Below are 57,671 nucleotides of genomic sequence, written 5' to 3'. Positions count from 1 at the left end.
GGCGAGCTGCGCGGGTGTCGGGTTCTCGACGATGGCGACCATGGCGATCTCCATGCCGGTCAGCGTCATCAGCGTCTTGGTGAGTTCGAGAGCGGTTAGGGAGTTGAGGCCGTTCTCGAGGAAGTTGCTGTCGTCGCCGAGGGTGGTGTTCAGGAGGGTGCCGGCCTGCGTGCGGATGGTGTCGGTGAGGAGCCGCTCGCGCTCCTCGGGGGTGGCCGCGGCGAGCTGCTTCTCCAGCTCGGTGGCGTCCTGGCCGGCGGTGTTGTCGGTGCTGGTCATGAATGCTCCTGTGTGAGTGGGGTGGTGGCGGGTCAGACCGAGGCGTGCGTGGTGTGGTCGTGCAGCCAGTAACGCGTGGCTTGGAAGGGGTACGTCGGGAGGTCGAGGGTCCGGGGGTGCGGTGTGCGCCGGACGAGCGGGGTCCAGTCGACGGTGCCGCCCGTGGTGTGGAGCCGCGCGAGGGCGGTCAGCAGGTCCCGTACGGCGGGCCTCTCCGGAGAGGGGGCGCCCATCTGGAGAAGCGTGTGGGTCCCGGGGTCGGGAAGTGCGGTGGCGGAGGGCGAGGTGAGGTGGTGGTGCCAGTAACCGGGGGAGTCGACGGGGAGATCGGCCGGGGCGGTGCCGGTGAGCGCGAGCGTGGGGGAGCGGAACGTGAGCTGCTTCAGCACCGGCTCGTAGGCGTCCGGCGGGGGCGGTTGCGCACCGTCGGCGCCGGCGGTGGCCGCGGCGTGGGCCGCGGCCAGGCGGCACGCGTCGTCGAGGGTCAGGACGCCGGCCGCGTACGCGGCGGCGATGTGGCCGACACCGTCCCCGGTGAGGGTGTGGGGACGGGCCCCTGTTTCGAGGAGCAGCCGGGCGAGCGCGGTGTGCGCCGCGAAGCACGTGGTGAAGGCATCGGCGGGCGGCGGGGACGTGAGGTGGGTGCCGAGGAGCGCGCGGGCTTCGTCGAAGGCGGTCGCGAAGAGCGGGAACGCCGAGTGGAAGTCGGAGCCGTCCCAGGGAGGGCTCTCGGGCGTGACCCCGTCGGAGGGGCGGCCGTCGAAGTGCCAGGCGGTCTTCTCGGCGCTGCTGCCGGTGGCGCCCCTGACCAGGTCGGGGTGGTCCTCTCCCGCTGCCAGGGCGCGGGCGGCGGAGAGCAGTTGGGCGTGGTCCGTGCCGGTGAGGACCGCGCGGTGCTCCAGGGGGCTGCGGGTGGCGGCGAGCGAGTAGGCGACGTCGGCCGGGGAAGGGGCGGGATCGGTGGCCGCCAGATGGGCGACGAGGGCCTTTGCCTGGGCCCGGAGGGCCTCGGGGGTACGGGCCGACAGGACCCAGGCCACCGGCGGTTCCGGCGATGAGGTGACGTCCGCCGCCTCGGCAGGGGCGGCGTCCGGTGCCGGGGGCTCTTCGAGGATGAGGTGGGCGTTGGTGCCGGAAGTGGCGAAGGCGGAGATGCCGGCGCGGCGGGGCTCCTCGCGGCGGGGCCAGTCGACCGCCTCGGTGAGCAGCTTGACCGCGCCCTTCTTCCACGCGGCGAGAGGGGTGGGGCGGTCGACGTGGAGGGTCGGCGGCAGGGTGCCGTGCCGGAGGGCCTGGACCATCTTGATGAGCGCGGCGGTTCCGGCGGCGCCCTGCGTGTGGCCGGTGTTGGACTTGACGGAGCCGAGCCACAGCGGCCGGTCGGGGGAGCGGTTGGCGCCGTAGGTGGCGAGGAGGGCCTGGACCTCGATGGCGTCACCGATGGGCGTGCCCGTGCCGTGCGCCTCGACGGCGTCGACTTGGTCAGGGGTGAGTCGCGCGTCGGCGAGCGCGGCGCGGATCACGTGCTGCTGGGAGGGGCCGTTGGGGGCCGCGAGGCCGTAGCCGGCGCCGTCCTGGTTCACCGCGGAGCCGCGTATGACGGCGAGCACCGGGTGGTCGTTCCGCTTCGCGTCGCTCAGGCGCTCCAGCAGGACGAGGCCGACGCCCTCGCCCAGGCCCATGCCGTCGGCCGCGGCGGCGAACGGCTTGCAACGGCCGTCCTGCGCGAGCGACTTCTGGTGGGCGAAGGCGTGGAAGGTGTGCGGCGTCGACATGACGGTGCCACCGCCTGCGAGGGCGAGCCGGCACTCTCCGCGGCGCAGCGCCTGGCAGGCCAGATGGAGGGCGACCAGGGACGACGAGCAGGCCGTGTCGACGCTGATGGCGGGGCCTTCGAGCCCCAGTGCGTAGGCGATGCGGCCCGAGACGAGGCTGCCGGAGGTGCCGCCGCCCAGGTAGGGCAGCAGCTCGTCGGGCGCGGTCTCCAGGCGTGTGGCGTAGTCGTGCCCGGTGGCGCCGACGTAGACGCCGGTGAGGGTGGAGCGCAGGGTGTGCGGGGCGATGCGGCCGCGTTCGACCGCCTCCCAGGCGAGGTGCAGCATGAGGCGCTGGAGGGGCTCGGTGGCCACGGCCTCGTCGGCGCCGATGTCGAAGAAGCCCGCGTCGAAGCCCGCCGCGTCGTCGAGGAAGCCGCCGAGCTCCGCGTACGGGCGTTCCTCGGGGAGCTCCCAGGCGCGGTCGTCGGGGAAACCGGTGACGGCGTCGCGTCCTTCGGACACCAGGTCCCACAGGTCGTCCGGGGTGCGGGTCTTGCCGGGCAGCCGGCAGGCCATGGACACGACGGCGATCGGTTCGTGCTGTGCGGCCTCGAGTTCGCGCAGCTGCCGCTGTGCCTGGTGCAGCTCGGCGGTCGTCCACTTGAGGTACTCGACGAGCTTCTCTTCGTTCGCCACGGGAATGGTCAGCCTTCCTGTTCTCGCGCGTGAAGCCTCAGGTGGAACGAGGTGGGACGAGGTGGGACGAGGTGGGCAGGCGGGAGCCGCGCGCTGTCCTTGTCAGGGTTGCCGCGGCTGCTTAAGCGGGTCTAACTCCTGCCTTGCCGCCGGGACGTGCCGCTCTCGCGGGCGGCGGCAGCTCGCGTGCCAGCAGGAGGAGGTCGGCGGCGATCTCGTCGGGTGCGCCGGCGTGCAGATCGTGGTCGGAGCCCGGGTACCAGCGCACGCTCGCCTGGTCCAGGGCCTCCTCGGCGGCGGCCACCCATGCCCGTACCTGGTCGGACAGTTGGGGTATGGCGGGAATGATGGGCAGCAGCCGGACCGGCACGGTGATCTTCGGGTACCAGTCGGCGGGGGCCTCGCGCTGGAGGCTCTCTACGATCGACATGACCTGTTCCGAGGTCAGGCGGGGGACGAGCAGGCCGTCCGGCCCGACGCGGTAGTCCGCGAGGCGCGCCTCGATGGAGGTGGACGACCACTCGGGGTGTGTGGCCTTCAGGTAGGCGCGCATGTCGGCGGCGCTGGTGGTGCCCTGCTGTGCGCGCCGCACCACGTCGGCGGTGCGTTCCCAGAAGGCACGCATCACCGGCCCGTCGAACTCGTACCAGCCGCCGTCGATCAGCGCCAGACCGGCCACCAGCTCGGGGCGTTCGGCCGCCAGGCGCAGGGCGAGGTGCGCGCCCCAGGAGTGCCCGGCCACCAGCGCGCCGGACAGGCCGAGGGCGGTGACCGCCTCGACCAGGTCCGTGACGACGGCCGCGTTCTCGTAGCCGTCGGGCGGCGCGTCCGAGTCGCCGTGGCCGCGGTGGTCGACGGCGTAGACCGGGTGTCCCGCGGTGGCGAGGCGTCCGGCGACCTCGTCCCACATCCGGGCGTTCGAGAGCATGCCGTGCAGCAGCAGGAACGGGCGGCCCGTGGCTCCCGGTGCGCCTGCGGGCCGGTGCCGGACGTTGAGGGAGACGGTCTGCGACACGGGGATGCGGAGGTTCTTCACAGGCGGGCCCTTGTGATCCCTTGTGCTGGGGGAGGACGGCGGGGACGGCACGCTCAGGGGCGCTGCGCGGTCGCGAAGATGTACCCCAGCTCGGGCATCTTGCCGAGGGCCGCCTGGTTGTGCAGGAAGAGCTCGTATCCCTCTACGCCGATGATGTCGACGTACTCGTCCCGGTGGGCGCGGATCCACTCGACGTAGCCGTCGTAGGTCTTGGCGGTCTCGCGGGTGATGTCGGTCAGTTCGAGGACCGTCCAGCCCGCGGCGCGGAAGATGTCGGGGTAGTCCCCGATGTCGGTGAGCGCGGCGTAGATGGTGGTGTCGCTGACGGTCGCGGTCCGCGGCCTGCTGGGGTCGGGGTTGAGGTACACCATGTCGGCGATCGGCATGCGGGCGCCGGGCTTCACGACCCGGTGGGCCTCGGTGAGGACCTGCTGCTTGTCGGGCATGTGGAGCATGGACTCCAGGGCCCAGCAGTGGTCGAAGGAACCGTCGTCGAACGGCAGGTTCATGGCGTCGACCTGCTCGAACCTGACCCGGTCGGCGAGGCCGGCCTCGCGGGCCCGGCGGTTGCCGCGCTCGACCTGGCGGGCGCTGACGGAGATGCCGACCACCTCGACGTCGCGGGCGCGGGCCAGCTGCATGGCCGGGGTGCCGTTGCCGCAGCCGATGTCGAGGACGCGGTCGCCGGGGGCGGGGTCGAGGCGGCGGATCATCTCGTCGGTCATCTGGACCATGGCCTCGTCGAAGGTGGCCTGCTGCTCGCCGCCGTCGAACCAGTAGCCGTAGTGCAGATTGCCGTCCCCGAGCTGAGTCATCAGATCGAAGACCTTGTGGTCGTAGTAGTGGCCGATGTCGCTGGGCTCGGGGGCGACGGTCTTGTTCACCGTCGGGGGCTTCTTGGTCGTCGCGTTCTCCGTCACCACCTCAGCGTCACCGCGCGCCGACAGGGGTCACAACCCCACCGCCGCCCCTCAACGGCCCCTACGGAGGCCCGTGGACCACCCCTAGGGGGCCGCGGGGTGCAGGGCCGGTTCCTGGGCCGGGGGCCGGGCTCTTGACGCGTTCTATACGGAACGGGTGGTACCGCGCCCAAAAAAACGAGAGTACGCTCCCACTAGATATTGAGCTCTCTTTAGGAGGTCGACTCCCGTGTCTGCTGATCTGGGTGCGCGACGGTGGTGGGCCGTCGGGGCTCTCGTACTCGCCTCGATGGTCGTGGGCTTCGATGTGACGATCCTGAGCCTGGCGCTGCCGGCCATGGCCGACGACCTGGGCGCGAACAACGTCGAACTGCAGTGGTTCGTGACGTCGTACACGCTGGTGTTCGCGGCCGGCATGATCCCCGCCGGCATGCTCGGCGACCGCTTCGGACGCAAGAAGGTGCTGCTCACCGCTCTGGTGATCTTCGGCTTCGCCTCGCTGGCCTGTGCCTACGCCACGGACTCCGGCACCTTCATCGGCGCGCGTGCGGTGCTCGGTCTGGGCGCCGCGCTGATCATGCCGACGACGCTGTCGCTGCTGCCGGTGATGTTCTCCGACGAGGAGCGTCCCAAGGCCATCGGAGCGGTGGCAGGTGCGGCGATGCTCGCCTATCCGCTCGGCCCGATCCTCGGTGGCTACCTGCTCAACCACTTCTGGTGGGGCTCCGTCTTCCTGATCAACGTGCCGGTGGTCATCCTCGCCTTCCTCGCGGTGTCCGCCTGGCTCCCGGAGTCGAAGGCCAAGGAGGCCAAGCCGTTCGACGTGGGCGGCCTCGTGTTCTCCAGCGTGGGTCTCGCCGCGATGACGTACGGCGTGATCCAGGGCGGCGAAAAGGGCTGGACGGACGTCACCACGCTGGTGCCGACCATCGGCGGCGTTCTTGCCATCGTCGTGTTCGTGATGTGGGAGAAGAGGGTGGCCGACCCGCTGGTCGACCTCTCGCTGTTCCGCTCGGCCCGGTTCACCTCAGGCACCATGCTCGGCACGGTCATCAACTTCACGATGTTCGGCGTGCTGTTCACGATGCCGCAGTACTACCAGGCGGTCCTCGGCACCGACGCGATGGGCAGCGGCTTCCGGCTGCTGCCGATGGTCGGCGGTCTGCTCGTCGGTGTGACGGTCGCCAACAAGGTCGCCAAGGCACTCGGCCCGAAGACCGCGGTCGGCATCGGCTTCGCACTCCTGGCCGCCGCCCTGTTCTACGGCGCCACCACGGACGCCGGCAGCGGCACCGGACTCGCGGCCGCGTGGACCGCGGCGTACGGCCTCGGCCTCGGCATCGCCCTGCCCACCGCCATGGACGCGGCCCTCGGAGCGCTCTCCGAGGACTCCGCCGGCGTCGGCTCCGGCGTCAACCAGTCCATCCGGACGCTCGGCGGCAGCTTCGGCGCGGCCATCCTGGGCTCCATCCTCAACTCCGGCTACCGCGGCAAGCTCGACCTCGACGGAGTGCCCGAACAGGCGCAGGGCGCGGTCAAGGACTCGGTGTTCGGCGGCCTCGCGGTCGCCAGGGCGATCAAGTCCAACGGACTCGCCGATTCGGTGCGCTCCGCGTACGTCCACGCCCTGGACGTGGTGCTCATCGTCTCCGGTGGCCTGGGACTGCTCGGTGTGCTGCTGGCGGTGGTGTGGCTGCCCCGCCATGTTGGTCAGAGCACCGCCAAGACCGCAGAATCTGAGCATGAAGCCGCAGACGCAGTCTGACCAGGGCAGAACAGTGCCTGGACTGAGAGAACGAAAAAAGGCCCGGACGAAGGCCGCGATCCAGCGGGAGGCGGTGCGCTTGTTCAGGGAACAGGGCTACACCGCCACGACGATCGAGCAGATCGCCGAAGCCGCCGAGGTCGCTCCCAGCACCGTCTTCCGCTACTTCGCGACCAAGCAGGACCTCGTCTTCTCTCACGACTACGACCTGCCCTTCGCCATGATGTTCCAGGCCCAGTCGCCCGACCTGACGCCGATCCAGGCCGAGCGGCAAGCCATCAGATCGATGCTGAAGGACATCACCGCACAGGAACTGGCCCTGCAACGCGAGCGCTTCGTGCTCATCCTCTCCGAGCCGGAACTCTGGGGGGCCAGCCTGGGCAACATCAGCCAGACCATGCAGCTCATGGGCGAGCAGGTGGCCAAGCGGGCAGGCCGCGACCCCGGAGATCCCGCGGTGCGCGCCTACACCGGCGCCGTGTTCGGAGTGATGCTGCAGGTCTCGATGGACTGGGCGAACGATCCGGAGATGGACTTCGCGACCACTCTGGACGAGGCGCTCCACTGCCTGGAAAACCTCAGGCCCTGACGGAAGGACGCCTCAGGCCTTCACCGAAGGGTCCTCAGGCCCTGACCGAAGGGGCGGGGGTCGACACCTCCCGCCCCGACCGGACTCGTACGCGCAGGCCACGGCAGTCGCGTACGACCCCCGCGCCCCTGGATTCCCCCGCAGGGGCGCGGGGGGCACAGAAAAAGACGACCGCGCGCGGCCACGGTCCCCCCGGCTGCCGCGTCCGGTCCAGCCTGGCGTGCTCCGGCTTCCCTCGACGGAGCACGCCAGGGGTCTGTCCGCAGGGGTCTGTCCGCCCTCCCCGCTCTCGTCAGAAGCCGGGACCCGCCGCGAGCGCCGCCGTCACGACGGCCGCGACCTGCTTCTGGCAGCCGTCGATGTAGAAGTGCCCGCCGGGCAGCACCCGCAGCTCGAACGCCGCGCCGGTCCGCTCCCGCCACGTGGCCGCCTCCTCGGGCGAGGTCCGCTCGTCGGCGTCCCCGATCAGCGCCGTGATCGGACACTCCAGGCGGCCGGGACCGGGCGCCTCGTAGGAGGCCACGGCCCGGTAGTCGGCCCGCAGCGCGGGCAGGATGAGGCTCTGCAGCTCCGGGCTGCTGAAGAACCGCTCGTCGGTGCCGCCCATCGCCCGCAGATGAGCCAGGATCTCCGCGTCCCCGAACGCCCCCGACCGCCCCGCCGGACGGTAGGGCCGCGCGAGCCCGCCGGAGGCGAACAGATGCACTGGCAGGCCAGGACCGGCCGGCCCCGGCAGCCGCCGCGCCACCTCGAACGCCACGATGGCGCCCAGACTGTGCCCGAACAGGGCGAACGGCTTCCCGTCGCACGGCAGTTGGCCCACGACGCCGTCGGCGAGCTCGGCGACCGACTCCAGACACGGTTCCGCATGACGGTCCTGGCGCCCCGGATACTGCACGGAAAGCACCTCGATCCCCGGCGCGAGCAACCCGGAGAGACCGAAGTAGTAACTCGCCGAACCGCCCGCGAACGGGAAACAGACCAGCCTCACCGGTGCCGCGGCGGAGTCGTGGTACCGCCGCAGCCACACCCCGGCCCCCGTCTTGTGCGGTGCCCGCGTGGTGCCCCTGTCCATCGCTCTCCCTCTCCTCGCACTGCTCCGCGGGCGCGCTGACGTGCCCGGCCGAGGGCGGACCGGTTCGCCGCTCCACCCCGATGCTGGCCGCAGCCCATAGCGCCCGTCTAAAGCGGCGGACGGCTAGCCCGGGTTTGGTTCGCCTTTAGACAGCCCGCTCACGATGAGCCCGGTACTCGAAGCGATCTCCGATTTCGGACCGGGAGCGCCGTTGATGTTTTGTGGCAGCCAGTTGTTCCGCGCCCGACGGCAGCTGACGTGATGGCCACGGCCACCTCCGGCGCGGGCGCGGGCCCCGACCCGGTCGCGGTCGTCGGGCTGGCCTGCCGCCTCCCAGGAGCCGCCGATCCGGCCGCGTTCTGGCAGCTCCTCAGCGAGGGACGCAGCGCGGTGAGTACCGCACCGCCCGAGCGGCGGCGAGCCGACTCCGGCCTCCACGGACCCGGTGGCTACCTGGACCGGATCGACGCCTTCGACGCGGACTTCTTCCACATCAGCCCCCGCGAGGCGGTGGCGATGGACCCCCAGCAGCGGCTGCTCCTCGAACTGAGCTGGGAGGCACTGGAGGACGCGGGCATCCGCCCGCCCACCCTGGCGCGCAGCCGCACCGGCGTCTTCGTCGGCGCGCTCTGGGACGACTACACCGACGTCCTGGACCTCCGGGCGCGGGGCACCGTCACCCGGCACACCATGACCGGCGTGCACCGCAGCGTTCTGGCCAACCGCATCTCGTACGCCTATCACCTGGCGGGACCGAGCCTCACCGTCGACACCGCGCAGTCCTCCTCGCTCGTCGCCGTGCACCTGGCCTGCGAGAGCATCAGGAGCGGCGAGTCCGACACCGCGTTCGCGGGCGGCGTCAACCTCATCTGCTCGCCGCGGACCACCGAGCTGGCCGAGGCCCGCTTCGGCGGTCTTTCGGCCACCGGCCGCTGCCACACCTTCGACGCCCGCGCCGACGGTTTCGTACGCGGCGAGGGCGGCGGCCTCGTGGTGCTCAAGCCGCTCGCCGCGGCACGGCGTGACGGCGACACGGTGTACTGCGTGATCCGGGGGAGCGCCGTCAACAGCGACGGCACGACCGACGGACTCACCCTGCCCAGCGGGGAGGCGCAGCGCGACGTGGTGCGCCTGGCGTGCCGCCGGGCCGATGTGACGCCGGACCAGGTGCAGTACGTCGAACTGCACGGCACCGGCACACCCGTCGGGGACCCGATCGAGGCGGCCGCGCTCGGCGCCGCCCTCGGCCGGGACGCGGCGCGCACCGAGCCGCTGGCCGTCGGCTCCGCCAAGACGAACGTCGGCCACCTCGAAGCCGCCGCCGGCATCGTCGGGCTGCTCAAGACGGCCCTGAGCATCCACCACCGGCGACTGGCACCGAGCCTGAACTTCACCACCCCCAACCCGGCCATCCCCCTCGCCGGCCTCGGCCTGGCCGTCCAGCGGGAACCGGCCGGCTGGCCGCGCCCCGAACAGCCCCTGATCGCCGGGGTGTCCTCCTTCGGCATGGGCGGCACGAACGGTCACCTCGTCCTGGCGGCCGCACCCGAACCCGCGCCCCGGACACCCGCCGCCCCCACGGCCACACCGTCGTCGGTACCGACACCGTGGCCGGTCAGCGCCCACAGCGAACCCGCGCTGCGTGCGCGGGCCGACGGCCTGCGGACCCACCTGGCCGCCCGCCGCCTCACCCCCGAGGCCCCGGAGGTCGGCCACGCGCTGGCCACCACCCGCGCGCCCCTCGCCCACCGCGCGGTCCTGCTCGGCGGCGACACCACCGCACTGCTCGACTCCCTGAGCGCGCTGGCCGAGGGGGAGGACACCGCCTCCGTGGTGCGCGGTCCGGCGGTGGGCACCGACGGCAGGACGGCCTTCCTGTTCAGCGGCCAGGGCGCACAACGGCCGGGCATGGGACGCGAGTTGTGCGCGGCGTTCCCTGTCTTCGCCGACGCCCTCGACGAAGCGTTCGCCGCGCTGGACGTCCACTTGGACCGCTCGCGGAACGAGACCGTTCTGCGCGACATCGTCATGGGGGAGGAGAGCCGCGAGCGGCAGGCGCTGCTCGACCGGACCGCGTACACCCAGCCCGCGCTCTTCGCGTTCGAGACGAGCCTGTACCGCCTGGCCGTCTCCTTCGGCCTGGAGCCCGACTACGTCCTGGGCCACTCGGTCGGCGAGATCGCGGCCGCACACGTGGCCGGGGTCCTCTCGCTGGCCGACGCGAGCGCCTTGGCGGCCGCCCGCGGACGGCTCATGCAGTCGGTGCGGGTGCCCGGCGCGATGGCCGCGTGGCAGGCCACGGCGGACGAGGCGGCCGAGGCGCTCGCCGGGCACGAGCGGCGCGTCACCGTGGCGGCCGTCAACGGCCCCGATTCCGTGGTGATCTCAGGCGACCGTGACACCGTCGACGAACTGACCGCCGCCTGGCGGGGCCGCGGCCGCAAGGCCCGCCGTCTGAAGGTCAGCCACGCCTTCCACTCGCCGCACATGGACCCCGTCCTCGACGAGTTGCGGGCCGTCGCCGCCGGGCTGACCTTCCACGCACCGGCCGTCCCCGTCGTCTCCAACGTCACCGGCGAGCCCGTGGACGCGACAGGGTCCGAGCAGGCCGACCCCGACTACTGGGCGCGGCACGCGCGTGAGCCCGTGCGGTTCCTGTCCGGCGTGCGGGCGCTGTGCGAGCGCGGTGTGACCACGTTCGTCGAACTCGGCCCGGACGCACCGCTGTCCACGATGGCCCGCGCGTGCTTCCCCGGCTTCCCCGGCTTCCCCGGCTCCACCGGCTTCCCCGGCTCCACCGGCTTCCCCGGCTCCACCGGCTTCCCCGGCTCCACCGGCTTCCCCGGCTCCACCGGCCCCACTGACCCGGGCGGCCCGCGCCCGGCGGCCATCGCCACGTGCCGCCGTGGCCGCGACGAGGTCACCACGTTCCTGACGGCCCTGGCCCAGGTGTACGTCCGCGGGGCCGACGTCGACTTCACGCCCGCGTACGGCGGCCGCACTCCTGCCCGCCGTCTGCCCCTGCCCACGTACCCCTTCCAGCGCGACCGCCACTGGCCGGACGCCGTGGACGGGCGGACCGAGCCGCGGAACCCGACCGGGCGGGACGATCCCCGGAACCCGACCGGGCGGGACGATCCCCGGAACCCGACCGAGCGGGGCGAGGCAGCAGTGACGGCCGGGCGGGGCGAGGCAGTAGAGCCGCCCGCGCGGGACCAGGCAGTAGAGCCGCCCGAGCGGGGCGGGAACGGAGTCCGGGCGGAGCTCGGTGAGCGGCTTGCCGTGCTCTCCGTCGCCGATCAGGAGCGGACCCTCCTCGCCCTGGTCGCCAAGCACGTGTCCGTCGTACTCGGCGCCACCTCGGGAACCGTCGAAACCGCCCGCACCTTCAAGCAGTCGGGCTTCGACTCGATGGCCGCGGCCGAGCTGAGCGAAAGGCTCGGTACGGCGACGGGGCTGCCGCTGCCCGCCACCCTCACCTTCGACCACCCGACACCCCTGGCTGTCGCGGCGCACCTGCGCGCACAGCTCACCGGCACGGCCGCCCCGGCCGGCACCACGCCCGCCACGAAGGCCCCCGCCACGAAGGCCCCCGGCGCGGACGCTCCCGGCACGGACGAGGACCCGGTCGCCATCGTCGCCATGAGCTGCCGCTACCCGGGCGGCGCCGGTTCACCGGAGGACCTGTGGCGGCTGGTCGCGGACGGCGCCGACGCGATCGGCGCGTTCCCCACCGACCGCGGCTGGGACCTGGAACGGCTGTTCCACCCCGACACCGCCCGGTCCGGCACCAGCTGCACACGACAGGGCGGATTCCTCTACGACGCCGCCGACTTCGACGCCGAGTTCTTCGACATCAGCCCGCGCGAGGCACTGGCCGTCGACCCGCAGCAGCGGCTGCTCCTTGAATGCGCCTGGGAGGCCTTCGAACGGGCGGGCGTGGACCCGCGGGCGCTCAAGGGCAGCCCGACCGGTGTGTTCGTCGGCATGACGGGCCAGGACTACGGGCCCCGTCTGCACGAACCGTCCCAGTCCACCGACGGCTACCTGCTGACCGGCAGCACCCCCAGCGTCGCCTCGGGCCGCCTCTCGTTCAGCTTCGGCCTGGAAGGCCCCGCCCTGACGGTGGACACCGCCTGCTCCTCCTCACTGGTCACGCTCCACCTCGCGGCACAGGCGCTGCGGCGCGGCGAGTGCGACCTCGCCCTCGCCGGGGGCGCCACCGTCCTCGCCACACCGGGCATGTTCACCGAGTTCTCACGCCAGCGCGGCCTGGCCCCCGACGGCCGCTGCAAACCGTTCGCGGCCGGCGCCGACGGCACGGGGTGGGCGGAGGGCGTGGGCCTCGTCCTCCTCGAACGGCTCTCCGAGGCGCGACGCAAGGGCCACGACGTGCTCGCGGTGATCCGCGGCTCGGCGATCAACCAGGACGGCGCGAGCAACGGCCTGACCGCGCCCAACGGCCCCTCCCAGCAACGCGTCATCCGTGCCGCGCTCGCCGCCGCCCGGCTCACCGTGGACGAGGTCGACGCGGTGGAGGCGCATGGCACCGGCACTACGTTGGGTGATCCGATCGAGGCGCAGGCGTTGTTGGCGACGTATGGGCAGGGGCGGTCGGAGGACCGGCCGTTGTGGCTGGGTTCGGTGAAGTCGAACATTGGTCATACGCAGGCCGCCGCGGGTGTGGCGGGTGTCATCAAGATGGTGATGGCGCTGCGCCACGAGCAGCTTCCCACCACCCTGCACGTCGACGAGCCGAGCGGACACGTGGACTGGTCGACGGGCGCGGTACGACTGCTCACCGAACCGGTCGCCTGGCCGCGCGGTGAACGTCCGCGCCGCGCCGCGGTGTCGTCCTTCGGCATCTCCGGCACGAACGCGCACCTGGTGATCGAGGAGCCGCCCGAGGCCCCCGAGGCCCTGAAGGCCCCCGAGTCTGCCGGCGACCGGGCGGCGGACGGTGCGGTGCTGCCGTGGGTGGTATCCGGCCGGACCGGGGCGGCCCTGCGCGAACAGGCTCGCCGCCTGGGCGAGTTGGTGTCCGCAGACGCCTCCGCTTCCGCCGCGCAGGTGGGCCGGTCGCTGGTCACCACACGGGCGGTGTTCGAGCACCGGGCCGTGGTCGTGGGCCGGGACCGCGAGGCACTGGCCGCCGGACTCGAGGCGCTGGCCACGGGTGAGGCGTCGCCGGACGTCGTGTCCGGGGTCGCCGGCGACATCGGCCCCGGCCCGGTCCTGGTGTTCCCCGGGCAGGGATCGCAGTGGGCGGGCATGGGCTCCCGACTCCTGGCCGAATCCGCGGTGTTCGCGTCCCGTATCGGCGAGTGCGAGCAGGCGCTGTCCCCGTACGTCGACTGGTCGCTGACCGAAGTGCTGCGCGGGGACGGGAGCGAACTGTCGCGGGTCGAGGTGGTCCAGCCCGCGCTGTGGGCGGTGATGGTCTCGCTCGCCGCCGTATGGGCGGAGTACGGGATCACGCCGGCCGCCGTCGTCGGGCACTCCCAGGGCGAGATCGCGGCGGCCGTCGTGGCCGGGGCGCTCACGCTGGAGGACGGCGCGAGGATCGTGGCATTGCGCAGCCTGGCACTGAGGCAGCTCTCGGGCGGGGGCGCCATGGCCTCACTCGGGGTGGGACAGGGGCAGGCAGCCGAACTCATCGACGGGCACGCCGGCGTGGGCGTCGCCGCGGTCAACGGCCCCTCTTCGACCGTCATTTCGGGCCCGCCCGACGAGGTCCGGGCGGTCGTCGCCGCCGCCGGGGCCCGCGAGCTGCGCGGCCGCGTCATCGACGTCGACTACGCCTCGCACAGCCCGCAGGTCGACGCCATCACCGACGAACTGACCGGCACCCTGGCGGGCGTCCGCCCCCTCCCGGCCCCGGTGGCGTTCTACTCGGCAGTCACCGGAACCCGGGTCGAAACCGAGGGTCTCGACACCCACTACTGGGTCACCAACCTCCGTGAACCGGTCCGGTTCGCCGACGCCGTCGCCGCGCTCCTCGCCGACGGCCACCGGATCTTCATCGAGGCAAGCAGCCACCCGGTCCTCACCCTCGGCCTGCAAGAGACCTTCGAAGAGGCGGAGACGGACGCCGTCACCGTGCCCACACTGCGGCGTGACGACGGCGGCCTGTCGCGCCTCGCCCTCTCACTCGCGCAGGCCTTCGGCGCCGGGTGCGCGGTCCGCTGGGAGAGCTGGTTCGCCGGCGACGGTGGCGACGGTGGCGGTGGCGGCGATGGCGGCGATGGTGGCGATGGTGGCGGTACCGGCATGTCGACCGTGGAGCTGCCCACGTACGCCTTCCAGCGCCGCCGCTACTGGCTGGAGGCTCCCACCGGCACTCAGGACGCGACCGGCCTCGGCCTCACCGCGGCAGGGCATCCGCTCCTCGGAGCGGCCACCGAACTCGCCGACGGCGACATACGCCTGCTCACCGGCCGCATCAGCAGGCACAGCCACCCATGGCTCGCCCAGCACACCCTCTTCGGCGCCGCCCTCGTGCCTGCCTCCGTCCTCGCGGAGTGGGCCCTGCGCGCGGCCGACGAAGCGGGCTGCGCGGGCGTCGACGAACTCACGCTCAGGACCCCGCTGGCGCTGCCCGAAACCGGGGGCGTACGGGTGCAGATCGTGGTGGGGGCGGCCGACGCGCGTGACGGACACCGCGAGTTCCACATCTATGCACGCCCCGACGACGAAGGCGCCTCCGAGACGGACGACGCATCCTGGACCTGCCATGCCGACGGGCGGCTGATCGCCGAGCCCTCCGAGACGGTCACGGACTTCCCGGACACGGCGTGGCCGCCGTCCGGTGCAGAGCCCGTCGACCTGGACGGCTTCTACGACAGGGCCGCCGCGTCCGGCGTCGGCTACGGACCCGTCTTCACGGGGCTGCGCGCCCTGTGGCGGCGGGACGACGAACTGTACGCCGAGGCGGCACTGCCCCAAGAGGCCCCCGCCGCAACCGGGTTCGGCATGCACCCGGCCCTCCTCGACGCCGCACTGCACCCCGCCCTGCTCGACGAGCAGCCGGCCAGGGACGACCAGGTATGGCTGCCGTTCACCCTGACCGGCGTGACGCTGTGGGCCACCGATGCGACGTCCGTACGCGTCCGGCTCACCCCGCTGGACGACGCGCCCGGCACGTCGCCGGGCGGCCGGTCCTGGCGGATCGGCGTGAGCGACCCGACCGGAGCGGAGGTACTGACCTGCGAGGCTCTGGTCGTGGTGGCGGCGGGGCGCCGCGAGCTGCGGGTCGCGGGGGAGCGGGGAGCGGAGCTGTACGCGGTTCAGTGGGTGCCGGTGCCGGTGCCGGTGCCGGTGCCGGTACCTGTACCTGTACCGGCCTTTGCGTCGGCGGGCATGGCCGTCGACGATCTGGGTGCCTTGGACGCTCCGGACACTTCGGGCTCTCTGGACTCTCTGGCCGCTTTGGGGTCGGCCGTCGACGGCGGGGCTCCGGTGCCGTCCGTCGTGCTCGCCAGCGCAACCGGCGCGGGCTGGGGCTCCGGCGCCGGTCGCGGTGGCGACGAGGCAGCCGACGGGCTGAACGCGGTGCGGTGGACCGCGGTTCTCCTCGACCGCTGGCTCGCCGACACGCGATTCGCCGACTCCCGTTTGGCGGTGGTCACGCGCGGCGCGGTCGCCGCCGGTGACGGGCCTCCTCCCGACCCGGCCGCTGCCGCGGCAGCAGCCCTCGTCCAGCATGCTCAGGTGAGGCACCCCGGCCGCTTCCTCCTCATCGACACGGAAGCCGACGCCGAGGTCGAAGGCACCGCGCTGGAGCAGGCCGTGGCGACGGCTCTGGCCGCGGACGAACCGCGAATCGCTCTGCGTGCGGGCCGCGTTCTGGCTCCCCGTCTCACTGTTGTCCGCAGCGCGGCCGCCCCCGACGAGGCGCGGCCACTCGACCCGGACGGCACCGTACTGCTCACCGGATCGACCGGTGCCCCGGTGGCCGCGCTCGCCGAACACCTCGTACGCACCGGGGAGTGCGGGCATCTGTTGCTGCTGTCCGGTGACGGTGACGGTGACGGTGAACTGGCGGAAGTGGCCGCTGAGTTGCGGAAGCTGGGTGCCGCCGTGCGCGTGAGCGACGCCGACCCGGCGGACCCGGCCGCCCTCGCCGCAGCGGTCACCGCCGTCGACGCGGACCACCCCCTCACAGGGGTCATCCACGCCACCGGAGTCGCGGACACCGCGGATGCGGACGACCCCGGCGCCTGGACAGAGGACCGGTTCGCCGAGGCATGGTCGTCGAGCGCAGGCGTCACCGCCGCCCTGCACGCCGCGACCGTCCACCTCCCTCTGACCCTGTTCGCCGTCCTGTCTCCGGCGGGCGCGGACCTGGGGGTCCCGCGAGCGGCGGCCGACGCGGGCGCCGACGCGTTCCGTGAGGCCCTCGCCCTGCGGCGGCATGCCGCCGACGCGACGGGTGTGGCCCTCACCTACGGCCCGTCCACCGCGCCGAGGCCCGGTATCAGGGAAACGACGCCCGGACAGGTACCCCCGTTGCTCGATGCCGCCCGCGCGCACGGCGGTGGCCTCCCCCTCCTCGGGGCCAGCTTGGCGCTGCGCACCCTTGGCACCGTGAACTCCGCGTCCCTGCCCGCGCCGTTGCGCGCACTGGCTGCCGCCGCCCAGGCGCAGGCCGCCCCGCCCCGGCGTACCGCCGCAGACCGCAAGCCCCCCACGGACTGGCCGGCCCGCCTGGCCGCCCTGTCCACCTCCGAACAACTCCGGCTGCTCAACGACGCGGTACGCGCGCACGCCGCCGCGGTCCTCGGCCGCACCGACCCGGACGCGCTGCGGGGCGACGCCACGTTCAAGCAGCTGGGCCTGGACTCGCTGACCGCCGTCGAGCTGCGCAACCGGCTAGTCGAGGACACCGGACTGCGCCTGCCCACAGCCCTCGTCTTCCGCTACCCGACCCCCGCGGCCATCGCGGGACACCTGCGCGAGCGACTGACCGAGCCACTGACCGACCGACTGACCGAGCGGCTGACCGAGCGGCTGACCGAGCGCGGCAGGACGCTGACGGGGCCGGCGCCCGCGGGGGCGATGTCCGCACCGGCGACGCCGACCCCGGCCGGACCTCCCGCCGCCGGCACCGTGCTGAGCGACCTGAACCGCGTGGAGAACGCCCTGACCGTGCTCGCCGACCGGCTGACGCACGGAGAGACGGGCGAGATCACCACCCGGCTCGAGGCGCTCCTCGCCCGGTGGAAGACCACGAACGTCACGGCGGACGACGGCGGCGACACCGCCGACCGGCTCAAGGCCGCCTCCGCCGACCAGATCTTCGACTTCATCGACAACGAGCTGGGTGTCGGGCCCGACACCTCGCGCGCGACCCCCACTCCGAAGGCCGGGTGACCCCACATGGCGAGTGAAGAGCAACTGGTCGAATATCTGCGCAGGGTGACCACCGAGCTCCACGACACGCGTCGGCGCCTCGTGCAGGAGGAGGACCGTAGGCAGGAGCCGGTGGCCGTGGTCGGCATGGCGTGCCGCTTCCCCGGCGGCGTGGCCTCCCCGGAGGACCTCTGGGACCTGGTCGTCGCGGGCAAGGACGCCATCGAGGACTTCCCCACCGACCGGGGCTGGGACCTGGACGCGCTCTACCACCCGGACCCGGCCGCCTACGGCACCAGCTACGTGCGCCACGGCGGGTTCGTGGACGACGCGGGCTCCTTCGACGCAGACTTCTTCGGCATCAGCCCGCGGGAAGCGCTGGCGATGGACCCGCAGCAGAGGCTGATGCTGGAGACGTCCTGGGAACTGTTCGAGCGTTCCGGCATCGACCCCGTCTCCCTCAAGGGCAGCCGCACCGGCGTCTACGCGGGCGTGTCCAGCGAGGACTACATGTCCCAACTACCGCGCATTCCCGAGGGGTTCGAGGGGCACGCCACCACCGGCAGCCTCACAAGCGTCATCTCGGGCCGGGTGGCCTACAACTACGGACTGGAAGGCCCGGCCGTCACCGTCGACACGGCCTGCTCCGCCTCTCTCGTCGCGATCCACCTGGCGAGCCAGGCGCTGCGCCAGCGCGAGTGCGACCTGGCTCTCGCGGGCGGCGTGCTCGTCCTCTCCAGCCCTCTGATGTTCACCGAGTTCTGCCGTCAGCGCGGTCTGGCCCCCGACGGCCGCTGCAAGCCGTTCGCCGCCGCCGCGGACGGCACCGGATTCTCGGAGGGCATCGGCCTGATCCTCCTGGAACGCCTCTCCGACGCCCGCCGCAACGGCCGCAACATCCTGGCCGTCATCCGCGGCTCGGCCGTCAACCAGGACGGCGCCAGCAACGGCCTGACCGCTCCCAATGACGCGGCGCAGGAACAGGTCATCCGCGCGGCCCTCGACAATGCCCGCCTCACCCCTGCCGAGGTGGACGCCGTCGAGGCGCACGGCACCGGCACCAAACTGGGCGACCCCATCGAGGCCGGTGCGCTGCTCGCCACCTACGGGCAGCACCGCGACCGCCCCCTCCTCCTCGGCTCCCTCAAGTCCAACATCGGTCACACCCACGCCACCGCGGGTGTCGCCGGCGTCATCAAGACCGTCATGGCGATCCGCAACGGCCTGGTCCCCGCCACCCTCCACGTCGAGGAACTGAGCCCGCACGTCGACTGGGACGCGGGCGCGGTCGAGGTCGTCACGGAACCCACCCTGTGGCCCGAGACCGGCCGACCGCGCCGGGCCGGGGTGTCCGCCTTCGGCATCTCGGGCACGAACGCGCACCTGATCGTGGAGGAGGCGCCGACGACGGAGACGGCGCCTGATTCCGAGCCCGCGTCGCCGGGCGGGGCGGGGGCCGTGCCGGGGTCGGTGCCGGGGGTGGTGCCGTGGGTGGTTTCCGGGCGGACGCCGGATGCGTTGCGTGAACAGGCGCGGCGGCTGGGCGAGTTCGTGGCGGGGGACACGGAGGCGCTGCCTTCGGAGGTGGGCTGGTCGCTGGCCACGACACGGTCGGTGTTCGAGCACCGGGCCGTGGTCGTGGGCCGGTACCGGGATGCGCTGACGGCTGGTCTTGGGGCGTTGGCGGCGGGTGACGCGTCGGCGTCGGTGTCGGCGTCGGATGTGGTGGTGTCCGGGGTTGCGGGTGATGTGGGTCCGGGGCCGGTGTTGGTGTTTCCCGGGCAGGGGTCGCAGTGGGTGGGCATGGGTGCTCAACTGCTGGATGAGTCGCCGGTGTTCGCGGCCCGGATCGCGGAGTGTGAGCGGGCGCTGTCGGCGTATGTGGAGTGGTCGCTGACGGAGGTGTTGCGCGGGGACGGGAGTGAACTGTCCCGCGTCGAGGTCGTGCAGCCGGTGTTGTGGGCGGTCATGGTGTCGCTGGCCGCCGTGTGGGCGGACTACGGGATTACCCCGGCCGCGGTGGTGGGGCATTCGCAGGGGGAGATGGCTGCCGCGTGTGTTGCGGGTGCGTTGTCGTTGGAGGATGCGGCGCGGATCGTAGCCGTACGCAGTGACGCCCTCCGTCAGTTGCAGGGGCACGGTGACATGGCCTCCCTCGGTACCGGTGCCGGGCAGGCCGTCGAGCTCATCGGGGACCGGCCTGGTGTGTGCGTCGCGGCCGTCAACGGGCCGTCCTCCACCGTTATTTCGGGTCCGCCCGAGCACGTGGCCGCCGTGGTCGCCGATGCGGAGGCGCAGGGGCTCCGGGCTCGCGTCATCGATGTCGGCTATGCCTCCCACGGCCCTCAGATCGACCAGCTTCACGACCTGCTCACCGAGCGCCTGACCAGGATTGAGCCCACCAGCACGGATGTGGCGTTCTATTCGACGGTCTCCGCCGAGCGGCTGGCCGACACCACGAGGCTGGACACCGACTACTGGGTGACCAACCTCCGCCAGCCCGTCCGCTTCGCCGACACCATCGAAGCGCTCCTGGCGGATGGCTACCGTCTGTTCATCGAGGCGAGTGCGCACCCGGTGCTGGGTCTCGGTATGGAGGAGACCATCGAGCGCGCGGATGTCTCCGCCACCGTCGTGCCCACCCTGCGCCGCGATCACGGCGACGCCGCCCAGCTCGCCCGCGCGGCCGCACATGCGTTCACCGCCGGGGCGGACGTCGACTGGCGGCGCTGGTTCCCGGCCGGCCCGACCCCTCGTACCGTCGATCTGCCCACCTACGCCTTCCAGCGCCGCCGCTACTGGCTGGCCGACTCCGTGGCGCGTGACAGCGGCTGGGACCGGGCCGGGTCGGGGCAGTCGGGGCACGCGCAGTTGCCCACCGTGGTCGCCCTCGCCGACGGGGGAGTGGTGCTGAACGGCCGGGTCTCCGCGGAACGTGGCGGCTGGCTGGGCGGGCATGTAGTGGCCGGGACGGTTCTGGTGCCGGGTGCGGCGTTGGTCGAGTGGGTGCTGCGGGCCGCGGACGAGGCGGGCTGCGGCGCGCTGGAGGAACTGACGTTGCGGGCGCCTTTGGTGCTGCCCGAGTCGGGCGGTGTCCAGATCCAGGTGGCCGTCGGCGGAGCGGACGAGCAGGGCCGACGCGACGTACACGTGTATTCGCGTCCCGAGCAGGACGCGGCCGCCGCGTGGGTGTGCCATGCCGCCGGTGAGCTGGGGCGCGAGTCCGTCGCCCGGCCGGCGAGGCAGGCCGGGCAGTGGCCTCCGGCGGGAGCCGAGCCGGTCGAGCTGAGCGGCTTCTACGAGGGTGTCGCCGCCGCGGGCTACGAGTACGGTCCGGCGTTCCGCGGGCTGCGGGCGCTGTGGAGGCACGGTCAGGACCTTCTGGCGGAGGTGGAGCTGCCCGAGCAGGCCGGTTCACCGGCCGGCTTCGGGATTCATCCGGCGCTGCTGGACGCGGCCTTGCATCCGCTGCTCGCCCAGCGGCGCCGGGAAGGCGCCCAGGCAGAGGATGGGGCAGGGGCAGGGGCAGGGGCGGGTTTTGGAGCTGGGGTCGGCGGCGGGCAGGTGCTGCTGCCGTTCACCTGGAGCGGCGTCTCGCTCTGGGCCTCCGAGGCCACCACCGTGCGGGTGCGGCTCGCGGGGCTGCGCGGGGGCGAAGAGGAGACGGTGTCCCTGACGGTGACCGATCCGGCCGGTGGCCCCGTGGCGGACGTCGCGGAGCTGCGACTGCGGTCGACCAGCGCCCAGCAGGTGCGGGCCGCCGCGGGGCCGGGTGCGGACGGGCTCTACGAACTGCGGTGGTCGCCACTTTCCGTGCCGGCCGCGGACGGTCGTGGTCCGGCAGGTCCCGCCGACTGGGCGGGCTCGGCGACGGCCGTCCTCACCGAGCTGGTCGCGGACTCGGACTCGGACTCGGGGTCGGGCTCGGGGTCGGGGTCGGGCCCGGACTCGGGGTCGGGCTCGGACATCGGCCTTGGGCGTTACCGCGAAGTGGGCGCGCTCGCCGATGCCGCCACTCCGCCCTCCGTGGTCCTGGCCCCCGTGGACCCCGACATCACGGGCGGAGACGGACTCGCCCTCACGGGACGCGTGTTGAGCGTCGTCCAGGACTTCATGGCCGCGCCGGGCCTGGACCAGACGCGCCTGGTGTTCGTGACCCGCGGCGCCGTGAGTGCGGTCGGCGAGGCCGGCGCGGCAAGTGCGATCGACCCTGCCGCCGCTGCCGTCTGGGGCCTCGTGCGCAGCGCCCAGTCGGAGAACCCCGGCCGGTTCGTGCTCCTGGACACCGACGCACCCCTCACTCACGTGTCCGATACCGCCGTGGTGGACGCGGTACGACGTGCCGTGGCGGCGGACGAACCTCAAGTGGCCCTGCGCGGCGGGGAGGTGTCCGTCCCCCGGTGGGCGCGGGCCGTCGAGCCCGTCGAGCCCGTCGAGCCCATCGAGCCCATCGAGCCCGCCGGGCCGCCCGGCGCGCAGGCGTGGCGGCTGGTGGGCGGGCGGTCCGGAACACTGGACGCCGTCGCGGCGGAGCCCTGTGACGAGGTGCTGCGTCCGTTGGAGCCGGGTCAGGTCCGCATCGCCGTCCACACGGCGGGGGTCAACTTCCGTGACGTGCTGATCGCCCTGGGCATGTACCCGGACCCAGGCGCGCTGCCCGGTACCGAGGCGGCCGGGGTGGTGACGGAGGTCGGGCCCGGCGTCACCCGCCTTTCGGTGGGCGACCGTGTGATGGGCATGCTGGACGGTGCCTTCGGCCCGTGGGCCGTTGCCGACGCGCGCATGCTCGCCCCCGTACCGGCCGGCTGGGACACCCGGCAGGCGGCCGCCGCCCCTGCCGCGTTCCTGACGGCTTGGTACGGGCTGGTGGAGCTGGCCGGTCTGAAGGCGGGCGAACGTGTACTGATTCATGCCGCCACCGGTGGTGTGGGGATGGCTGCCGTGCAGATCGCCCGGCATGTGGGTGCGGAGGTGTTCGCCACCGCGAGTCCGGCCAAGCACGCCGTGCTGGAGGAGATGGGCATTGATGCCGCGCATCGGGCCTCCTCCCGGGACCTCGCCTTCGAGGACGCCTTCCGGCAGGCCACGGGCGGCCGCGGCATGGATGTCGTACTCAACAGCCTTACCGGTGAACTCCTCGATGCCTCACTGACGTTGCTCGGTGACGGCGGGCGGTTCGTGGAGATGGGCAAGAGCGATCCGCGCGACCCGGAGCTGATCGCGCTGGAGCACCCAGGGGTGTCGTACGAAGCCTTCGACCTGGTCGCGGACGCCGGGCCCGAGCGGCTCGGGCGGATGCTCGACCGGCTCGGCGGGCTCTTCGCCGACGGGGCGCTGGTGCCGCTGCCCGTGACCGCGTGGCCCCTGGGCCGGGCGCGTGAGGCGTTCCGGTTCATGAGTCAGGCGAAGCACACCGGGAAGCTGGTGCTCGACGTGCCCGCGCCGCTCGACCCCGACGGGACCGTGCTCATCACCGGCGGCACCGGCACCATCGGCGCCGCCGTGGCCGAACACCTGGCGCGTACCGGGGAGAGCAGGCATCTGCTCATCGTCAGCCGCAGCGGGGCCGCCGCGACGGGTGCGGGGGAACTCGCCGACCGCATCGCCGAGTTGGGTGCCGAGGTCACCTTTGTGGCGGCCGACGTGAGCGAACCCGGCGCGGCCGCCGCGCTGGTCGCCGGGATCGATCCGGCGCATCCGCTGACCGGAGTCGTGCACGCCGCCGGGGTGCTCGACAACGCGCTGATCGGTTCGCAGAGCCCCGAAAGCCTGGCCCGGGTGTGGGCGGCCAAGGCCGCCGCCGCGCACCAACTGCACGAGGCCACGAAGGAGTCGAGGCTCGGGCTGTTCGTCATGTTCTCCTCCTTCGCCTCGACCATGGGCACCCCGGGTCAGGCCAACTACGCGGCTGCCAACGCCTATTGCGACGCGCTGGCCGCTCTCCGGCGGGCGCAGGGCCTCCCTGGCCTGTCCGTGGCGTGGGGGCTGTGGGAGGCGACCAGTGGTCTGACCGGGACGCTGTCCGCGGCCGACCGGGCCCGTATCGACCGGTACGGCATCCGGCCCACCGGTTCGGCGCGCGGCTGTGCCCTGCTGGCCGCCGCGCGCGCCCACGGCCGCCCCGACCTGCTCGCCCTCGACCTGGACCCTCGCGTCCCGGCCGCGTCCGACGCCCCGGTCCCCGCCGTACTGCGCGCCCTGGCGGCGGCGGGAGCACCCGCCGGCGCCCGTCCCACCGCGGCCACGACGGACGGGGAGACGGACTGGGCAGGCAGGCTCGCCGACCTCGCCGAGGAGGAGCGGCTCGACCTCCTCACCGGGCTGGTGCGCACCCACGCGGCCGGCGTACTCGGGCACGCGGACCCGGACGCGGTCCAGCTGGACACCCCGTTCAAGGAGCTCGGCTTCGACTCGCTGACCGCCGTCGAACTGCGCAACCGGCTCGCCGCCGCGACCGGCCTGAAACTCCCGGCAGCCCTCGTCTTCGACTACCCGCAGGCCCACGTACTCGCCGCCCACCTGGCCGAACGCCTCGCCCCCGAGGGCACGCGGGCCACGAACGGCGACATCACCGCCCAGGTCCTGCAAGAGGTGGCCCGGGTCGAGCACGCCCTGTCCGCCGCCGTCGCGCAGGGCCTGGACGAGGCGGCCGTCGCGGCCCGACTGGAAGCACTCCTCGCCCGCTTCACGGCGACGACGGGCGCCGCGGCGGACGGCGACGACGCGGTGGACCAGCTGGAGACGGCCACCGCCGAGCAAGTACTGGACTTCATCGACAACGAACTCGGGGTGTGAGCCGCATGCCGGCAACACACGCCGCGATCACGGGCGGGGGACTGAAGCGCACATGGTGAGCGAAGAGAAACTGGTCGACTACCTCAAGCGTGTCTCCGCGGACCTGCACGCCACCCGGCAGCGGCTGCGCGAGGCGGAGGAGCGCGGCCAGGAACCCGTGGCCGTCGTGGAGGCCGCCTGCCGCTACCCCGGCGGCATCCGCACCCCCGAAGCACTCTGGGACCTGGTCTCCGCGGGCGGCAACGCCCTGGGCGCCTTCCCCGACAACCGCGGCTGGGACCTGGAGCGGCTCTTCCACCCGGACCCCGACCACCCGGGGACCAGCTACGCACGCGAGGGCGGATTCCTCTACGACGCCGACCTGTTCGACCCGGAGTTCTTCGGCATCAGCCCCCGGGAGGCAGCGGTCCTCGACCCGCAGCAGCGACTGCTCCTGGAGTGCGCCTGGGAGGGGCTGGAGCGCGCGGGCATCGACCCGCAGTCCCTCCAGGGCAGCAGGACCGGCGTGTACGCGGGTGCGGCGCTGCCCGGCTTCGGCACCCCGCACATCGACCCGGCCGCCGAGGGCCACCTGGTCACCGGCAGTGCCCCGAGCGTCCTCTCGGGCAGGCTCGCCTACACCTTCGGCCTCGAAGGCCCCGCGGTGACGATCGACACCGCCTGCTCGTCGTCGCTCGTCGCCGTGCACCTGGCAGCCCACGCGCTGCGGCAGCACGAGTGCGACCTGGCGCTGGCGGGCGGCGTCACCGTCATGACCACCCCGTACGTGTTCACCGAGTTCTCCCGCCAGCGCGGCCTGGCCGCCGACGGCCGGTGCAAGCCCTTCGCGGCCGCCGCCGACGGCACCGCCTTCTCCGAGGGCGCCGGACTCCTCGTACTGGAACGCCTCTCCGACGCCCGCCGCGCCGGACACCGGGTACTCGCCGTCATCCGCGGCTCGGCCGTCAACCAGGACGGCGCGAGCAACGGCCTCACAGCCCCCAACGGCCCCGCCCAGCAGCGCGTGATCCGTGCCGCCCTCGCCGGGGCGCGGCTCTCACCCGCGGAGGTGGACGCGGTCGAGGCGCACGGCACCGGCACCCGGCTCGGCGACCCCATCGAGGCCGACGCGCTCCTCGCCACGTACGGGCAGGAGCGGCACGAGGGCCGGCCGCTGTGGCTCGGCTCGGTGAAGTCCAACATCGGCCACACCCAAGGCGCGGCCGGCGCGGCGGGCCTGATCAAGATGGTCCAGGCGCTGCGGCACGAGACGCTCCCCGCCACGCTGTACGCCGACGAGCCCACCCCGCACGCCGACTGGGAGTCCGGCGCGGTACGGCTGCTCACCGGGCCGGTCGCCTGGCCGCGAGGCGACCGGATACGCCGGGCGGGCGTCTCCTCCTTCGGCATCTCCGGCACCAACGCCCACCTCATCCTGGAGGAGGCGCCCGCGGCCGACGCCGGAGAAACGGTGGCCGGTGCCGAGGGCGGGCCGCGGCCCGTCGCGCGGGTCGGCGCCACGGAGGCCCGAGGGGCTCGACGGACGCCGATGCCGTGGCTGCTGTCCGCACGCACGCCCGACGCGCTGCGCGCCCAGGGGGACGCGCTGGCGGACTACGTAGCCACCCGTCACGCCGGGGCCTCCGCGGACGACATCACCGGCGCGGTGGCCGACGGGGGCGGCTCCGCGACCGGCACTGTCGGCTCTGCGGCTGAGGGCGACGGCCTCGCGAAGGGCGTTGCCGGTACCGAGGGTGATGGCGGCAGTCTCGCGAAGGGCGTTGCCGGTACCGAGGGTGATGGCGGCAGTCTCGCGAAGGGTGTCGTCGGTACCGAGGCTGATGGCGACAGTCTTGCGAAGGGCACTGTCGGCTCTGCGGTTGATGGTGGCAGTCTCGCGAAGGGCGTTGCCGGTACCGAGGGTGATGGCGGCAGTCTCGCGAAGGGTGTCGTCGGTACCGAGGGTGATGGCGGCAGCCTCTCGACCGGCACCGTCGGCTCTGCGGCTGATGGCGACAGCCTTGCGAGCGGCATCGCCGGTACCCTGCTGCGCCGTACCCTGTTCGAGCACCGCGCGGTGGTGCTCGGTGCCGGTCACGGCGAGCGGGGCGCCGCGCTGGCCGCCCTCGCGGCCGGACGCACCCACCCCGCCCTCATCCGCGCCGTAGGCCCCGCCAGGACCGGCGGCACCGCGTTCCTCTTCACCGGCCAGGGCAGCCAACGCCCCGGCATGGGCGCAGAGTTGTACGCCGACTTCGCCGCCTTCGCCGAGTCCTTGGACGAGACCTGCGCCCAGCTGGACCCCTTGCTCGAACAGCCCCTGAAATCCGTCCTGTTCGCGCCCGCCGACACCGCGCACGCGGCCGCGCTGCACGGGACCGGCATGACGCAGGCCGCCCTGTTCGCCCTCGAAGTCGCCCTGTACCGCCTGGTCACCTCCTTCGGAATCACCCCGAGCCATCTGACGGGACACTCCGTCGGCGAGATCGCCGCCGCGCACGTCGCCGGGGTGCTCACGCTGCCGGACGCCTGCACGCTGGTCGCGGCCCGCGGCCGCCTCATGCAGGCCCTGCCCGCGGGCGGCGAGATGCTCGCCGTGCAGGCGGCCGAGGACGACGTACTGCCGTTGCTCGCGGGGCAGGAGGAGCGCCTCTCGCTCGCCGCCGTCAACGGCCCCGCCGCCGTGGTCGTCTCCGGTGACGCCGCGGCCGTCGCGGAGACCGAGAAGGCCCTGCGCGGGCGCGGGCTCAAGACCAAGCGCCTCAACGTCAGCCACGCCTTCCACTCACCGCTCATCGAGCCGATGCTCGACGACTTCCGCGGCGTGGCCCGACGGCTGACCTTCCGCGCGCCGACGCTGCCCGTCGTCTCCAACCTCACCGGCGGCCTCGCCGGCGCGGAGCTGATCGCCGACCCCGAGTACTGGGTGCGGCACGTGCGCCGTCCCGTGCGGTTCCACGACGGGCTGCGCACGCTCGGCAGCGAGGGCGTGGTGCGGTACCTGGAGCTGGGGCCCGACCCGGTTCTCGCCACGATGGTGCGGGACTGCCTCCCGACCCCGGTGGCCGAGGAGGAGGCCGAGCCGGTCGTCGCGGCCGCACTGCGCACCGGGCACGACGAGGCACGCACGCTGCTGAGCGCCGTCGCCGCGCTCCACACCGACGGGCAGCCGGCCGACTTCACCGCGCTCGTCCCCGCCGACACCGAGCAACTGCCGCTGCCCACCTACCGGTTCCAGCGCCGGAGGTACTGGCGCGTCGCTCCCGACGCGGCCGCACCGGCGCGCGCCGCAGGACTCCAGGAGACCGGACACCCGCTGCTGCCCGCCGTCATCCGGCAGGCCGACGGCGGCGTCCTGCTCGCGGGACGCCTGTCCCTGCGTACGCATCCGTGGCTCGCCGACCACGCCATCGCGGGCGGCGTACCCCTCCCCGCCACCGCCTTCGTCGAACTCGCCCTGCTCGCCGGGCGCCACGCCGACTGCGACACCATCGACGACCTGACGTTGGAAACGCCGCTGCTGCTCGATGAGACAAGTGCGGAGGCGGGCGTCGGTTCGGGGGCGGGCGCGGGTGCGGATACGGGTGTCGTAGTCGCCGTGGCCGCCGTGGAAGTGCAGCTCGCTCTCGGCGCGCCCGACGCGTCCGGCCGCCGCACCCTCACCGTCCACTCCCGCCCTGCCGGCGACGGGAGTGACGCCGGTGAAGTCGGTGACGCCGGTGGTGTCGGCGATGCGGGCACCATGGGTGACGACGCTCCCGGCTGGCGCCGTCACGCCACCGGCGTCCTCAGTGCGAGCCCCGCCGTCGAAGAGCCCGCCCCCGACGCCGCCCCCTGGCCCCCCGTCGACGCCACCGCCCTTGACGTCGACGCGCTGTACACCCGACTCGACGCACAGGGCTACAGCTACGGGCCCGCCTTCCGGGCCGTCCACGCCGCCTGGCGGCACGGCGACGACCTGTACGCGGACGTCCGCCTCGACGACGAACAGCGGGCCCACGCCGCCGCGTTCGCCCTCCACCCGGCCCTGCTCGACGCCGCCCTGCACGCCGTGGACGAGCTGTACAACGACAACGACAACGACAACGACAGCGACAGTGGCGGCGACAGCGGCGGCGAGGGCCAGCGTGGGGACGGAGGCGCGGGCGACGCGGACGCGCCCGTACGGCTGCCGTTCTCCTTCAGCGACATACGCCATCACGCCACAGGCGCGACACGGCTGCGGGTCCGCCTCAGCGCCCAGGGCGACGATCAGCTGCGGCTGTCCCTGACCGACAGCGAGGGAGCCCCGGTCGCGACGGTCGACACGCTCCAGCTGCGGCTCATCCCCGCCGACCGCTGGCGCGCGGCCCGCACCACCGCGACCGCGCCTCTGCACCACCTGGACTGGCAGCAACTGCCGCTGCCCCGGCCGCTGCCCGGCACTGTTCCCGCCGCCGGTGCCTGGGCTGTGCTCGGGCCCGACGACGCGGACGCGGGCCTCCCGTACGCCACGCACCACCCCGACCTGGACGCTCTGAAAGCCGCCGTCGCGAATGGCGGAGCGGTCCCGGACGTCGTCGTCGCACCCTTCCCGGTCCCACTCGCCCCAGGCACCTCCCTCGCCCCAGGCGCGGAGGGTGTGCCCACACAGGTGCGGGCCCACGCCCAGCACGTCCTGGAACTGCTGCGCGACTGGCTCACCGCGGACAGCCTCACCGCCGCCCGCCTCGTCGTCCTCACCACCGGCGCCGTGACCGCCCGCGCGGGCGACGGGCCCGCCGACCTGACCACCGCGCCCCTGTGGGGCCTGATCCGTGCCGCCCAGGCCGAACAGCCCGACCGCGTCCTGCTCGTCGACCTCGACCAGGCCCCCGCGTCACGCCAGGCCCTGCCCGCAGCCCTGGCCGCCGCGACCACCCACGCCGAAACGCAGCTCGCCCTGCGCGCGGGCACGGCGTACGTGCCGCGCCTCGCCGCCACCCCGCCCGGGGCCGACACCCCTGCGCTCCGCCTCGCCCCCGAGGGCACCGTCCTGATCACGGGCGGAACCGGCGGCCTCGGCCGGGCCGTCGCCCGCCACCTGGCCACCACGTACGGCGCCCGCCACCTGCTCCTCGTCAGCCGCCGGGGCGAGGCCGCCGAGGGCATCGCCGAACTGCGCGCCGACCTCGCGGACGACGGAGTGGACGTACGCGTCGCCGCCTGCGACATCACCGACCCCGACGCGGCGACCGGACTCCTGGCGGACATTCCCGCCGCGCACCCGCTCACCGCCGTCGTCCACACCGCGGGCGTCATCGACGACAGCCTCATCGCGACGATGACCCCCGAGCGGCTCGACGCCGTCCTCGCGCCCAAGGCCGACGCGGCCTGGCACCTGCACGAACTCACCCGCGACAAGGACCTGGCGGCCTTCGTCCTCTTCTCCTCCGGCGCCTCCGTCCTCGGCAACGGCGGCCAAGCCAACTACGCGGCCGCCAACGCATTCCTCAACACCCTCGCCGAACACCGCCGCGCCCACGGCCTCGCCGCCACCTCCATCGCCTGGGGGCTGTGGGAGTCCGCGTCCGGCGGCATGGCCGCGCGGCTCGGCGACACCGACCGCGCCCGCATCCACCGCACCGGAGTGACCGGCCTGACCGACGAGCAGGCCCTGTCCCTCTTCGACGCAGCCCTGACCGCCCCGCATCCCACGGTTCTCGCCACCCGCTTCGACCGCGCCGTGCTGCGCGGCCAGGCCGCCGCCCGCACCCTGCAACCCGCCCTGCGCGGACTGGTACGCACTCCTCGCACTCCTCGCACCACCGCGGCAGCCACGTCCGCCGCATCCGACAGGTCCGCCATGGACGCCGCCGCGCCCTCCTCGTGGAGCGCCCGCCTGGCCCGGCTGCCCGCCGCCGACCGCGACCGCGCCCTGAGCGATCTCATCCGCGAACAGGTCGCGACCGTACTGGCCCACCCCTCGCCCCACTCCATCGACCTTGGCCGCGCCTTCCAGGAGTTGGGCTTCGACTCGCTGACCGCCCTGGAGCTGCGCAACCGCCTCTCCACGGCCACCGGCATCCGGCTGCCCGCCACCCTCATCTTCGACCACCCGAGTCCCACCGCTCTCGTACGCCACCTCCGCGGCCACCTTCCCGACAGTGACCAGCACACTTCCCCGGCCGCCCCCGTACCGACGGCACGCGCCACCGCCTCCGACGACGACCCGATCGCCATCGTCGGGATGGCCTGCCGCTACCCGGGCGGCGTGACCTCGCCCGAGCAGCTGTGGCAGCTCGTGTCCACCGGCACCGACGCCATCGGCCCGTTCCCCGAGGACCGCGGCTGGGACACGGCAGGCCTCTTCGACCCCGACCCCGAGCAGGTCGGTCACAGCTACACGCGGGAAGGCGGTTTCCTCTACGACGCCGCACGGTTCGACGCCGGCTTCTTCGGCATCAGCCCGCGCGAGGCGGCCGCCACCGACCCGCAGCAGCGCCTGCTCCTCGAAACCGCCTGGCAGGCGTTCGAACACGCGGGCATCGACCCGGCCACGCTGCGCGGCACTCCGTGCGGTGTCATCACCGGGATCATGTACGACGACTACGGTTCCCGCTTCCTCGCCCGCAAGCCGGACGGTTTCGAGGGACGCATCATGACCGGCAGCACGCCGAGCGTGGCCTCGGGCCGGGTCGCGTACACCTTCGGCCTGGAGGGCCCCGCCATCACGGTCGACACCGCGTGCTCCTCCTCGCTCGTCGCCATGCACCTGGCGGCCCAGGCGCTGCGCCAGGGAGAGTGCGAACTCGCCCTCGCGGGCGGCGTGACCGTGATGGCCACCCCGAACACCTTCGTGGAATTCTCCCGCCAGCGCGGACTGGCCCCCGACGGCCGCTGCAAGCCGTTCGCCGCCACCGCCGACGGAACCGGCTGGGGCGAGGGCGCAGGACTCGTCGTCCTGGAGCGCCTCTCCGACGCGCGCCGCAAGGGACATCGAGTACTCGCCCTGCTGCGTGGCTCGGCCGTGAACCAGGACGGCGCGAGCAACGGGATGACCGCCCCGAACGGCCCCTCGCAGGAGCGGGTCATCCGCGCCGCCCTGGCCGGCGCGGGCCGCGCGCCCGGGGACATCGACGTGGTCGAGGCGCATGGCACCGGCACCACGCTGGGTGATCCGATCGAGGCGCAGGCGTTGTTGGCGACGTACGGGCAGGGGCGGTCGAAGGAACGGCCGTTGTGGCTGGGTTCGGTGAAGTCGAACATCGGGCATACGCAGGCCGCCGCGGGCGTGGCGGGTGTCATCAAGATGGTGATGGCGCTGCGCCACGAGCAGCTTCCCACCACCCTGCACGTCGACGAGCCGACCCCGCACGTGGAGTGGGACGGCGGCGGCGTACGTCTCCTGACCGAACCGGTCCCGTGGTCCCGCGGCGGCCGCACGCGGCGGGCCGGGGTGTCGTCCTTCGGCATCTCGGGCACGAACGCGCATCTGATCCTGGAGGAGGCGCCGACGGAGACGGTGCCTGACGTTGGGTCCGCGTTGCCCGGTGGGGCGGGGTTGGTGCCGTGGGTGGTTTCCGGGCGGACTCCGGATGCGTTGCGTGAACAGGCGCGTCGGTTGGGGGAGTTCGTGGCTGAGGGCGCGGATGTGTTGCCTTTGGAGGTGGGCTGGTCATTGGCCACGACTCGGTCGGTGTTCGAGCACCGGGCCGTGGTGGTGGGCCGGGGCCGGGAGGAACTGATCGCCGGTGTGCAGGCTCTGGCCTCGGGGGCGGTGTCCTCGGATGTCGTGGCTGGTAACGCGGCTTCCGGTGGTGCTGGTGCGGTGTTGGTGTTTCCGGGGCAGGGGTCGCAGTGGATGGGTATGGGTGCCCAACTTCTCGATGAGTCACCGGTGTTCGCCGCGCGGATCGCGGAGTGTGAGCGGGCGCTGTCGGCGTATGTGGACTGGTCGCTGACGGAGGTGTTGCGCGGGGACGAGAGTGAGCTGTCCCGTGTCGAGGTCGTGCAGCCGGTGTTGTGGGCGGTCATGGTGTCGCTCGCTGCTGTCTGGGCTGATTACGGGATCACCCCGGCCGCCGTGGTGGGGCATTCGCAGGGGGAGATGGCTGCCGCGTGCGTCGCGGGCGCGTTGTCACTGGAGGATACGGCGCGGATCGTAGCCGTACGCAGTGACGCACTCCGTCAGCTGCAAGGGCACGGCGACATGGCCTCCCTCGGCACCAGCGCCGGGCAGGCCACCGAGCTCATCGGAGACCGGCCGGGCGTGTGCGTCGCCGCCGTCAACGGGCCCTCATCCACCGTCATTTCGGGCCCGCCCGAGCACGTGGCCGCCGTGGTCGCAGACGCGGAGGAGCAGGGGCTCCGGGCTCGCGTCATCGACGTCGGCTACGCCTCCCACGGCCCCCAGATCGACCAGCTCCACGACCTCCTCACCGAGCGCCTGACCGGGATCGAGCCCACCCCCACCGACGTGGCGTTCTATTCGACGGTCTCCGCCGAGCGGCTGGCCGACACCACGGCGCTGGACACCGGCTACTGGGTCACCAACCTCCGCCAACCCGTCCGCTTCGCCGACACCATCGAAACCCTGCTGGCCGATGGCTACCGCCTGTTCATCGAGGCCAGCCCCCACCCCGTCCTCAACCTCGGCATGGAAGAGACCATCGAGCAGGCGGATGTGACCGCCACCGTCGTGCCCACCCTGCGGCGCGACCACGGCGACGCCGCCCAGCTCGCCCGCGCCGCCGCCCACGCGTTCACCGCCGGGGCCGACGTCGACTGGCGGCGCTGGTTCCCGGCCGAGCCGGGGACCCCCCGTACCGTCGATCTACCCACCTACGCCTTCCAGCACCAGCACTACTGGCTGGAGGAGCCCGCCGGAATCGCCGGGGACGCCGCCGACCTCGGCATGGTGTCCGCCGGTCATCCACTCCTCGGTGCCTGTGTGGAACTCGCTGAGAGCGACGTGTACTTGCTCACGGGGCGGCTCTCGCGCAAGTCCCCCTCCTGGCTCTGCGAACACGTCGTGGCGGGGACGGTTCTGGTGCCGGGGACGGCGCTGGTCGAGTGGGTGCTGCGGGCCGCGGACGAGGCGGGCTGCGCCACCCTGGACGAGCTGATGTTGCAGGCGCCGCTGGTGCTGCCCGAGTCCGGCGGCCTGCGGATCCAGGTGACCGTCGGCGCCGCCGATGAGCAGAGCGGCCGACGCGACGTACGCGTGTACTCGCGCCCGGATCAGGTGGGCGGGGTCTCGGCCTGGCTGTGTCATGCGGTCGGTGTGGTGAGCTCGGAAACGCCCGGCGTTGCGGCTGAGTTGGGAGGCCAGTGGCCTCCGACCGGTGCGGAGCCGGTGGACGTGGAGGACTTCTACGAGCTGGCCGCGGAGGCCGGTTACGCGTACGGCCCGGCGTTCCAGGGTGTGCGGTCACTGTGGCGGCACGGGACGGAGCTGCTCGCCGAGGTGCAGTTGCCCGAACAGGCAGGCACTCAGGACGGGTTCGGGATTCACCCGGCACTGCTGGATGCCGCCCTGCATCCGCTGATGCTCCTCGACCGGCCCGCCGATGGTCGGATGTGGCTGCCGTTCGTGTGGAGCGGGGTGTCGCTGAGCGCGGAGGGTGCGACCCATGTCCGTGTCCGGCTATCCCCGGAAGGAGAGTCGGCCGAGGGTGACCTCAAGGTCGTCGTCGCCGACGCCACCGGCGCGCCCGTCCTGACGGTCGACGCCCTGACCCTCCGCGCGGCCGACCCCGGCCAACTGGCTGCGGCATCGGCCCGAGGTGGTGTCGACGGGCTCTACACCGTCGACTGGACGCCCCTTCCGGCCCCGCAGACCGAAGGGTCAGGTGGCGCAGGAAGCTCTGGAGACCTCGCGGACCTCACGGGCGGCGGCTGGGTCGCGCTCACCGATGAGCTGGGCTTGGACGACGTCGTGTCGTCGGTGTCGCGTGGTGAGGCGCCCTGGGCCGTGCTCGCTCCCGTCGGCACCTCTGCCGCCGGTGACCGGAACGGCGACGTCGACGGCCTGCTGGTCGCCGAGAGGGTGTTGTCGCTGGTGCAGGAGTTCCTCGCCGCGCCTGAGCTCACAGAGTCCCGCCTCGTCGTGGTGACACGAGGTGCGATGCCCACCGCCACCGCCACCGCCACCGCCAGCGCCAGCGCCGGTGACCAAGACGGCACCGGCACCGGCACCGGCACCGGCACCGGAAACGTGAACGCGTCGGCAGCCGCCGCGTGGGGCCTCGTCCGCAGCGCCCAGTCGGAGAACCCCGGCCGTTTCGTCCTGCTCGACCTCGACGACGATCTTTCCCCGGAGGTCGGGGGACTGCCCCCGGAGGCCGGGGGACTGCCCCCGGAGGCCGGGGGACTGCCCCCGGAGGTCGGGGGACTGCCCTTGGAGACCGAGGGGCTGCCCCAAGCCGCCCTGCGCCACGCCATCGAGGTGCTCGACGAACCGCAACTCGCCCTCCGCGACGGGGTATTGTCCGTGCCCCGGTTGACACCCGCCGGTCCCCCTGAAGAACTCGTCCCGCCGGTCGGTACGCCCGTCTGGCGCCTCCGTACCTCCGGCACGGCCACCCTGGACAACCTGGCCGTGATCGATGCCCCGGAGGCGCTCGCCCCGCTCGAATCCGGCCAGGTGCGGATCTCCGTACGGGCGGCCGGCATGAACTTCCGTGACGTGCTGATCGCGCTGGGCATGTATCCCGACAAGGGGACGTTCGCGGGGAGCGAGGGTGCGGGGTATGTGACCGAGGTCGGTCCCGGTGTCACCCATCTGTCGGTCGGTGACCGGGTGATGGGCCTCTTCGAGGGCGCTTTCGCGCCGCTCGCGGTCGCGGACGCCAGGATGGTCGTCCCCGTACCGGAGGGCTGGAGCCTCCAGGAGGCCGCGGCGGTGCCCGTGGTGTTCCTGACCGCCTGGTACGGGCTGGTGGATCTCGGCCGCCTCCGGGCGGGCGAATCGCTGCTCATCCACGCCGGGACCGGCGGGGTGGGCATGGCCGCCGCGCAGATCGCCCGCCACCTGGGCGCCGAGGTGTACGCCACCGCGAGCCCCGCCAAGCACGGCGTGCTCGAAGCCATGGGCATCGACGAAGCCCACCGTGCCTCCTCCCGCGACCTCGGCTTCGAGGAGATCCTGCGGGAGGCGACGGGCGGACGCGGCATGGACGTCGTACTCAACAGTCTGGCCGGGGAGTTCACCGACGCCTCGCTGCGCCTGCTCGCCGAGGGCGGGCGCATGGTCGACATGGGCAAGACCGACAAGCGTGACCCCGACCGGGTCGCGGCCGACCACGCGGGCGCGTGGTACCGGGCCTTCGACCTGGTGCCCCACGCGGGCCCCGACCGGATCGGCGAAATGCTGGCGGAAATGGGCGAGTTGTTCGCCTCCGGTGCGCTTGCGCCGCTGCCGGTCACGACGTGGCCGCTGGGCCGGGCGCGTGCGGCGTTCCGGTTCATGAGCCAGGCGAAGCACACCGGCAAGCTGGTGCTGGAGATCCCGCCCGCCCTCGACCCGGACGGCACGGTCCTCATCACCGGCGGAACCGGCGTCCTCGCAGCCGCGGTCGCGGAACACCTGGTCAAGGAGTGGGGCGTACGACACCTGCTGCTGGCGGGACGACGTGGCCCCGAAGCGCCGGGGAGCAGTGAACTAGCGGCGAAAATTGAGGAGTTCGGCGCCGAGGTGACCCTCGTGGCCGCCGACGTCGGTGATCCGGAAGCCGTGGCGGAACTCGTCGGCAAGACCGATCCGGCGCACCCGCTGACCGGCGTGATCCACGCGGCCGGCGTCCTGGACGACGCCGTGGTCACCGCGCAGACCCCCGAGAGCCTCGCGCGGGTGTGGGCGGCGAAGGCGACGGCCGCACGGCTCCTGCACGAGGCGACGCGGGAGGCGCGCCTCGGCCTGTTCGTCGTCTTCTCCTCCGGCGCCGCGACGCTCGGCAGCCCCGGGCAGGCCAACTACGCGGCGGCGAACGCCTATTGCGACGCACTCGTCCACAACCGCCGCGCCGAGGGGCTGGCCGGTCTCTCCATCGGCTGGGGCCTGTGGCAGACCGCGAGCGGCATGACCGGGCACCTGGGCGAGACGGACCTGGCACGCATGAAGCGCACCGGGTTCACCCCGCTGACCACCGAAGGCGGCCTGGCCCTCCTGGACGCCGCCCGCGTCCACGGCCGTCCGTACGTCGTCGCGGTGGACCTCGACGCGCGTACCGTCGCCGCGCAGCCCGCCACCTCCCGGCCCGCCCTCCTGCGCGCCCTGGCCGACGCTGCGGCCCCCGGCGTCCGAACCGCCCGGCGCACCGCGGCCGCGGGCACCGCCGCCTCGGCGGACGGTCTCGCCGACCGGCTCGCCGGACTGCCGGCCGCCGAACGGCGCCGTCTGCTGCTCGACCTCGTCCGCGGCAACGTCGCCGGCGTCCTCGGGCACACCGACCACGACGCGGTCCGCCCGGACACGTCGTTCAAGGAACTCGGCTTCGACTCGCTGACCGCCGTCGAACTGCGCAACCGGCTCGCGGCCGCCACCGGCCTGAAGCTGCCCGCGGCGCTCGTCTTCGACTATCCCGAGTCCGCCACGCTCGTCGACCACCTCCTGGAGCGCCTGTCACTCGACGGCGCACCGCCGCCCCTCAAGGACGCCGGGGACCCCGTCCTCAACGAACTCGGCAGGATCGAGTCCTCCCTGGACGCCCTCGCCCTCGACGACGACGCGCGCGGCCGGGTCACCAGGCGCCTCAACACCCTGCTGTCGAAGCTGAACGGCGCCGGCGGCGGCACCTCGCCCGGCGGGGCGGGCGTGGCGGACCTGGACGCCCTCGACGACGTGTCCGACGACGAGATGTTCGCGTTCATCGACCGAGAACTGTGACCTCCGTCCCTCCCGTTCCCCGTCCCTCCCGCTCCCCGTCCCACCCGTTTCCCGCCTCTCCCGTTTCCCCTCTCGTCCCCCTGTGCCCTTCACTGATGGAGAAGTGACGTTCGATGTCGAGTACTGAAGTGCCGCGTACCGAAGTGCCGAGTACCGAAGCGTCGAGTACCGAAGCGAAGCTTCGTCAGTACCTGAAGCGGGTCACAGTGGACCTCGGCCAGGCGCGCCAGCGGCTGCGTGAGGTGGAGGAGCGGTCCCAGGAGCCGATCGCCATCGTCTCCATGGCGTGCCGCTTCCCCGGCGACACCCGCACACCCGAGGCGCTGTGGGACCTGGTCGCCGAGGGCGGTGACGCCATCGACGACTTCCCCGCCAACCGCGGCTGGGACCTGGAGAGCCTCTACCACCCGGACCCCGAGCACCCCGGCACCAGCTACGTGCGCCGCGGCGGATTCCTGCACGACGCCCCCGCCTTCGACGCCTCGTTCTTCGGGATAAGCCCGCGCGAGGCGCTGGCCATGGACCCGCAGCAGCGGGTGCTGATGGAGACGGCCTGGCAGCTACTGGAGCGCGCCGGCATCGACCCGGCGTCGCTGAGGCTGACCCCCACCGGCGTCTACATCGGCGCGGGCGTGCTCGGCTTCGGCGGCGCACAGCCCGACAGGACGGTGGAGGGCCACCTCCTCACCGGCAACGCGCTGAGCGTCCTGTCCGGCCGCATCTCCTTCACCCTCGGTCTGGAGGGCCCGTCGGTCAGCGTCGACACGGCGTGCTCCTCCTCCCTGGTCTCCATGCACCTGGCGGCCCAGGCGCTGCGGCAGGGCGAGTGCGACCTGGCCATGGCCGGCGGGGTGACGGTGATGTCCACGCCCGGCGCGTTCACCGAGTTCTCCCGCCAGGGCGCGCTGTCCCCCGACGGCCGTTCCAAGGCGTTCGCGGCCTCGGCCGACGGCACGGGCTTCGCCGAGGGTGCGGGGCTGATCCTCCTGGAGCGGCTGTCGGACGCGCGCCGCAACGGCCACAAGGTCCTCGCGGTGATCCGCGGCTCCGCCGTCAACCAGGACGGCGCCAGCAACGGCCTCACCGCCCCCAACGGCCCCTCCCAGGAACGCGTCATCCGCGCCGCCCTCGCCAACGCTGGCCTGGGCGCCGCCGAGGTCGACGCGGTCGAGGCGCACGGCACCGGCACCAGGCTCGGCGACCCCATCGAGGCCGGGGCCCTGCTCGCCACCTACGGCCGCGACCGGGACGAGGGCAGGCCGCTGTGGCTCGGCTCGGTCAAGTCGAACATCGGCCACCCGCAGGGCGCGGCCGGCGTCGCGGGTGTCATCAAGATGGTGATGGCACTCCAGCGCGAACTGCTGCCCGCCACCTTGTACGTCGACGAGCCCACGCCGCACGTCGACTGGTCCTCCGGCTCGGTGCGGCTCCTGACCGAACCGGTCCCGTGGGCCCGCGGTGAACGCCCGCGCCGCGCCGGCGTGTCCGCCTTCGGCATGTCGGGGACGAACGCCCACGTCATCCTGGAGGAGGCGCCCACAGAGGAGCCCCCTGAGCAGACAGCCTCTGAGCAGACATCCCGGCCCGGGACACCGGAACCGGCTGCGGGTACGAGCGTCCCGCGGGTCGTCCCGTGGATCGTCTCGGCCCGGGGCGAAGAAGCCCTGCGGGCCCAGGCCGACCGGATGGCCGAGCACGTGAGCGACGACGAGCAGCCGCAGTCACCCGTGGAAGTGGGCTGGTCGCTCGCCACGACACGGTCGGTGTTCGAGAACCGGGCCGTCGTCGTCGGCGAGGACCGCGAAACGCTCCTCGAAGGACTGCGGTCGCTGGCGGCGGGCGAGGCCTCACCGGACGTGGTGTCCGGAGCGGTCGGCGCCACCGGCCCCGGCCCTGTCATGGTGTTCCCCGGACAGGGCGGCCAGTGGGTGGGCATGGGCGCCCGACTCCTCGACGAGTCCCCGGTGTTCGCGTCCCGGATCGCCGAATGCGAGCAGGCGCTCTCCGCGTACGTCGACTGGTCCCTGACCGACGTGCTGCGCGGGGACGGGGCCGAGCTGGCCCGCATCGACGTCGTCCAGCCCGTGCTGTGGGCCGTCATGGTCGCGCTCGCCGCCGTCTGGGCCGACCAGGGAATCCGCCCCGCCGCCGTCGTCGGCCACTCGCAGGGAGAGATCGCCGCCGCGTGCGTCGTCGGCGCCATCTCCCTCGACGAGGCGGCGCGCATCGTGTCCGTACGCAGCGTCCTGCTGCGGCAGCTGTCCGGGCGCGGCGGCATGGCGTCCCTGGGAATGGACCAGGAGCAGGCCGTCACCCTGATCGACGGACACCCCGGCGTGGTCATAGCGGCCGTCAACGGGCCGTCCTCCACTGTCATCTCGGGCCCGCCCGAGGGCATCGCCGCCGTCGTCGCCGACGCCCAGGAACGCGGGCTGCGCGCCCGCGCCGTCGCCTCCGACGTCGCGGGGCACGGGCCGCAACTGGACGCGATCCTCGACCAGCTCACGGAGGGCCTCGCCGGCATCCGGCCCGCCGCCACCGAAGTCGCGTTCTACTCCACCGTCACCGCGGCCCACCTCACCGACACGACCGGCCTGGACACCGCGTACTGGGTGCGGAACGTGCGCAGGCCGGTGCGCTTCGCCGACACGATCGACGCGCTGCTCGCGGACGGCTACCGCCTGTTCGTCGAGGTCAGCCCGCACCCCGTGCTCAACCTGGCGATGGAGGGCCTCATCGAACGGGCGGAGGTGCCCGCCACCGTCGTGCCGACCCTGCGCCGCGACCACGGCGACACCGCCCAGCTCGCCCGCGCCGCCGCCCAGGCGTTCGCGGCGGGCGCCGACGTCGACTGGCGGCACTGGTTCCCGGCCGACCCCGCCCCTCGTACCGTCGACCTGCCCACCTACGCCTTCCAGCGCCAGGAGTTCTGGCTCGCCCCCACCGGCGTACGCTCCGGAGACCCCGCGGGACTCGGGCTCGCCGCGTCGGGACACCCGCTCCTCGGCGCCTCCGTCGGCCTCGCGAGCGGCGACGTACACCTGCTCAGCGGACGGGTGTCCCGGCAGTCGGCCGCCTGGCTGGACGACCACGTGGTGGCGGGCCAGGCGCTGGTGCCCGGCGCCGCACAGGTGGAGTGGGTGCTGCGGGCCGCCGACGAGGCGGGCTGCCCCGCCCTGGAGGAACTGACGCTGCAGACTCCGCTCGTCCTGCCCGACACGGGAGGCCTCCAGGTCCAGGTCGTCGTGGACGCGGCCGACGCGCACGGCCGGCGCGACGTCCAGCTGTTCTCCCGCCCGGACGACGACGACACCTTCGCGTCGGCACGCCCCTGGACCTGCCACGCCACCGGCGTACTGGGCCCCGACCCGACGGACGGCGCCACCGGGACCTTGGACGGCGCATGGCCCCCTGCCGGCGCCGAACCGGTGCCCGCGGAGGACCTCTACGCGCAGGCCGACCGCACCGGATACGGCTACGGCCCCGCCTTCCGGGGCGTCCGGGCGCTGTGGCGCCACGGCAAGGACGTCCTGGCCGAGGTGACGCTGCCCAAGGAGGCCGGCGACCCGGACGGCTTCGGCATCCACCCCGCCCTCCTCGACGCGGTGCTGCAGCCCGCCGCACTCCTGCTGCCGCCCACCGACGCCGGTCAGGTCTGGCTGCCCTTCGCCTGGAACGACGTGGCACTGCACGCCGTATGGGCCACCACGGTCCGGGTGCGCCTCACCCTGCTCGGCGAGCGGGTCGACCAGGGGCTGGGCATCATCGTGGCCGACGCCGTCGGCGCGCCCGTGCTCACCGTCCGCGACCTGCGCTCCCGGCCGACCGACACCGGCGGCCTCGCCGCGGCGGCGAACCGCGAGCGGCACGGGCTGTTCGACCTGGAGTGGGTCGCACCGGAGAACGCGGCCGGGCCGGCCGGGCCGGACCGGGCCTCCTCCGAGGGGTGGGTGATACTCGGTGAGGACACCACGAGCCTCGCGGACCTGCTGGCGTCCGTAGAGGCGGGCGCTCCGGCGCCGCAGCTGGTGGCCGCCCCCGTCGAGCCCGCCCGGGGCGACGACGGCCTGGCACTCGCCACTCACGTCCTCGACCTCGTCCAGACCTGGCTCGCCTCGCCCCTGCACGATTCGCGCCTGGCTCTGGTGACGCGGGGGGCGGTTTCCTTCGGCGGCGGCGGCGACGAGGACGTGGACGTGGCGGCCGCGGCTGTATGGGGCCTGGTCCGCAGTGCCCAGTCGGAGAACCCGGACCGTTTCACGCTGATCGACCTCGGCCCCGACGACACGCTCGCCGACGCGTCGGCCCTCTGCGCGGCCCACCTCGACGAGCCCCAACTCGCCCTCCATGACGGCGAGGTACGCGTGCCCCGACTGGTCCGTGCCGCCGCGCAGGCGACCCAGACGGGCGAGACGGCGGCCGGGTCCGGAGGCACCGATGGCCTCCACACGAACGGCACGAACGGTACGGTCCTCATCACCGGCGGCACCGGCGTACTCGGCCGACTGGTGGCCGAGCACCTGGTCAGGGAGTGGGGCGTACGACACCTGCTGCTGGCGAGCCGCCGAGGAGAACAGGCACCCGAGGCCCAGGAACTCCGCGCGCGCCTTAGCGAGTTGGGCGCCAAGGTGACCATCGCTTCCGCCGATGTGGGCGACGCGGAAGCGGTGGCAGGCCTGATGGCGTCGGTCGACCCGGCGCACCCGCTCACCGGTGTGGTCCACGCGGCCGGAGTCCTGGACGACGCCGTGATCACAGCGCAGACCCCCGAGAGCCTCGCGCGGGTATGGGCGACCAAGGCGACGGCGGCACGCCACCTGCACGAAGCGACCAGGGAGACACCCCTCGACCTGTTCGTCGTCTTCTCCTCGGCGGCCGCCTCGCTCGGCAGCCCCGGCCAGGCCAACTACGCCGCGGCGAACGCCTATTGCGACGCCCTCGTCCGGCACCGCCGGGCCGAGGGGCTCGCGGGCCTCTCGATCGCCTGGGGCCTGTGGCAGGCGACGAGCGGCATGACGGGTCGGCTGAGCGAGACCGACCTGGCACGCATGAAGCGCACCGGGTTCGCCGCGCTGACCGACGAGAGCGGCCTGGCCCTGCTCGACGCCGCCCGCGACCACGACCACGCCTACGTCGTCGCCGCCGACCTCGACCCGCGCGCCGTCACCGACGCCCTGTCCCCGCTCCTGCGCACCCTCACCGCCCCCGCCGCACGGCGGCGCGTGGCCTCCGAGGGCCTCACCGACGGAGCGCTGGCCGCCCGCCTGACGGGCCTCGACGCCGACGGCCGCCTGCGGCTCCTCACCGATGTCGTACGCGAGTACGTCGCGGCCGCCCTCGGCCACGGCTCGGCGGCCCAAGTGGGCGTCGACATCGCCTTCAAAGACCTGGGATTCGACTCGCTGACCGCGGTCGAACTGCGCAACCGGCTGTCGGCCGCCTGCGACGTGCGACTGCCGGCCACGCTCATCTTCGACCACCCCACCCCGCAGGCCCTCGCCGCCCACCTGGTGCAGCGCCTGGCGGGCTCCTCGACGCCCACGACTCCGTCCGTCCCCACGCCGGCCGCATCACGTGAGCGGCCGACGGGGGCCGGGACCGGCACGGACGACGACCCGGTCGCCATCGTCGCCATGACGTGTCGGTTCCCGGGCGGCGTCACTTCCCCCGACGACCTGTGGGACCTGCTCGCCGCGGGCAGGGACGCGATGGGCGCGTTCCCCACCGACCGCGGCTGGGACCTGGAACGCCTCTACCACCCGGACCCGGACCACCCCGGCACCAGCTACACCGACCAGGGCGGATTCCTTCCCGACGCGGGTGACTTCGACGCGGCGTTCTTCGGGATCAATCCGCGGGAGGCGCTGGCGATGGACCCGCAGCAGCGCCTGCTGCTGGAGGCGTCCTGGGAGGTGTTCGAGCGGGCGGGCATCGACCCGACGACGCTCAAGGGCAGCCCGACCGGCACGTACGTCGGCCTGATGTACCACGACTACGCCAAGTCGTTCCCCACGGCCGACGCCCAACTGGAGGGCTACTCCTACCTCGCGAGCACCGGCAGCATGGTCTCAGGCCGCGTCGCCTACACCTTCGGCCTGGAGGGCCCGGCGGTGACGGTCGACACGGCATGCTCGTCATCTCTGGTCTCCATCCATCTGGCGGCCCAGGCACTGAGGCACGGCGAGTGCGACCTTGCCCTCGCGGGCGGCGTCACCGTCATGGCCGACCCGGACATGTTCGCGGGCTTCTCGCGCCAGCGCGGCCTGTCTCCCGACGGCCGCTGCAAGCCCTACGCCGCAGCGGCCGACGGAGTCGGATTCTCGGAGGGCGTCGGCGTACTCCTCCTGGAGCGGTTGTCGGACGCGCGCAGGAACGGGCATCGGGTGCTGGCTGTGGTGCGGGGTTCGGCGGTGAACCAGGACGGTGCGAGCAACGGCCTGACGGCGCCGAACGGTCCGTCGCAGGAGCGCGTGATCAGGCAGGCGCTGGCCAGTGGCGGGTTGTCCGCCGTGGATGTGGATGTGGTGGAGGGCCACGGTACGGGGACCACGTTGGGGGACCCGATCGAGGCACAGGCGCTGCTGGCGACATATGGGCAGGGGCGGCCGGAGGACCGTCCGTTGTGGCTCGGTTCGGTGAAGTCGAACATCGGTCATACGCAAGCCGCCGCGGGTGTCGCGGGTGTCATCAAGATGGTGATGGCCATGCGTCGTGGCGTGGTCCCCGCGAGTCTGCATGTGGATGAGCCGTCGCCCCATGTGGACTGGGCGTCGGGTGCGGTTCGGCTGGCGGGTGAGTCGGTGCCGTGGCCGGAGGTGGGGGATCGTCCGCGGCGTGCGGGGATCTCGTCGTTCGGTGCGTCGGGCACGAATGCGCACCTGATCGTCGAGTACGTTCCCGAACCGGCGGAGGAACCAGCGGAGGAACCGGCGTCGGTCGGCACTGGAACGCCTGAGGCGGCCGGCCCAGTGCCGTGGGCGCTGTCCGCCCGTAGCCCGCAGGCGCTGCGTGACCAGGCGCGACGTCTGAGCGGCTTCGCCGGTGACGCGTCCCGCGCGCCGCTCGCCGATGTGGGCTGGTCGCTGCTGAAGACGCGTGCGCTGCACGAGCACCGCGCTGTCGTGGTGGGCGCGGAGCGGGCGGAGTTGGTGGCCGGTCTGGAGGCGTTGGCGGCGGGCGAGCCGCATCCGGCGCTGATCGGCCCTTCTTCCTCGCAGGCCCGGGTCGGTGCGAGTGGAGATGTGGTCTGGCTGTTCAGTGGTCAGGGCAGTCAGCTGGCGGGGATGGGCGCCGGGTTGTACGAGCGGTTCCCGGTGTTCGCGACCGCGTTCGACGAGGTGTGCGGGCTGCTGGAGGAGTCGTTGGGCGTTGCTCCGGGGGAGCTGCGGGCGACGGTTTTCCGTGGTCCGGAGGACCGGTTGCACCACACGATGTGGGCCCAGGCGGGGTTGTTCGCGTTGCAGGTGGGTCTGGCCCGGTTGTGGGAGTCGGCCGGGGTGCGGCCGGATGTGGTGGTCGGGCACTCGATCGGGGAGATCGCGGCGGCGCATGTCGCGGGGGTCTTCGGTCTGGCGGACGCGTGCCGGGTGGTGGGTGCGCGGGCCCGGTTGATGGGTGCGTTGCCCGAGGGCGGTTCGATGTGTGCGGTGCAGGCCACACCCGACGAGCTGGCCGAGGACTTGGCGGGGACGGGTGTGAGTGTGGCCGCGGTCAACACCCCCGATTCCACCGTTATTTCGGGCCCGTCCGACGAGGTGGGCCGGATCGCCACCGTGTGGCGGGAGGAGCGGGGGCGCAAGACGAAGGCGCTGTCGGTCAGTCACGCCTTCCATTCGGCGTTGATGGAGCCGATGCTGACGGAGTTCACGGAGGCGCTGCGTGAGGTGAACTTCAGGCAGCCTTCGATCCCGCTGATGAGCAACGTCTCCGGTGAGCGGGCCGGTGAGGAGATCACCTCGCCCGAGTACTGGGCGAAGCATGTACGCCAGGCCGTGCTGTTCCAGCCCGCCATCGCCCAAGTCGCCGGGAACGCCGGGGCGTTCGTCGAGCTGGGTCCCGCTCCCGTACTGACCACTGCCGTCCAGCACACCCTGGATGCGTCGGACGGCCCGCGGCCGGTGCTGGTCACGTCCCTCGCCGGGGAGCGTCCGGAGGAAGAGGCGTTCCTACAGGCTGTGGCTCGTCTGCACACCACCGGCGTCTCGGTGGACTGGTCGGTGGTGTTCCCGGCTGATCCGGCGCCGGGGCGGGTCGATCTGCCGACGTATGCGTTCCAGCGTGAGCGGTTCTGGTTGAGCGGGCGTTCGGGTGGCGGGGACGCGGCGACGCTGGGCCTGGTGGAGGCGGGTCACCCCTTGCTGGCCGCGGCGGTGGAGTTCGCCGACCGGGGCGGGTGCCTGCTGACGGGGCGCCTGTCGCGGTCGGGCGTGCCCTGGCTTGCGGATCATGAGGTGGCCGGGACGGTGCTGGTGCCGGGTGCGGCGCTGGTCGAGTGGGCGTTGCGGGCCGGTGACGAGGTCGGCTGTGCAATGGTGGAAGAGTTGATGTTGCAGGCGCCTGTCGTGGTGCCCGAGGCGTCCGGTCTGCGGGTGCAGGTCGTTGTCGACGAGGCGGACGAACGCGGGCGCCGCAACGTCCAGATCTACGGTCGCCCCGACGCGGATTCCCTGGGTGGCGACGATTCGTGGGTCTGCCATGCGACCGGCGTGCTCGCCCCCGAAACGGCCCTCGCGGTTGAGGAGTTGGGCGGCGCCTGGCCTCCGGCCGGTGCCGAGCCCGTGGGAGTCGAGGACTTCTACGCGCAGGCCGCGGAGGCCGGGTACGCCTACGGTCCCGCGTTCCAGGGGCTGCGTGCCGTGTGGCAGCACGGTCGGGACCTGTTGGCGGAGGTTGCCCTGCCCGAAGCCGCCGGTACGCGTGACGGTTATGGCATCCACCCCGCCCTCCTCGACGCCACCCTCCACCCGCTCCTGGCGGCCCGCTTCCGGGACGGTTCTGGTTCCGGCGACGGTCAGCTCTACGTCCCGTTCGGGTGGACCGGCGTGTCTCTGCGGGCGGTGGGCGCCACGACGGTCCGCGTGCGGCTCCGTCCGGTCGGGGAGAGCGCCGACCAAGGGCTGAGCGTCACGGTCACGGACGCGACCGGCGGTCTCGTTCTGAACGTCGACGCCCTCCAGACGCGCCCCGTGACGCCCGGCCAACTCGCTGCCGCCCAGCAGGCGGATGTGCGGGGGCTGTTCACGGTGGAGTGGACGCGACTTCCGGCTCCACAAGCGGATATCCCCGGTCATGGTCACGGTCGCGGTCACGGCGACGACGGCGGTGGTGTGTGGATCACGCTCTCGGACGGCTCCGGGCCGGCCGATGTGGCCGATGTGATGCGGGCGGAAGGTGAGGAGGCGCCGTGGGCGGTGGTCGCCCCTGTCGCCACCTCCACCGGTGACGGCCTGTTGGTCGCGGAGCGCGTGCTGTCACTCGTACAGGAGTTCCTGGCCGCGCCGGACCTCGCCGAGTCCCGTCTCCTCGTGGTGACGCGCGGCGCGGTCGCCACAGCAGGTGGCGGGGACGTGGACGCGTCCGCCGCGGCTGTGTGGGGCCTGGTCCGCAGCGCCCAGTCCGAGAACCCGGGCCGCTTCGTCCTGCTCGACATCGACATCGACGCCGACGCCGACGCCGACATCGATGGGGGCCTTCACCTCGATGGCAGTGCGCTACCGCAGGCCACCCTCCGCCAGGCCGTCGAGATCCTCGACGAACCCCAACTCGCCCTGCGTGCAGGGGAGCTCTACGTCCCGCGCCTCACCCGGGCCCTCCATTCTGCCGAACTCGTCGCGCCGCCCGGTGAACCGGCGTGGCGCCTGCGGATGATGAACGGCGGTTCACTGGACGACCTGGCGGCAGTTGCCTGCCCGGAGGTCCTGGAGTCCTTGGCGCCCGGGCAGATACGTGTCTCCGTGCACGCGGCGGGCATCAACTTCCGTGATGTGCTCGTCGCGTTGGGCATGGTCCCCGCGTACGGAGCCATGGGCGGTGAAGGTGCCGGTGTCGTGACGGAGGTCGGCCCCGGTGTCGACCACGTCTCGGTGGGCGACCACGTGATGGGCGTGTTCGAGGGCGCGTTCGGCCCCGTGGTGATCGCGGAGGCGCGCATGGTCGCTCCGGTGCCGCAGGGCTGGGACATGAGGATGGCGGCCGGTGTTCCGGCGGCGTTCCTGACGGCTTGGTACGGGCTGGTGGAGCTGGCCGGTCTGAAGGCGGGCGAACGTGTACTGATTCATGCCGCCACCGGTGGTGTGGGGATGGCGGCGGTGCAGATCGCCCGTCACATGGGTGCGGAGGTGTTCGCCACCGCGAGTCCGGCCAAGCACGCCGTGCTGGAGGAGATGGGCATCGATGCCGCTCATCGGGCCTCCTCCCGGGACCTCGCCTTCGCGGACACGTTCCGGGAGGCCACGGGCGGCCGCGGCATGGATGTCGTACTCAACAGCCTCACCGGTGAGTTCATCGACGCTTCCCTGCGGTTGCTGGGGGAGGGCGGCCGGTTCCTGGAGATGGGCAAGACCGATGTGCGCGCCTCCGAAGAGGTGGCCGGGGAGTACCCGGGCGTCTCGTACACCGTGTACGACCTGGTCGGTGACGCCGGCCCCGACCGCATCGGCCGGATGCTGGACCAGCTCGTCGAGTTGTTCGCATCAGATCGGCTTAAGCCTCTGCCGGTACGTTCCTGGCCGCTGGACAAGGCGCAGGAGGCGTTCCGGTTCATGAGCCAGGCGAAGCACACCGGCAAGCTGGTGCTGGAGATCCCGCCTGCCCTCGACCCCGAGGGCACGGTGCTGATCACCGGTGGCACCGGTGTGCTGGGGCAGGTCGTGGCGGAGCACCTGGTGCGGGAGTGGGGCGTACGCCACCTGCTGCTGGCCAGTCGTCGAGGCCCGGACGCGCCGGGCAGCAGCGAACTCGCGGACAGGCTCGCAGGGCTCGGGGCCGAGGTCGGCATCGTCGCCGCCGACGTGAGCGATCCGGAGTCGGTGGCGGAGCTGGTCGGCAAGACGGATTCCTCGCATCCGCTGACCGGTGTGGTGCATGCGGCGGGTGTCCTCGAGGACGCGGTCGTGACCGCGCAGACGGCGGAGGGGCTCGCGCGGGTGTGGGCGGCGAAGGCCGCTGCCGCGGCGAACCTCCATGAGGCGACCAGGGAAGCGCGCCTCGGAATGTTCGTGGTGTTCTCCTCGGCCGCCGCCACGCTCGGCAGCCCGGGCCAGTCCAACTACGCCGCCGCCAACGCCTATTGCGACGCGCTGATGCAGCACCGCCGGGCGCGGGGCCAGGCCGGCCTGTCGGTCGGCTGGGGCCTGTGGGACACCCCGAACGACGGCGCCGAGGCCGACAGCGCCGAGGCCGACAGCGCCAAGTCGGGCAGCAAGGCCGGCCACGCGTCCAGCGCCGAGCCCGGCGCCAGGCCCAGCGCCGGCGCCAGGCCCAGCGCCGGCGCCAGGCCCAGCACCGGCGGCATGACCAACGGTCTCAGCGCCACCGACGTGGCCCGCATGGCACGCATCGGCGTCAAGGGCATGAGCCCCGCCCACGGCCTCGCCCTCCTCGACGCCGCGCACCGCCACGGCCGCCCCCACCTGGTGGGCTTCAACCTCGACCTGCGCACCCTGGCCACGCACCCCGTGGCCACCCGGCCCGCCCTCCTGCGCGGCCTGGCGACTCCCACCGGAGGCGGCGCGAGCAGGCCGACCGCGTCGGCGGGCGCACCGCCCGCCGACCTGGCGGGCCGCCTTGCCGCCCTGCCGCCGTCCGACCGTCACCACACGCTGGTGCGGCTCATCAGGGAACAGGCCGCCACCGTGCTCGGGCACCACCCCGAAAGCCTCACCACAGGCAGCACCTTCAAGGAACTCGGATTTGACTCCCTCACCGCGGTCGAACTGCGCAACAGGCTGTCCGCCGCCACCGGCCTCCGCCTGCCCGCCGGACTCGTCTTCGACCACCCGGACGCCGACATCCTGGCCGCACACCTCGGCACGCGACTCGCCCCCGGCACAGACACCCCCGCCGGACAGGAAGCCACCGACCCGGTCCTCCGCGACCTGGCGAAACTCGAGAACGCCCTGTCCTCCGCCCGCGTCGAACACCTCGACGCCGACGCGGTCACGGCCCGGCTGGAAGCCCTTCTGTCCAACTGGAAGGCGGCCGGCGCGTCGTCCGGCCCGGGCGGCAGCACCAAGGAGCAGCTCCAGGTCGCCACGACCGACCAGGTCCTCGACTTCATCGACAAAGAACTGGGTGTGTGAAACGACCGTGCACGGCGCGACAACCACGCTGAAGGCTGGGTGAACTCTCATGGCGAGTGAAGAGGAACTGGTCGACTACCTCAAGCGGGTCGCCGCCGAACTGCACGACACCCGGCAGCGTCTGCGCGAAGTGGAGGAGCGCAGGCAGGAGCCGGTGGCCGTCGTCGGCATGGCCTGCCGTTTCCCGGGTGGCATCGAGACGCCCGAGGGACTGTGGGAGCTGGTCGCCGCCGGCGACGACGCCATCGAACCCTTCCCCACGGACCGCGGCTGGGACCTGGAGGGCATCTACCACCCGGACCCCGACCACCCGGGAACCTGCTACGTGCGCGAAGGCGGCTTCCTCAGCGCCGCCGACCGGTTCGACTCCGACTTCTTCGGCTTCAGCCCGCGCGAGGCCCTGGCCAGCAGCCCGCAACTGCGGCTGCTCCTGGAGACGTCCTGGGAGGCCCTCGAACGGGCGGGCATCGACCCCGCTTCGCTCAAGGCCAGCCCCACCGGCGTCTACGTCGGCGCCGCGACCACCGGCAACCAGACCCAGGGCGACCCCGGAGGCAAGGCGACCGAGGGGTACGCGGGCACCGCGCCCAGCGTCCTGTCGGGCCGCCTCTCCTTCACGCTCGGCCTGGAGGGCCCGGCGGTCACCGTCGAGACCGCGTGCTCCTCCTCGCTGGTGGCGATGCACCTGGCGGCCAACGCCCTGCGCCAGGGAGAGTGCGACCTCGCCCTCGCGGGCGGCGTCACCGTCATGTCCACCCCGGAGGTGTTCACCGGCTTCTCGCGCCAGCGCGGCCTCGCCCCCGACGGCCGCTGCAAGCCGTTCGCCGCCGCGGCCGACGGCACCGGCTGGGGCGAAGGCGCCGGCCTGATCCTCCTGGAGCGCCTCTCCGACGCCCGCCGCAACGGCCACAAGGTCCTCGCCGTCATCCGGGGTTCGGCCATCAACCAGGACGGCGCGAGCAACGGCTTCACCGCGCCCAACGGCCCCTCCCAGCGTCGCGTCATCCGACAGGCACTCTCCAGCGCCCACCTCTCCACGTCGGAGATCGACGTGGTCGAGGCGCACGGCACCGGCACCAGGCTCGGCGACCCCATCGAGGCCGAGGCGCTCATCGCCACGTACGGCAAGGAGCGCGAGGACGACCGGCCGCTGTGGCTCGGCTCGGTCAAGTCGAACATCGGCCACACACAGGCCGCCGCGGGTGTCGCGGGCGTCATCAAAATGGTGATGGCCCTCCAGAACGACCTGCTGCCCGCCACCCTGAACGTCGACGAGCCGACCCCGCACGTCCAGTGGGACGGCGGCGGCGTACGCCTCCTGACCGAACCGGTCCCATGGGCGCGCGGCGAACGTCCCCGCCGCGCCGGAATCTCCTCCTTCGGCATCTCGGGCACGAACGCGCATGTGGTCCTTGAGGAGGCACCCCGGGAAACACCCGCGGAGCCCGAGTCCGCGAGGCCCGAGCCCGAGCCCGAGCCCGGTGCGGTGGTGCCGTGGGTGGTTTCCGCGCGGACACCGGAAGCGCTGTGTGAACAGGCCCGCAGACTCGGCGAGTTCGTGACGTCCGACACGGCCGAAACGGACGACACGGATGCCTCTACCGCCGACGTGGGCTGGTCGCTGGCCACGAGCCGGGCGATCCTCGAACACCGGGCTGTGGTCATAGGCCGTGACTGGGATGCGCTGACGGCTGGTTTTGGCGCGTTGGCGGCGGGTGACCCGTCGGCGTCGGATGCGGTGGTGTCCGGGGTCGCCGGGGATGTGGGTCCGGGGCCGGTGCTGGTGTTTCCGGGGCAGGGGTCGCAGTGGGCGGGTATGGGTGCCCAACTGCTCGATGAGTCGCCGGTGTTCGCGGCGCGGATCGCGGAGTGTGAGCAGGCGCTGTCGGCGTATGTGGAGTGGTCGCTGACGGAGGTGTTGAGCGGGGACGGGAGTGAGCTGTCCCGGGTTGAGGTCGTGCAGCCGGCGTTGTGGGCGGTCATGGTGTCGCTCGCCGCCGTGTGGGCCGACTACGGCATCACACCCGCGGCTGTGATCGGGCATTCGCAGGGTGAGATGGCTGCCGCGTGTGTCGCGGGGGCGCTGTCCCTGGAGGATGCCGCGCGGATCGTAGCCGTACGCAGTGACGCGCTCCGTCAGCTGCAAGGGCACGGCGATATGGCCTCCCTCGGCACCGGCGCCGGGCAGGCCGCCGAGCTCATCGGGGACCGTCCGGGCGTGTGCGTCGCCGCCGTCAACGGGCCGTCCTCCACCGTCATTTCGGGACCACCCGAGCATGTGGCCGCCGTGGTCGCCGACGCGGAGGCGCAGGGGCTCCGGGCTCGCGTCATCGACGTCGGCTACGCCTCCCACGGCCCCCAGATCGACCAACTCCACGCCCTCCTCACCGAGCGCCTGACCGGGATCGAACCCACCCCCACCGACGTGGCGTTCTACTCCACCGTCACCGCCGAGCGACTGACGGACACCACCACCCTCGGCACCGACTACTGGGTGACGAACCTCCGCCAACCGGTCCGTTTCGCCGACACCATCGAAACGCTCCTGGCTGATGGCTACCGCCTGTTCATCGAGGCGAGCGCGCATCCCGTGCTCGGTCTCGGCATGGAAGAGACCATCGAGCAGGCGGATGTGACCGCCACCGTCGTCCCCACCCTGCGCCGCGACCACGGCGACGCCACCCAGCTCACCCGCGCCGCCGCCCACGCGTTCACCGCCGGGGCCGACATCGACTGGCGGCGCTGGTTCCCGGCCGAGCCGGGGACCCCTCGTACCGTCGATCTGCCCACCTACGCCTTCCAGCGCCGCCGCTACTGGCTGCCGGTGGACGGCGTGGGAGATGTGCGGTCCGCCGGGCTGCGGCGGCTGGAGCACTCGCTGTTGCCCGCGGCGCTCGGTCTCGCTGATGGTGCGCTCGTGCTGACCGGGCGCCTCGCGGCCTCAGGCGGCGGGGGATGGCTCGCCGACCACGCGGTGGCGGGGACGACGCTCGTCCCCGGCGCGGCTCTGGTCGAGTGGGCGTTGCAGGCCGCCGACGAGGCGGGCTGCCCCACCCTCGAGGAGCTGACGCTCCAGGCGCCTCTGGTGCTGCCCGTCTCCGGGGGTCTTCAGGTCCAAGTGGTGGTGGGCGCGGCCGACGAGGAGGACGGCCGACGAGAGGTGCGCGTCTTCTCGCGCGTCGACTCGGGCTCGGACTCCGACGAGGAAGCGGGCCAGGACGAAGGCTGGTCGTGTCATGCGACCGGTGTGCTCAGCCCCGAGCCCGGTGACGTACCGGACGGGTCGAGCGGACAGTGGCCGCCGGCGGGAGCCGAGCCGGTGGAGATCGGTGATCTCTACGAGCAAGCCGCGTCGGCCGGTTACGCGTACGGCCCGTCGTTCCAGGGCCTGCGCGCCGTGTGGCGGCACGGCAAGGATCTGCTGGCCGAGGTGGAGCTGCCCGAACAGGCGGGCGGCCACGACGGCTTCGGCATCCACCCCGTACTGCTGGACGCCGCACTGCACCCGGCGCTTCTGCTCGACCATGACGCACCCGGCGCACCCGGCGCACCCGGCGCATCCGGCGACCACGGTGCACCCGACGACGGGCAAGCCCCCCGCCTGCCGTTCGCGTGGAACGGCGTGTCCCTGTGGGCCACCGGCGCCGCCACCGTGCGGGTGCGTCTCACCCCGCAGAGGGAGGACGGGACGGAGGCCGGTGCCGGACTGTGCATGGCGGTCTCCGACGCCACCGGAGCGCCGGTGCTGAGCGTGGCCTCCCTGGCACTGAGGCCCGCCGACCCCGAACTGCTGCGCTCGGCCGACCGGGCGGGCAGTGTCACCAACGGCTTGTTCACCGTGGAGTGGACCGCGCTGCCCCCGGCGGCCGTCGCGGAGTACGGCGACGACGACTGGGCGGTGCTCGGCCAGGACATACCCGACTGGGCCGGGCCCGACATGCCCCGCCACCTCGATGTGCCCGCCCTGTCGGCCGCCCTGGACGAAGGGGCGCAGGTCCCCGCGACCGTCCTCGTCGAGACAGCCGTCCCTGCCGACGCGCCACTCGACATATCCGGCCGGACGGTCGCCGAACGCACCCTGCACCTGCTCCAGGACTGGCTCGCCGAGCCGCGCCTCGCCGATACCCGGCTGGTGCTGATCACCCACCACGCTGTGGCGGTCCCGGCGGACGACCACCCGAGCCCCGTCACCGTTCCCGCCACCGTCGACGCCCCCGCCGCCGCCCTGTGGGGACTGGTACGCAGCGCACAGGCCGAACACCCGGACCGCTTCGTCCTGTTGGACACCGACCACGGAACGGGGCCGGTGACGGGGACAGAAGCGGGGACCGGGTCGGGGACGGGGCTGGACCGGGCCGCTGTCGCGCGGGCCCTCGCCACCGGGGAGCCGCAGCTGGCCGTGCGCGCGGGAGAGCCACTGGCCCCTCGCCTCACCCGAGCCAAGACCCCCACAACCCCCGTCCTCACACCCCCCGCCCCCACAACCCCCGCCCCCACAGCCCCCATAAGCACCACGGAGGCCGACCCGTACCTCAGCCCCGGCGCCGCCACAACGCTCGACCCCGACGGCACCGTCCTCATCGCGGGCGGCACCGGAATGATGGGCGCTCTCGTTGCCGAACACCTCGTCCGCGCCTGGTCGGTGCGGCACCTGCTGCTCGTCAGCCGGCAAGGACTCGCCGCGCCCGGCGCCCGCGACCTCGCCGACCGGCTGACCGGCCTGGGCGCCTCCGTGCGCGTCGTCGCCGCCGACCTGACGGACGCGCGGGCCACCACCGACCTCATCGCGGCGGTCGGCCCGGCGCACCCGCTCACCGGTGTGATCCACGCGGCCGGCGTCCTGGACGACGCGGTGGTCACCGCACAGACCTCCGACCAGCTGGCGAGGGTGTGGGCGGCCAAGGCGTCCGTCGCCGCCAACCTGGACGCGGCCACGGCGAACCTGCCGCTGGGCCTGTTCGTGATGTTCTCCTCCGCCGCCGGTGTCCTGGGCAACGCGGGCCAGGCCGGATACGCGGCCGCCAACGCCTTCGTCGACGCCCTGGTCGCCCGCCGTCGCGGTGCCGGCCTGCCCGGTCTGTCGATCGCCTGGGGCCTGTGGGCGCGCGGCAGCGCCATGACCCGGCACCTGGACGACGCCGACCTGGCGCGGCTGCGCGCGGGCGGTGTGAAACCACTGCTGGACGAACAAGGGCTCGCCCTCCTCGACGCGGCACGCGCCGCCGCCCCGCACACCTCACAGGTGGTCGCGGCCGGTATTGATGTACGCGGCCTGAACAGGGACGACGTACCCGCGATCCTGCGCAACCTGACGGGCAGGGCCCGCCGCAGGGCCGCGACCGACGCCGCCGTCGACCAAGGCGCCCTGGAGCGGCGGCTCGCGGGCCTGGACGAGGCGGAGCGCCGGGCCGCCGTCACCGATGTCGTACGCGAGTGCGTGGCGGCGGTGCTCGGCCACCGGTCGGCGGCAGACGTGCGTACCGAGGCCAACTTCAAGGACCTGGGCTTCGACTCGCTCACAGCAGTGCAGCTGCGCAACCGTCTCTCTGCGGCGACCGGCCTCCGCCTGCCCGCCACGACGGCGTTCGACCACCCCACCCCGCAGGCCCTCGCGGCCTACCTCTGCACCCGCCTGGGCGGAACGGCCACGGCCCCCGCCTTGCCGGTCGCGCTGCCCGCCGCCACGACGGACGAACCGATCGCGATCGTCGCCATGGCCTGCAAGTACCCGGGCGGAGTGACCTCGCCGGAAGGGCTCTGGGACCTGGTCGCGGCAGGCGTGGACACGGTCGGGGAGTTCCCGACGGGCCGCGGCTGGGACCTGGAACGCCTCTTCCACCCGGACCCGGACCACCCCGGCACCAGCTACGCGGACGAAGGGGCCTTCCTCCCTGACGCGGGTGATTTCGACGCGGGGTTCTTCGGGATCAATCCGCGGGAGGCGCTGGCGATGGACCCGCAGCAGCGCCTGCTGCTGGAGGCGTCCTGGGAGGTGTTCGAGCGGGCGGGCATCGACCCGACGACGCTCAAGGGCAGCCCGACCGGCACGTACGTCGGCGTGATGTACCACGACTACGCGGCGGGCCTGGCCCAGGACGCCCAGCTGGAGGGCTACTCCATGCTGGCCGGTTCCGGCAGCGTGGTGTCCGGCCGCGTGTCGTACACCCTGGGCCTGGAGGGCCCGGCGGTGACGGTCGACACGGCATGCTCCTCGTCCCTGGTCTCCATCCACCTGGCGGCCCAGGCGCTGCGGCAGGGCGAGTGCAATCTCGCCCTCGCGGGTGGCGTCACCGTCATGGCCACGCCCGAGGTGTTCACCGGCTTCTCGCGCCAGCGCGGCCTTGCCCCCGACGGCCGGTGCAAGCCGTTCGCGGCGGCGGCGGACGGCACCGGCTGGGGCGAGGGCGTCGGCGTACTCCTCCTGGAGCGGTTGTCGGACGCGCGCCGGAACGGTCACCGGGTGCTGGCGGTGGTGCGGGGTTCGGCGGTGAACCAGGACGGTGCGAGCAACGGTCTGACGGCGCCGAACGGTCCGTCGCAGGAACGGGTGATCCGGCAGGCGCTGGCGAGCGGCCGCCTCTCGACCGGGGACGTCGACGTGGTGGAGGGGCACGGGACCGGGACGACGCTGGGTGATCCGATCGAGGCACAGGCTCTGCTCGCGACGTACGGGCAGGGGCGTCCGGCGGACCGGCCGGTGTGGCTGGGGTCGGTGAAGTCGAACATCGGCCATACGCAGGCGGCCGCGGGTGTCGCGGGTGTCATCAAGATGGTGATGGCGATGCGGCATGGTGTGGTGCCGGCGAGTCTGCACGTGGATGAGCCGACGCCGCATGTCGACTGGGCGTCGGGTGCGGTGCGGCTGGCGGCGGAGGCGGTGCCGTGGCCGCAGGCCGACCGGACCGCACGTCGTGCGGGTGTCTCGTCGTTCGGTGCGTCGGGGACGAACGCGCATGTGATCGTGGAGTACGTTCCCGAGCCGGTGGATGTGGAGCCTGCCCCGGAGCCGGAGGCCGCGGGAGGCGGTGACGGCGCGCTGGTGCCGTGGGTGGTGTCGGCGCGGAGCCCGCAGGCGCTGCGCGACCAGGCACGCCGACTGCGCGAGGCGGTGGCGGGCGACACGGCTGCGACGGTACGTGACGTGGGCTGGTCGCTGCTGCGTTCACGCTCACTGTTCGAGCAGCGTGCTGTGCTGGTCGGATCCGAGCGCGCCGAACTGACAGCGGGCCTCGACGCGTTGGCCGCCGGTGAGGCACACCCGGCCTTGACGCGGCCCGGTGACGGCACGGTGGCCCCGAGCGGGTACCTGGTCTGGCTGTTCAGTGGTCAGGGCAGTCAGGTGGTGGGGATGGGTGCTGGGTTGTATGAGCGGTTCCCTGTGTTTGCTGCCGCGTTTGATGAGGTGTGCGGGCTGCTGGGTGGGGAGTTGGGTGGTTCGGTTCGGGAGGTGGTGTTCGGGGGTCCGCGGGAGCGGTTGGATCACACGATGTGGGCGCAGGCGGGGTTGTTTGCGTTGCAGGTGGGTCTGGCGCGGTTGTGGGGGTCGGTGGGGGTGCGGCCGGATGTGGTGGTCGGGCATTCGGTCGGTGAGATAGCGGCGGCGCATGTCGCGGGGGTCTTCGGTCTGGCGGATGCGTGTCGGGTGGTGGGTGCGCGGGCGCGGTTGATGGGTGCGCTGCCTGATGGTGGTGCGATGTGTGCGGTGCAGGCCACGCCTGATGAGCTGGCAGCGGACCTTGAGGGTTCCGGTGTGAGTGTCGCGGCGCTCAACACGCCGGATTCCACGGTCGTTTCGGGCCCTTCGGGTGAGGTGGAGAGGGTTGCCGCGCTGTGGCGGGAGAAGGGTCGTAAGACCAAGGCGTTGTCGGTCAGTCACGCGTTTCACTCCGCTTTGATGGAGCCGATGCTGGGGGACTTCACCGAGGCGGTACGTGGGGTGGAGTTCGCCGCACCGAAGATCCGGCTGATCAGCAATGTCACGGGCCGGGAAGCCGGGGCGGAGATCACGGCTGCGGAGTACTGGGCCAAGCATGTGCGCCAGACAGTCCTCTTCCAGCCCGCTATCGCCCACCTCGCCGACCACGCGCGTGTGTTCGTGGAGTTGGGGCCCGCCCCGGTACTGATCACCGCCGCCCAGCACACCCTGGACGACCTCGCCGATCCGCTGGCGCCCGAGCCGGTGCTGGTCTCCTCGCTCGCCGGTGAACGTCCCGACGAGCGGACGTTCGTGGACGCGATGGCCCGTCTCCACACCGCCGGTGTGGATGTGGACTGGTCGGTGCT

At 73.0% G+C, this 57,671-nt stretch carries 12 protein-coding genes (2 of these 12 cut by a window edge); 7 read left to right on the top strand and 5 right to left on the bottom strand.

Features of this window, described 5'->3' with window-relative positions:
- The 4 genes from AB0N81_RS13440 to AB0N81_RS13425 all read right to left on the bottom strand — a co-directional run.
- Positions 1 to 279, bottom strand: the 5' portion of a protein-coding gene (locus AB0N81_RS13440; protein ID WP_365357939.1) for an acyl carrier protein. 39 nt of this gene lie to the left of the window's left edge; only the first 279 of its 318 coding nucleotides appear in the window; it begins with the start codon at positions 277 to 279; the stop codon falls past the left edge of the window.
- A gap of 32 nt (positions 280 to 311) precedes the next feature.
- Entirely contained in the window at positions 312 to 2,732 is a 2,421-nt protein-coding gene (locus tag AB0N81_RS13435) for a type I polyketide synthase (protein ID WP_365357938.1), read from the bottom strand.
- Between the two features lie 121 nt (positions 2,733 to 2,853).
- Positions 2,854 to 3,768 (bottom strand): alpha/beta hydrolase, encoded by a 915-nt coding sequence (locus AB0N81_RS13430; protein WP_365357937.1) that lies wholly within the window; start codon positions 3,766 to 3,768, stop codon positions 2,854 to 2,856.
- Between the two features lie 53 nt (positions 3,769 to 3,821).
- Complete coding sequence (locus tag AB0N81_RS13425) at positions 3,822 to 4,688, bottom strand: methyltransferase domain-containing protein (RefSeq protein ID WP_365357936.1); 867 nt, start codon at positions 4,686 to 4,688, stop codon at positions 3,822 to 3,824.
- Between the two features lie 229 nt (positions 4,689 to 4,917).
- Between AB0N81_RS13425 and AB0N81_RS13420 the strand changes: the two genes are divergently transcribed.
- Together AB0N81_RS13420 and AB0N81_RS13415 are read left to right on the top strand one after the other, a co-directional pair.
- On the top strand, positions 4,918 to 6,453 hold the full coding sequence (locus AB0N81_RS13420) for a DHA2 family efflux MFS transporter permease subunit (protein ID WP_365357935.1): 1,536 nt from the start codon (positions 4,918 to 4,920) through the stop codon (positions 6,451 to 6,453).
- Positions 6,431 to 7,042 (top strand): TetR family transcriptional regulator, encoded by a 612-nt coding sequence (locus tag AB0N81_RS13415; protein ID WP_365357934.1) that lies wholly within the window; start codon positions 6,431 to 6,433, stop codon positions 7,040 to 7,042. Before AB0N81_RS13420 ends, AB0N81_RS13415 begins: the two co-directional genes overlap by 23 nt.
- Before the next feature lie 292 nt (positions 7,043 to 7,334).
- On the opposite strand, the gene AB0N81_RS13410 is transcribed toward AB0N81_RS13415, so the two are convergent.
- Entirely contained in the window at positions 7,335 to 8,117 is a 783-nt protein-coding gene (locus tag AB0N81_RS13410) for an alpha/beta fold hydrolase (RefSeq protein ID WP_365357933.1), read from the bottom strand.
- A gap of 261 nt (positions 8,118 to 8,378) precedes the next feature.
- On the opposite strand from AB0N81_RS13410, the gene AB0N81_RS13405 reads away from it, so the two are divergent.
- The 5 genes from AB0N81_RS13405 to AB0N81_RS13385 form a co-directional block, all read left to right on the top strand.
- Positions 8,379 to 17,489, top strand: coding sequence for a beta-ketoacyl synthase N-terminal-like domain-containing protein (locus AB0N81_RS13405; protein WP_365357932.1), 9,111 nt, complete (start codon positions 8,379 to 8,381; stop codon positions 17,487 to 17,489).
- 6 nt (positions 17,490 to 17,495) lie between these two features.
- A complete protein-coding gene (locus AB0N81_RS13400; protein WP_365357931.1) occupies positions 17,496 to 24,263 on the top strand; it encodes a type I polyketide synthase in 6,768 nt (2,255 codons plus the stop codon).
- A gap of 52 nt (positions 24,264 to 24,315) precedes the next feature.
- Positions 24,316 to 37,089: an SDR family NAD(P)-dependent oxidoreductase gene (locus tag AB0N81_RS13395; RefSeq protein WP_365357930.1), complete on the top strand. Its 12,774-nt coding sequence runs from the start codon at positions 24,316 to 24,318 to the stop codon at positions 37,087 to 37,089.
- A gap of 113 nt (positions 37,090 to 37,202) precedes the next feature.
- On the top strand, positions 37,203 to 49,388 hold the full coding sequence (locus tag AB0N81_RS13390; protein ID WP_365357929.1) for an SDR family NAD(P)-dependent oxidoreductase: 12,186 nt from the start codon (positions 37,203 to 37,205) through the stop codon (positions 49,386 to 49,388).
- A gap of 49 nt (positions 49,389 to 49,437) precedes the next feature.
- Positions 49,438 to 57,671 carry the 5' portion of an SDR family NAD(P)-dependent oxidoreductase gene (locus AB0N81_RS13385; RefSeq protein WP_365357928.1) on the top strand. 4,048 nt of this gene lie beyond the right edge of the window, so 8,234 of the gene's 12,282 nt are visible here — the first part of the coding sequence; its start codon is at positions 49,438 to 49,440; its stop codon lies off the right edge, out of view.

Origin of the sequence: Streptomyces sp. NPDC093510 (assembly GCF_040683555.1) — a bacterium.
In the GTDB taxonomy this organism is placed as follows: Bacteria; Actinomycetota; Actinomycetes; order Streptomycetales; family Streptomycetaceae; genus Streptomyces.
This window is presented reverse-complemented; position numbering and strand designations above follow the sequence as displayed.

Bases quoted from the DNA above. Each gene is read 5' to 3' on its own strand.
- AB0N81_RS13415 (WP_365357934.1), top strand. From the start codon at position 6,431: ATGAAGCCGCAGACGCAGTCTGACCAGGGCAGAACAGTGCCTGGACTG.
- AB0N81_RS13410 (WP_365357933.1), bottom strand. From the start codon at position 8,117: ATGGACAGGGGCACCACGCGGGCACCGCACAAGACGGGGGCCGGGGTG.
- AB0N81_RS13405 (WP_365357932.1), top strand. From the start codon at position 8,379: ATGGCCACGGCCACCTCCGGCGCGGGCGCGGGCCCCGACCCGGTCGCG.
- AB0N81_RS13400 (WP_365357931.1), top strand. From the start codon at position 17,496: ATGGCGAGTGAAGAGCAACTGGTCGAATATCTGCGCAGGGTGACCACC.
- AB0N81_RS13395 (WP_365357930.1), top strand. From the start codon at position 24,316: ATGGTGAGCGAAGAGAAACTGGTCGACTACCTCAAGCGTGTCTCCGCG.
- AB0N81_RS13390 (WP_365357929.1), top strand. From the start codon at position 37,203: ATGTCGAGTACTGAAGTGCCGCGTACCGAAGTGCCGAGTACCGAAGCG.